The organism is Buchnera aphidicola (Aphis glycines), assembly GCF_001280225.1.
Classification (GTDB): Bacteria; Pseudomonadota; Gammaproteobacteria; order Enterobacterales; family Enterobacteriaceae; genus Buchnera; species Buchnera aphidicola_E.
On the sequence record NZ_CP009253.1, the window covers coordinates 519,043 to 575,740 of the forward strand.

Genomic DNA, 56,698 nt, shown 5'->3' on the forward strand with positions numbered 1-56,698 from the left:
TCAAACTGCATTTTTATTTTCAGATAATATATATAATAATATTGCTTTAGGAAAACCAAACGCTTCTAAAAACGAAGTCGAGACAGCAGCAAAATTAGCAGACATACATAAAGATATCATATGCTTACCTAAGGGATACCAAACAGAAGTTGGAGAGCGTGGAGTAATGTTATCTGGTGGTCAAAAACAGCGCATTTCTATAGCTCGAGCGCTATTATTAAATACAGAAATATTAATTTTAGATGATGCTTTATCTGCAGTAGATGGAAACACTGAAAATAATATTTTAAATAACTTACAAAAATGGAAACAAACTAGATGTTCGATAATAATCGTAGCGCACCGTTTATCTGGATTAATTAAATCAGATGAAATCATTGTTATTAAAAAAGGTACAATTATTCAAAAAGGAACTCATAAAAAATTAATAAAAGAACAAAATTGGTATCAATCTGTATATAACCAACAAAACAAAAAAATTGAGGATAATTAAGAATAGATGAGAAATTTATAACATGAATCATTTCATAGAATTTTGGCCAATTTTAAAGCGTTTAATAGAATATACAATACCTTGGAAAAAAAAAATTATATTAGCGTTTTTTTTGCTTTTAAGTGGCTCAACTGCAGAAGTATTAGGGCCAATTTTAATTAGTTACTTTATTAATAATATTTTATATAAACATCAATTTCATTTCCAATTAACACTTGTAATTTTAATTTCATTTATCATACTACAGGTAGTAGCAGTTTTTTTAAATTATTTTCAAAGCATTTATTTTAATAAAATCGCTGTAAGAGTAATTAATAAATTACGAAATGATGTTATGAATGCAGCTATAAAACAACCTATTTTTGAATTTGACTTACAACCTGTTGGTCAAATAATTTCTAAAGTCACGAACGATACCGAAGTGATTAAAGAATTATATGACACTGTGATACCTAATTTATCTCGAAGCATAACATTAATTGTAATTATATTATTTGCAATGTTTACCTTGGAATGGCGTATGGCAATAATTGCAACTTTTATTATACCATTAGTAATAATTGTTATGTCCATTTATCAATACTATAGCACTCCGTTACTTAGAAACGTTAGATATTATTTAGCCAACATTAACAATAAATTTAATGAAATAATTAATGGAATGAATGTTATTCAGCAATTTAGACAAGAACATAGATTTAAAAAAAATATTCAAAACAGTAGTCAATTGCATTATTCCGCACGTATGAAAATATTAAAATTAGATGGTTTTCTACTTCGACCATTACTAAGTTTAATATCATCTTTAGTATTATGTAGTTTTATTTTTTCATTTAGTTGCTTAACCCATAAAATACCTGAAATAGGTATATTATATGCTTTTATTACATATTTAGGGCGTCTTAATGAACCCTTAATTTCAATAACGATTCAACAATCTATATTACAACAAGCAATTGTAGCTGGAGAAAGAATATTTTCTCTTATAGATTCAAAAAAACAAGAATATGGAAAAAATAAAAAAAAAATAAAAATTGGAAAAATTAATATTAAAAATCTTACATTTAGCTATATAAAAAACCAAAACCATATACTTAATAATATTAATATAAATATTCCATCTAAAAGTTTTGTTGCATTTGTAGGTCAAACAGGTAGTGGAAAAAGTACTTTAGCTAATTTACTAATGGGACATTATCCAATTCAACATGGTCAAATATACCTTGATGAAAAACCTATTAGTTCTATCAGTCATGATATTTTAAGAGAAACTATATTAATAGTGCAACAAGATCCAATAATTTTCGCAGATACTTTTTTTGCAAATATTACATTAGGAAGAAAAATATCAGAAGATAAAATATGGAAAATATTGAAAATTGTTAATCTTTTTTCTTTAGTCAAATCTATGCCAAAAGGTTTGTATTCTATGTTAGGAGAGGAAGGTAATACTTTATCTTCAGGACAAAAACAGTTACTATCTATTGCTAGAATACTTACAAAACATCCTAAGATACTTATATTAGACGAAGCAACTGCTAATATTGATTCTGAAACAGAAAAATTAATTCAAAAAACTTTAACTGCTATCAAAAAAAACACAACATTAATTGTTATAGCGCATAGACTATCTACAATAGTTGATGCAGATTTCATTGTAGTATTAGATAAAGGAAAAGTTGTAGAGTTGGGAACTCATAAAGAATTGCTCAAAATAAAAGGTTATTATTCAAACATGTATAATTTTCAATTATCTAAATATTAAAATATTTTATTTTAGAAGATCCTGTTAGTTATAACTAAACACCTGCATGCATTGATTTAGCTGCTTCTTTCCAGATCTGACTCATTGTTCAACTTAACAGTGTTTAGGTCTAACAGAATCTTCTGTAATTATAGTATTAATATAAAAAAATTGAATTTCACATTTTACACACTAAAAATATAATTTACAACTAATATTTAAAAAATTTTAACTTCAAAAATAAACTGATATTACTAATGATCTTTAAAAAATATGAACTATCAAATAATAGCAAGAAAATATCGCCCTCAATCCTTTAAAGAAATTATTGGTCAAAAACATATTGTTACTGCAATATGCAATGCTATTTGCATGAAAAAAATACATCATGCATGGTTGCTGTCCGGAACTAGGGGTGTAGGAAAAACTACTATTGGTCGGTTATTGGCTAAAAGTTTAAATTGTCAAAAAAATATCAGCTCTACTTCTTGCAGAAAATGTAATAATTGTAAAGAAATAGAAACAGGAACTTCAATAGATTTTATTGAAATCGATGCAGCTTCAAGAACAAAAATAGAAGAAATGAGAGAAATATTAGATAATATTTATTATTCTCCAAGCAAAAGTAGATTTAAAATATATTTAATTGATGAAGTACATATGCTTTCTCGACATAGTTTTAATGCACTTTTAAAAACGTTAGAAGAACCACCTAAACATGTTAAATTTATTTTGGCAACAACAAATATAGAAAAAATACCTAAAACTATTCTCTCTCGTTGCTTATGTTTTAAATTAAATATACTATCTGAACAAGATATTTGCAATTATTTAAAGTTTGTTTTAAAAAATGAAAATATTAATTTTGATCTAGATGCTTTAAAAATAATCTCTGAATATTCTAAAGGTAGTATGCGAGATGGATTAAATTTATTAGAACATGCTATTAGCTTCAGTAAAAATAACGTTAATTTAAAGAAAGTTAATATAATGTTAGGTATTCCAAATAAAAAAAATATTTATTTATTAACTCAATATTTATTAGAAAAAGACCATAAAAAAATGATGTTTTTATTAAATAAAATGGATAAGATAAATATAGAATGGGAAAATATTCTAATAGAAATGTTGCGCATATTATATCATATTGCTATGAAACAAATATATTCATTAAAATGGAACGATAACATTCATAACAACTATCAACACAACGTTCAAGACATAGTATATAACGGAAATAAAAAAGATATTCAAATATGTTATAAAATTTTATTAAATGGAAGAAAAAGACTAATTTTTTCACCTAATCATAAAATAGGTGTAACAATGACTTTACTTCAAGCAATTACGGAAATGAAAAATAAATAATAATTTTTTATTTAAATATTTATAAAAATTTCACAAGTGAGAAAAATATGTTTAGTAAAGGTGGGTTAGGTAATTTAATGAAACAAGCTCAACAAATGCAAGAAAAAATGACAAAAGTACAAGAAGAAATAGCTAAAATAGAAGTTACAGGTGAAGCGGGCGCAGGATTAGTCAAAGTAACTATTAATGGATCACATAACTGTAAACGTGTTGAAATAGATCCAAGCTTATTAAAAGATGATGATAAAGATATGATAGAAGATTTAGCAGCTGCTGCGTTTAATGATGCAACTAGAAGAATCTCTGAAGTACAAAAGAAAAAGATGTCCGCTATATCGACAGGAATGCAACTTCCACCTGGATTTAATATGCCAATATAAACTGCAAATATTTAAAATAAATTTTAAAAAATATTTTATATTTTCAATTAATTAAGGATTAAATTATGAATATAATGAAAAAGGAAACGTATAATTTTCAGTCTGAAGTAAAACAACTATTACATTTAATGGTTCATTCTTTATATTCAAATAAAGAAATTTTTTTAAGAGAATTAATATCTAACGCATCAGATGCAATAGATAAATTACGATTTGAATCCATATCATCACCAGAATTGTTTAATAAAGCGCCAAAAATTCAAATTTCTATTAATAAATCACAAAGAACACTAGTGATTAGTGATAATGGAATTGGAATGACACGTAAAGATATAATTGAAAATTTAGGAACAATTGCAAAATCAGGAACAAAAACATTTTTGCAGTCTTTAGAAGGAAAAAAAAATAATATACAAAATGAATTAATAGGTCAATTTGGAGTTGGTTTTTACTCATCTTTTATAGTTTCAGATAAAGTATTAGTAAGAACAAAATTTGCTGGAAATAAATCTAATGATGGAATATTATGGGAATCTTCAGGAGAAGGGGAATATAATATTGAAAACATTGTAAAAAAAACACAAGGTACAGAAATTACATTGTTCTTAAAGAAAAAAGAAGATGAGTTTTTAGAAACATGGAAAATTAAAAGTATTGTTAATAAGTATTCTGATCATATTACTGTACCAGTAGAAATACAAATATATGATGAAAAAAATAAAACATATTTTTGGGAACAAATCAATAAAGCTCAAGCACTATGGACCAAGAAAAAATCATCTATTAACGAAAAAGAATATCAAGAATTTTATAAATATTTAACTAATGATCAAAATAATCCTATTGCATGGAGTCATAATCACGTAGAAGGTAATCATGAATATATTAGTTTATTATATATTCCAGAAAAAGCAGCGTGGGATATTTGGAATCGAGAAAATAAAAATGGTTTAAAATTATACGTAAAACGTGTTTATATTATGGATAATTCTCAAGAATTCTTACCGAACTATCTTAGATTTATTAGAGGAATAATAGATTCGAATAATTTACCTTTAAACATTTCTAGAGAAATATTACAAAATAATTCTATCACTCACAATCTAAAAAAAGCATTAACAAAAAAATCGTTACAAATGTTAGATAAATTATCTAAAAATGATCATGAAAAATATCAATCTTTTTGGAATCAGTTTGGTTTAGTTTTAAAAGAAGGTCCTGCAGAAGACAGTGAAAACTTGAATTTAATAGCTAATCTTTTACGATTCACATCAACTAAAAATAATAGTTCAGAACAAACAGTATCATTAACACAATATGTATCTAATATGATTGAAAAACAAGAAAAAATATATTATATCACTGCTGATAGTTATATATCTGCTAAAAACAGTCCTCATCTTGAATTATTTAATAAAAAAAATATTGATGTTTTATTGTTATCAGATAGAATTGATGAGTGGATGATGAATTATCTTGTTGAGTTTGAAGGTAAAAAGTTTCAATCTATTAGTAAAGAAGATGCTTCATTAAATAACCTTATAAAAGAAAAAATAATAGAAAAAGAAAAAACATCGCAAGATACAATCAATTTTTTAAACAAAGTTAAGAAAGTACTAGGCGATAAAGTCAAATCTGTTAGATTAACAAACAGATTAACAGATACTCCATGCATTGTATTAAGTGATTCAAATGAAATGAGCACGCAAATGGCTAAACTTTTTACTGCTGCAGGTCAATCTGTTCCCGAATTAAAATATATATTTGAGATTAATCCAAAACATGAGTTAATCAAAAAAATATGCAAAATTAGTGATAATAAAATGTTTGAAGAATGGATCAAACTATTGTTAGATCAATCGTTATTAGCTGAAAAAGGTAATCTAGATAACCCCCATGAATTCATTTCTAGAATGAATAAATTATTTATAGAATTATAAAAATATGATTACTACTTCTATAGTAGTAATCTAAATATTACAACTATTTCAAAAAAAACTATGCATATTATTTTATTAGGCGCTCCAGGTACTGGAAAAGGCACTCAATCTAAAATTATTTCAAAAGAATATAAAATCCAACAAATATCTACAGGAGATATATTACGTAAAAATATTGAATCAAAAAATAAAATTGGAAAAAAAATATATAATATTTTAAAAAATGGAGAATTAGTTTCAGATAATATTGTTTGTGATCTTCTTTATAAAGAAATAAAAAAAGAACAATATATTAAAGGTTTTCTATTAGATGGGTTCCCTAGAACAATCGAACAAGCAAAATATATATCAAGTTTAAATATTAAGATAGACTTTATTTTTGAACTTATTGTTCCCGACGAATTAATATTCAAAAGAATATCAGGAAGAAGAATACATGTACAATCAGGAAGAACTTATCATATTAATTTTAACCCTCCAAAAGAACAAGGGAAAGATGATATTACAAAAGAACCACTTGTTATTAGAGAAGATGATACTATTGAAAGTATTAAAAATAGACTTGAAAATTATAAAGAAAATCATAAAAAATTAAATGAATATTATTTAAAAGAAAAAAAATTAAAAAAATTAAAATTTTTTCAACTCGACGGAACAAAAAAACCTGATATTATTTATAATAAAATAGAAAAAATAATAGCAAGTAAAAACTAATGAATTTTTGCGTTCTACAGGATTCGAACCTGTGACCTACGGCTTAGAAGGCCGTTGCTCTATCCATCTGAGCTAAGAACGCATCAACATACAATATAAAATTTAACATTAAAATGATATATATGCAACTAAATTAACATCATGTTTTAAAAAATATGTTCATTCTAAATAATTTTTTCATTGCATAAATCAATTAATCGAGTCATTAAAAAATGCCAGCAACAATTATAGACGGTAATAAAATAGCAAAAATTTTAGAAATAAACATTTCAAAAAAAATTAGAAAACGACAAAAATATGGGAAAAGAATTCCAGGTTTAGCAATGATTTTAATAGGAAACAATTCTGCTTCTCAAATTTATGTAAATAAAAAAATATTAGCTTGCAAAAATGTAGGATTAATTTCTAAATACTGGAATTTTCCAAATAGTGTTAACGAAGATAAAATATTAAACCTTATTAACCAATTAAATAATGATATAAATATAGATGGTATTTTGATTCAACTACCTATTCCTAAAAAAATAAATCATTTTAAAATTTTTACAAGCATTAGACCAGATAAAGATGTAGATGGATTTCATCCATATAATACAGGATTATTATGCCAAAGAAATCCTACTTTGAGAGCTTGTACACCTAAAGGAATAATTACAATGTTAAATCATATGAATATTAAAACACATGGACTTAACGCAGTTGTAGTCGGGGCATCTAACATAGTAGGTAGACCTATGAGTATGGAGTTATTATTAGCAGGATGCACAACGACTATCACTCATAGATTTACTCAGAATTTAAAAAACCATGTAAGTAAAGCTGATTTATTAGTTGTGGCTGTTGGAAAACCAAAATTTTTACAAGGAAATTGGATAAAAAAAAATTCTATCGTGGTTGACGTAGGAATTAATCGATTACCAAATGGCGTTGTAGTCGGTGACGTTGATTTTAAATCAGCATGTTTAAAGGCATCTTATATAACTCCAGTTCCAGGCGGAGTAGGACCAATGACTGTAGCAACATTACTTCAAAATACATTAGAAGCCTGTGAAAAATATCATGATATTTAAATAAAAATAAACAATAAAACCGGCTATTTCTTATATCTCCAGAATGTTTTATCATGAGTGTCTTCTAAAATTACATTCAATTTTTTTATTTCCTTTCGTAATTGATCAGATTCTTTCCATAATTTTAATTTTCTAAAAATATTTCGTTTCTTAATTAAAATTTCAATTTTTTTTATTTCTTCTTCATCTAAAAAAGATTTCTTTTGTAAAAAATTTACAGGTGTGTCTGATAAAAAATTTAAAGTCATAGCTAATTTTTTTAATCTAAAAGCAAGTAAATTAGATTTATATAAGTTATGATGTTTGAAATAGTTAATTTTTTTAGCTAATTTTGTTAAAATACAAAATGCTTTGGGAGTATTAAAATCATTATTAATTGCATCATAAAATAATAATTCTAAATTTATACTTTCTGTAGAATTAGGAATAGGATTTGTATCATATAACGCATTATATAAATACCGCAATGATAATTCAGCTGTTTTTAAATTTTTTTCAGAGTAATAAATAGGATGACGATAATGTGTAGATAAGAAAAAATAACGTAATACTTCAGGTTGATATTCAAGTAAAATATCTTTTAAGAAATACGCATTACCTAAAGATTTAGACATTTTTTGATTATTTGTTACTACCATACCAGAATGCATCCAAAAATTAATTTTAAATTTATCATTAAAACATTTTGTTTGAGATATTTCATTTTCATGATGGGGAAATAAAAGATCTGAACCACCCCCATGAATATCAATATGATCTTTAAAAATAACGTTCGTTATAGCTGTGCATTCAATATGCCATCCAGGTCTTCCTTTTCCCCAAGGGGATTCCCAAAAAAATTTATCTTTTGCTTTAGACTTTTTCCAAAGTACAAAATCTAGTGGATTTTTTTTAAATTGATTTGAAGTAAAATATTTATTAGAAATTAAATCTTTTAAAGATTGACGAGATAAAGAGCCGTATGACTTGTCATTATCTATTGAGAAAACAACATCACCTTCACTATTTATATATGCATTACCATTATTAATTAATTTTTGAATAATTTTAATTATATCACAAATATGATCTGTCACTCGTGGTTCTTGATCAGGAAAATCAATTCCTAAACGTAAAAAATCTTGTTTCATTGAATGAATCATTTCATTTGAAAAACTTTTAATATCAATATTTTTTTTTAAAGATTTTAAAATAATTTTATCATCAATATCTGTAATGTTTCTAACATATTGTACTTTAAAACCTAAAAATTTAAAATAACGCACGATCATATCAAAAAAAATAAAAGTACGTGCATGACCAATATGACAAAAATCATAAACAGTAATTCCGCATACATATAAACTAATTTTTTTATTTTCAATAGGTATAAATATTTCTTTTTTTCTAGTTAATGTATTAAAAATTTTTAACATAATCTTCCTGTAAAAAATTTAAAAAAAATAATATAAAATATATTATTTTCTATATTGCCAATATGATAAACTAATTACATTGTTTATAATTTTAATTTTTATATATTTTAATCAAATTTTAAAATAATTAAAAGCACTGAAAAATACATTTAATTTTTAAAACAATTATATATTTTTTATAAAATATTTTATGGAATTTATTCTAAAATTAGCAATTTTTTATAAAAAATAAAACCAGGATTAATTAATGAAGACAAAATTACGAGAAATGTTAAAATTCCCTTGTTTTTTTACTTATAAGATCATTGGTTTAGCGCAACCTGAACTTATTGATCAAATAATAAAAGTCATTCAAATTCAGATTCCTGGAGATTATACACCTCAAGTTAAATCAAGTAACAGGGGGAATTATATTTCTATTTCAATTACGATATGTGCTAAAAACTTTAAACAAATTGAAACATTGTATCATGATATTAGTAGGATAAATATGGTTAGAATGGTTTTATAAAAAAGATATAAAAATCACAAAATATATTTCATATAGTACAGCTCGATAAAGAGCCGTACTAAAAAGATATGTAATTGCTATCTATATTTATTTAATATTTGTTTAATATTTATTTAATATTTATTTAATATTAAAAAAATTATAGATACATTATTACAAGCTAATAACATTAGCAGCAGATGGTCCTTTTGCTCCTTCAGTAATTTCAAACTCAACACTTTGACCTTCTGCTAAAGTTTTAAATCCATTACTTTGTATAGCTGAAAAATGCACGAATACATCTTTACTTCCATCTTCTGGAGTGATAAAACCAAAACCTTTAGATTCATTAAACCACTTAACATTACCTTTAATCTTGGACATCTATATTACCTTCACATAAAAATATACTAAATTAAAAAACGAACTAAAATAATTATAAATGATTTTTACCATAACAAGATAAAAAATCAAAAATAATAGAAAATTTTTAATAGATTAACATGTAAATCTATTGTTAGCTAGAAAGTAATGTATTAAAAAAAGAATTTTTATGTTTATTTTAAAAAAATTTATGTTTTATAAAACATTAAATGTTTTATAATTGCTGATTTTAATAAAAAATCTTTTTTTACATATAAAAAAACCCGAAAAAACTTTTTCGGGTTTTTTTATGTCTGGAATTGACCTACTCTCACACGGGGAGTCCCCGTACTACCATCGGCGTAGTAGCGTTTCACTTCTGAGTTCGGAATGGATTCAGGTGGTACCACTATACTATTTTTACCAGACATGTTATTTTTATAATGCTATTATAATATATATATATATTAATACAACAATAAATTCAGTAAAACAAGCTTTGATTAAATTTATTTAATTAAAACACCTCTGGTGTTGTAAGGTTAAGCCTCTCGGGTCATTAGTACTAGTTAGCTCAACATATTACTATGCTTACACATCTAGCCTATCAACGTCGTAGTCTTCAACGTCCCTTCAGTCAACATTTCTGTTTCAGGGAAGATTAATCTTGAGGCAAGTTTCGTGCTTATATGCGTTCAGCACTTATCTTTTCCGCATGTAGCTACCGGGCAATGCCATTGGCATGACAACCCGAACACCAGTGATGCGTCCACTTCGGTCCTCTCGTACTAGAAGCAGCCCCTCTCAATCTTCCAACGCCCACGGCAGATAGGGACCGAACTGTCTCACGACGTTCTAAACCCAGCTCGCGTACCACTTTAAATGGCGAACAGCCATACCCTTGGGACCTGCTTCAGCCCCAGGATGTGATGAGCCGACATCGAGGTGCCAAACACCGCCGTCGATATGAACTCTTGGGCGGTATCAGCCTGTTATCCCCGGAGTACCTTTTATCTGTTGAGCGATGGCCCTTCCATACAGAACCACCGGATCACTAAGACCTGCTTTCGCACCTGCTCGCATTATCATGCTCACAGTCAAACTGGCTTATGCCTTTGCACTAAACTCACGATGTCTGACCGTAATTAGCCAATCTTCGTACTCCTCCGTTACTCTTTGGGAGGAGACCGCCCCAGTCAAACTACCTACCAGACACTGTCTCTGCACCGGATAACGGCGCTAGGTTAGAACACCAAATTGTAAAGGGTGGTATTTCAAGATTGGCTCCATTAAAACTAGCATTTTAACTTCTTAGCCTCCCACCTATCCTACACATTAAAATTCAGAATTCAGTGTCAAGCTATAGTAAAGGTTCACGGGGTCTTTCCGTCTTGCCGCGGGTATACTGCATCTTCACAGCAATTTCAATTTCACTGAGTCCCAGGTGGAGACAGCCTGGCCATCATTACGCCATTCGTGCAGGTCGGAACTTACCCGACAAGGAATTTCGCTACCTTAGGACCGTTATAGTTACGGCCGCCGTTTACCGGGGCTTCAGTTCAGAGCTTTAAGTTTCCTTTAACTCCTTCGATTAACCTTCCGGCACCGGGCAGGCGTCACACCGTATACTTCCACTTTCGTGTTTGCACAGTGCTGTGTTTTTAATAAACAGTTGCAGCCAGCTGGTATCTTCGACTAACTTTAGCTCAAGGAGAAAATCCTTTTACTTAAATTAGCGTGCCTTCTCCCGAAGTTACGGCACTATTTTGCCTAGTTCCTTCACCTGGGTTCTCTCAAGCGCCTTAGTATTCTCTACCTAACCACCTGTGTCGGTTTCGGGTACGATTTAATTTTATCTGAAGCTTAGAGGCTTTTCTTGGAAGCGTGGTGTTAGTTACTTCATCACCTTAATGACTCGTCATCGTGCCTCAGATTAAAGATAACCGGATTTGCCTAATTATCATACCTACACACTTAAACCAGGATAACCGTCACCTGGATAACCTAACCTTCTTCGTCCCCCCTTCGCAATAAAATTAAGCACAGGAATATTAACCTGTTATCCATCGACTACGCTTTACAGCCTCGCCTTAGGGGTCGGCTCACCCTGCCCCGATTAACGTTGGACAGGAAACCTTGGTCTTTCGGCGAGCAGGTTTTTCACCTGCTTTATCGTTACTCATGTCAGCATTCGCACTTCTGATACCTCCAGCATATTTTACAATATACCTTCGATGGCTTACAGAACGCTCCCCTACCCAACAAAAAAATAAATTTTTGCTGCCGCAGCTTCGGTGCATAGTTTGAGCCCCGTTACATCTTCCGCGCAGGCCGACTTGACCAGTGAGCTATTACGCTTTCTTTAAATGATGGCTGCTTCTAAGCCAACATCCTGGCTGTTTATGCCTTCCCACATCGTTTCCCACTTAACTATGACTTTGGGACCTTAGCTGGCGGTCTGGGTTGTTTCCCTTTCCACAACGAACGTTAGCACCCGCTGTGTGTCTCCCGTGATAACATTCTACGGTATTCGGAGTTTGCATCGGATTGGTAGGCCGGGATGGCCCCCTAACCGAAACAGTGCTCTACCCCCGTAGATGAATTCACGAGGCGCTACCTAAATAGCTTTCGGGGAGAACCAGCTATCTCCCGGTTTGATTGGCCTTTCACCCCTAGCCATAGGTCATCCGCTGATTTTTCAACATCAGTCGGTTCGGTCCTCCAGTTGGTTTTACCCAACCTTCAACCTGCCCGTGGCTAGATCACCGGGTTTCGGGTCTGTATCCTGAAACTTAACGCCTATTTAGGACTCGGTTTCCCTACGGCTCCCCTATTCGGTTAACCTTGCTACAGAATACAAGTCGCTGACCCATTATACAAAAGGTACGCAGTCACATTTCATGTTTCCAAATGCTTCCACTGCTTGTACGTGTACGGTTTCAGGTTCTATTTCACTCCCCTAGCCGGGGTTCTTTTCGCCTTTCCCTTACGGTACTAGTTCACTATCGGTCAGTCAGGAGTATTTAGCCTTGGAGGATGGTCCCCCCATATTCAAACAGGATTTCTCGTGTCCCGCTCTACTTTTCGAACTCACAAAACATTTTATTTCGTATACTGGGCTATCACCATGTATCGCTGAATTTTCCAAAATCATTCTACTATAAAATGATTTGATTATAGCTCTGGGCTTTTCCCCTTTCGCTCGCCACTACTAAGGGAATCTCAATTGATTTCTTTTCCTCAAGGTACTTAGATGTTTCAGTTCCCTTGGTTTGCTTTATTAATCTATTTAATTTAATTAATAATGATACAAATAATGTATCGGGTTTCCCCATTCGGATATCGACGGTTATATCGCTTCATATCAGCTTACCGACGCTTTTCGCAGATTAGCACGTCCTTCTTCGCCTCTGACTGCCAAGGCATTCACCATACACGCTTATTTGCTTAACCTTACAACCCACAGGTGTTTTTTTAAATAAAATATATGCTTGTTTTCCGAATTTTTAAAGAGCTTTATTTGCGTATGTTTTAACACTTAAAGAAGAATAACATAATAATTTAAATTAGTATATAATTAATTTGAAAAAATTATTTTTATTTCGTCCCCTAGGGGATTTGAACCCCTGTTGCCGCCGTGAAAGGGCGATGTCCTAACCTCTAGACGAAGGGGACTTTTAAATGAAAATTATCATTTTGATAAGTATTATAATAATACAGATCGAAAAAAAAGAGTCAAGTCTTTTCTTTAATATTAAAATAAATATATAAAATATTATTTAAATAATTTAATTACTTGATATATTAAACGATTTTTTGCTTAAAAAATTGATAATATAATCAATCTCTGGTAGCATACCATGCCATAGTAAAAAAGAATGAGCTGCCTGAAAAACTAACATTCCTATTCCATCCGAAACATGCTTAGCATTAATCTTTTCACACCAATTAAGAAAAGATGTTTTTTCTAATCCGTAATTCATATCATAAAAAAAAGTTTTAGAAGAAAATAAATGTGATGGAATAAAAATATTTTGATATTCAATATTTCTGGATAATCCATTAATAACTAAATCGAAATATTTATTTCTTAAACTATTTGCTTGAAATATTTTAATATTTCCATATTTTTTAAATTGATTCACTAAATTTACAGCATTCAAATCTGTTCTATTTAAAATATCAACTGAACATCCAAATAACAAAATTGACAAAAGAATACCTTGAACTGCTCCACCCGCGCCCAATATTAAAATAGAAAAATTTTTTTTTATAAATTTTAACCTCTTCAAATCTGAAATCAATCCAATACCATCGGTATTATCTCCTAAAAAATATTTATTATTTACTTTTTTTAATGTATTAACAGATTGAGCAATTTGAGCTCTTTCACTTAATTGATTAGAAAAAAAATATGCTTCTTTTTTAAAAGGAGCAGTAATATTTGCACCATTAATATTATTTTCAAAAAAATTAGAAACTACACAAGAAAAGCGATCTAACGGAATGTTAATAGCTTTATATATATGCAAAATACCAGTTTGTTTTGCAAAAAAATTATGAATTTCCGGAGATAGACTATGATTAACAGGGTTTCCAAACAAAGCATAATTAAAATTTTTGTTTTTACATTTACGCATAGCGAACTAATTTTCCATTCATAATATTAATTATTTTAGAAGGATTTTTTTCATTGCCTATATCACCGTTTAACAATGGAAAATTTTTACCAAAATTTTTTAAAACACTTTCTTTAGTACAACATGGAGACATATTTGAAAAATTTGCACTTGTTGATATTAATGGTTTTCCAAAAATAGTGCATAATTTCACTATACTCCGATGCTTACTAATACGAACAGCTACGGTGTTATACTTACCAGTTAACCAATACGGCGCCGAAGAATTCGATGGTAATAAAAGCGTGAAAAAACCTGGCCAATAATTAAACATATTTTTTTTTTGCTTTATTGACAGTTGATTTTCATCAATATATTTTTGTATCTGATTATAATAAGCGGCTACTAATATAAAACCTTTTTCTATATTTCTTTTTTTTAAATTCAATAAGTTTTTAACTGCTTTTTCATTATCAGGATCACACCCTAATCCAAACATAGATTCTGTAGGATATGCAATTATTTTCTTACAATATAATTTTTGTATACAATATATTAATGAATTTAGATGAAAGCTTTTTCTCATTAAACAATTCTCATGTCAAAAAAATCATGTGTTTAAAACTTAATGTATTATTTTTTTAGTAAAATTAAATAATAAATTTTCAAGTTTCCTATACATTATTTCACAACCTGGGGAATTAAATAAAACAATTAAAATAATCCATTTTAAATCCTCTAGATTTAATTCGCGAATTTCTAAATCCATTATTTGTTCAATAACCATTTCGCGCGTATCTAAAGTTAGTATTTCTAATTGCTCTAAAAATAGTATAAAACCACGACAATCAGAATTCAATTTAAACAATTCTTGTTGATTATAAATTCGTGTTGAAATTTGATCAGAGGTTAAACTAATAGATGAAAAATTATTTTTTTTACAAGAAGATAAATTTTTTAACCATCGTAATGCATTATAAATATCTTTTTTATGGAAACCTATATCTGATAAATCTTTTTTTAAACTGTCATAATCAATAGATATTTTTGATTCATTATGTACACAGGTTTCAAATAAATATATTAATATTTCAAACATCATATCCTCAATTAAATATTAAAAAAATTTGAGTCTTTAATAACGCTTTAAATATGAATTTTTTCAATATTGTGAATGTTTAAAACAATTAAACTGTACAATATGTTAAAAATTATTAAATTAATTTAATATAAAAAATTTTATTTAAATCAAACTTGAAAAATTTTTAAAAGTATTAAAAGTTAACTTTTAAATATATTAAAAGAGTTTATACTATAAAATTAAACAATTTTAAAAATAATATAAATAAATATATGTCTGTTTTAAAAATATTACAATATCCTAACTCACAATTAAGATGTATTGCGCAACCAGTAAGTATCATTACAAAAGAAATAAAAACATTCACTTATAATATGTTAGATACCATGTATGAAAACGAAGGAATTGGTTTGGCAGCCACACAAGTCAATGTACAATTGCAAATTGTAGTCATTAGTAAAGAAAATTTTAAGCAAGATCATTTAATACTTATTAATCCTAAGATTATTGAAAAAAAAGGAAATGTTAGTATTCAGGAAGGATGTTTGTCTATTCCAGAATACCGCGATTTTGTACCACGTTCAGATTATATAAAAGTAAAAGCAACAAATTTATTTGGAAAAGAAATAGAAATAGAAGCAAAATCAATATTATCTATTTGTATACAACATGAAATTGATCATTTAAAAGGGATATTATTTATAGATTATTTATCATCATTAAAAAAAGAAAGAATCAAAAAAAAGTTTCAAAAAAAAATAAAATATCTTAAAAGGATATAAATTAACTTGAAAACACTAACAATCGTTTTTGCTGGAACATCAAGCTTTTCTGAAAAATATTTATCTGCTTTAATAAATTTGAAATACAACATTAAAGCTGTAATCACTCAACCAGATCGTCCACATGGAAGAGGGCAAAAAATAATTTTTTCTCCTGTAAAACAAGCAGCAATTAAAAAAAATATTCCTGTTTTTCAACCATTACAACTAAGTGATGAAACTTTTCAAAAAATATTATCAAGTCTTTCTGCAGAAATTATGATCGTAGTTTCATATGGAAAAATAATACCTCAAAAAATATTATCTATGTTTCCTAAAGGATGTATTAATGTGCATGCCTCGCTGTTGCCGAGATGGAGAGGATCATCACCTATTCAATCAGCAATTCTATCGGGAGATAAAAAAACTGGAGTAAGCATTATTAAAATGAATAACAAAATTGATTCTGGAAATATAATAATGTCAAAAGAATGTTCGATATCTTCTACAGAAACATCAGCAACATTATCTTTAAAGTTAATTAAAATTGGGATTAAAATATTAATAAAAACTTTATATAAAATAAATAATAATATTTTTGAAGAAACTCAACAAAACGAAAAATATGCAACTTTTACAAAAAAAATTCTTAAAACAGATGCATTATTAAATTGGAATAAAAGTGCTGATTTTTTAGAGCGATTAATACGCGCTTTCAATCCTTGGCCAATATGTTATTTTTTTATGGATAAAATACCTATTAAAGTTTGGCAAGCAAAAACAATAAACAATACTCTTTATAATTATTCAATAGGAGAAATTATTTCTATTAATGAACATGGAATGCAGGTAAACACAATAAATAAAATATTAAACATTGAAAAAATACAATTACCTGGGAAAAATATTTTAAGCATAAAAAAAACAATAATTTCAAAAAACAATTATTTTAAATGTGGAAAAGTATTATTATAAATATTTGAACTAATGTTTAAAATAAAAACGAGCAAACGGTCGACTTCCGTTTGCTTAAATATATAGCATAATAATATTTATTTAATCTAAAATCAATTTTTAATATTTTTAATACTGCTTTTTTTTATATTTTTTTTAACACGATCTACAAGTTCAATATAAGCCATAGGAGCTTTATCTCCAGATCGAAATCCACATTTTAAAATGCGAGTATATCCACCACATCTACGTAAAAAAATAGGACCCAAAATTTGAAATAATTTAGCAACTACTTCATTATTTCTAATTCTTGAAAAAACTAATCTTCTATGAGCAACATTATCTATTTTTGACAAAGTAATCATAGGTTCAACAATACGACGTAATTCTTTCGCTTTTGCTAAAGTAGTTTTTATAATTTCATTAGTTAATAATGAACATGCCATATTTTTAAATATGGCACTACGATGGCTACTATTACAATTTAACTGACGTCCGATTTTTCGATGTCTCATAATCTTAAACCTTTATAAACAGTATAAATAAAAAATTAATATAAAAGTTAAATAATCAACAATTATTCTTCTAAAATATTCAATGGGGGCCATTTCTCTAATTTCATGCCAAGTGATAAATTACGTGAAGCTAATATATCTTTAATTTCAGTTAACGATTTTTTCCCTAAATTAGGTGTTTTTAAAAGTTCAACTTCGGTTTTTTGAACTAAATCCCCTATATAATGTATAGATTCTGCTTTAAGACAATTAGCTGATCGTACAGTTAATTCTAAGTCATCTACAGGGCGTAATAAAATAGGTTCAAATTCAGGTTTTTCTTCTCGTACTTCCGGTTCTTTCACATCTCTTAAATCAACAAAAGCTTCTAACTGTTCTGATAAAATAGTTGCTGCACGTCTTATGGCTTCTTCAGGATCAATTGTTCCATTTGTTTTCATCTCAATAATTAACTTATCTAAATCTGTTCTTTGTTCAACTCGTGCAGCTTCAACGTTATACACAATCCGATTGATAGGACTATAACATGCATCTACTAATAGACAACCAATTGGTCTTGATTCATCTTCTATATGTACTCGAGATGAAGCTGGTATATAACCTCTGCCACGTTGTACTTTAATTCTCATCTGAATAGAAGCATTATCATCTGTCAAATGACAAATTACATGATTAGGTTTGATGATCTCAACATCATTATCATGTATAATATCGGATGCAGTAACACAGCATACACCTGTTTTTTGAAGGCTAACAAATGTTTCATCTTTTCCATGTAACTTAATAGCTAATCCTTTTAAATTAAGTAAAATTTCTAAAATATCTTCTTGAATTCCTTCTTTTGTACTGTATTCATGTAAAACGCCTTCAATCTCTACCTCTGTTACAGCGCAACCAGGCATAGAAGATAGTAAAATTCTTCGCAATGCATTACCTAGTGTATGACCAAAACCTCGCTCTAACGGTTCTAATGTAACTTTTGTATGAGTGGAGGTAATTTGTTCAATATCAACTAAACGTGGCTTCAAAAATCCCATAATAGAACGCTGCATAATAAACCTCTATATCTAATAATTAGTCTTATTACTTAGAATAAAGTTCAACAATCAAATGTTCATTAATTTCTGCAGACAAATCTGAACGTTCAGGAAAATGTTTGAAAATTCCTTCCATTTTAATAAAATCTACTTCTATCCAAATAGGTTTTTCTCGTTGCTCAGTTAACTCTAAAGCAGCTTTTATCCGAGATTGACTTCTTGATTTATCTCTAATAGATATACGATCATTAGGAGAAACTTGATATGATCCAATATTAACAATACAATTATTCACTTGAACAGATTTATGATTAATTAACTGTCTTGACTCAGCACGTGTACATCCAAATCCCATACGATATACTACGTTGTCAAGTCTTCTTTCTAAAATCCGTAATAAATTTTCTCCAGTATTACCTTTTAAACGTGAAGCTTTTTTATAATATATTTTAAATTGTCGCTCTAAAACACCATAAATACGACGTACTTTCTGTTTTTCACGCAATTGAATTGCATAATCAGATAATCGTGGTTTTCTCAGACCGTGTTGTCCAGGAGGATGTTCTAATTTACATTTTGATTCTATTGAACGAAATCCAGATTTCAAAAATAAATCAGTTCCTTCACGTCGACTTAACTTCAATTTAGGACCTAAATATTTTGCCATTTAATTCTCCAATCATTTCTACAATTTAAACACGACGTTTTTTAGGAGGCCGGCAACCATTATGAGGAATAGGTGTTACATCAGTGATATTTGTAATACGAAATCCAGCTGCATTTAAAGCTCTAATAGTAGATTCTCTACCTGGGCCAGGACCTTTAACCATAATTTCTAAATTTTTTATACCGTAATCTTTTACTATTTCTGCGCAACGCTCAGCTGCAATTTGTGCCGCAAAAGGAGTTGATTTTCTAGAACCTCTAAAACCAGATCCACCAGAAGTTGCCCAGCCTAGAGCATTACCCTGTCGATCAGTAATAGTTACAATAGTGTTATTAAATGAAGCATGAATATGCGCTATACCATCTGTTATTTGTTTTTTTACACGTTTACGTGTTCGAATAACTGAGTTTTTTACCATAATTAAAATTACCTAAATTATTTTTTTATCACTTTTCTAGGGCCTTTACAAGTGCGAGCATTTGTTTTGGTTCTTTGGCCTCGAACTGGAAGATTTTTACGATGTCGTATACCACGATAACAATTAAGATCAACTAAACGTTTAATATTTAAAGTTTTTTCTCGTCTTAAATCGCCTTCAACAACATATTTAGCTACGTTTTCTCTCAATAATTCAATATCTGATTCTTTTAGATCTATGATTTTCATAGTTTCTGAAATATTTGAATTCATGCAAATAATTTTAGATCGTTTTCTTCCTATTCCATATATTTCTGTTAATGCTATAATAGTATGCTTATTCTCAGGAATATTAATACCCGCAATACGAGCCATGTTATACAATCCTCAAAATTTATTAAGATAAACTAACACAAGAAATTTATCAATATGTATAAATATTAATAAATCTTAATATAGTCTTTTATTTTTTCACTTTAACCTTGACGCTGTTTATGTTTTGGATCATTACTACAGATTACTCTTACTACATTATTACGCCGTATAATTTTACAGTTTCGACAAAGGGTTTTAACAGAGGCTTTAACTTTCATTCAAAATCCTTAACTATTAAAAGTTTAATTTAACTTAGCTTTTTTTAATATAGAGTCATATTGACTAGACATTATTAACGTTTGAATTTGAGCAATAAAATCCATTATAACTACAACTACAATTAATAATGACGTACCACCAAAATAAAACGGGACATTCATAGCGCTTCTCATAAATTCCGGAATTAAGCAAATAAAAGTAATATACAAAGAACCAAAAAGTGTTAATCTCAATATAATTTTATTAATATATTTAGCTGTTTTTTCACCTGGTCGGATACCTGAAATAAAAGCACCTGATTTTTTTAAATTATCCGCAGTTTCACGAGGATTAAAAACTAATCCAGTATAAAAAAAACAAAAGAAAATAATAGAAATTACATATAAAAATAGATATAAAAACTGATTTGGTTGAAAATAAAACAAAATAGTTTTAAAAAAACTGTATTTTTTATCTATTCCCAACCAAGATATAATAGTAGCAGGAAATAACACAATACTTGAAGCAAATATTGCAGGGATAACGCCAGACATATTTACTTTTAAAGGTAAATGAGTGCTTTGTGCTGAGTAAATACGGCGACCTTGTTGACGCTGAGCATAATGAACAATAATTTTTCTCTGACTACGCTCAATAAAAACAACTAAAAAAACAACTAAAAAAATTAACACTAAAACAGACAAAAACAATAATAAATGCAAATGTCCTTGTCTAGTTTGCTCAATAGTATGTGCAATAGCAGAAGGAAGTCCTGCGATTATACCTGTGAAAATTATAATAGAAATTCCATTTCCAATACCACATTCCGTAATTAGCTCACCTAACCACATCAAAAACATAGTACCAGTGACCAATATAACAATAGCGGTACAATAAAAATAAAAATTTTCATTAACTATAATAGGACGTATGCTGGATATACTAGATAAACTTGTCACAACTCCAACTGATTGAAAAAAAGCTAATATTAAAGTAGAATATCTTGTATATTCATTAATTTTATGTCGACCTGCTTCTCCTTCTTTCTTTAATTCAGATAAGAAAGGAATTGCTAAGGTTAATAACTGAATAATAATAGAAGCGGATATATAAGGCATAATACCTAATGCAAAAATAGAAGCTCGATTCAAAGCTCCGCCAGAAAACATATTAAACATTTCAAAAATAGTGCCTTTTTGATGATTTAATATGCGAGACAAAATTGTAGTATCAATTCCAGGTATAGGAATAAAAGAACCAATACGAAAAATAATTAAAGAGATTATTACAAAAATAATTCTATTTTTAAGTTCATTAATATTTTTTTTAGAATTTTTAAAATTCATTCCTAATTTATTAATCATTATTCACTAATTATCCTTCAATTTTACCACCATAATTTTCAATTTCTATACGAGCACCTTTGGTAACACGTAAATTGCGTAATGTTACAGGGCCTTTTAATTTTCCTGATAAAATAATTTTTACATGTCTAACATTCTTATTAACAATATTTTCTTTTTTTAAAACTTTTAAATCAATTATGTTATCTGGTAATTTTGATATTTGAGATAATCTTACTTCAGTAGTAACATTTGCTTTTCTAGATTTAAATCCAAATTTAGGAAGTCTTCTATATAAAGGCATTTGACCCCCTTCGAAACCGCGATTTATACTTCCACCAGATCTAGATTTTTGACCTTTATGTCCTCTTCCGGCTGTTTTTCCATATCCAGAGCCAATACCTCGACCTAATCTTTTGCTATTTTTTTTAGATCCACATGATGGAGATAAACTATTTAGATACATAAATTATTTCTCTTGTATTTTCAAAATATACGATACTTTTTTAATCATACCTCGAATTGAAGGTGTATCTTCAAGAGTAACGGTATGCCCAATAAAACGTAATCCTAAACCAAATAGTGTTTTTTTATGTTTAGGAATTCTTCCTATAGAACTTTTTACTTGAGTAATTGTAATAGTTTTCATTGATTAAAATTTACCTTCCTAAAATATCTGCAACAGACTTATTTCTTTTAGCTGCTACCATTTCTGGAGATTTCATGTTAATTAAACCATTCATAGTTGCTCGAACTACATTAATTGGGTTAGTGGATCCATAGGTTTTAGCTAATACATTATGTATACCCGCTACTTCTAAAACTGCGCGCATAGCACCTCCTGCAATAATACCAGTACCATCTGACGCTGGTTTCATGAATATATTAGATCCAGTGTGCGATCCTTTTAGAGGGTGCTGTAAAGTTTTATTTACCAGTGGTATAGTAAACATATTACGTCTTGCTTTTTCCATAGCTTTTTGAATTGCTGCAGGGACTTCACGAGCTTTTCCATATCCAAAACCAACACGTCCGTTTCCATTCCCTACTACTGTTAAAGCTGTAAAAGAAAAAATACGACCACCTTTAACTGTTTTTGAGACACGGTTTACAGTAATTAATTTTTCTTGTAATTCATTATTATTTTTTTTATCAATATTAACCATTTTATATTTTACCTTAAAACTTTAGTCCAAAATTTCGAGCAGAATCTGCTAATATCTTTATACGACCATGATATTTAAACCCAGAACGATCAAATGAAACGTTAGATATTCCTTTGAGTAAAGCTCGTTTAGCAATATTTTTTCCAATAATTTCCGCTGCCTTTTTGTTTCCAGTATATTTTAAATCACATTTAATTTGTTTTTCTACAGTCGAAGCACAAACTAAAACTTTTGCTTCAGAGGAAACTATTTGAGCATAGATATGACGAGAAGTACGATGAACAACTAAACGAGTAGCTCCTAATTTTTTCATTTGGCAACGTGACTTTTTTAATCGACGTATACGAGAGTTGATCTTGGAATTTCTAGAAATAATCATTTTACTTTTTTTTAGCCTCTTTTACCCGCACAATTTCATCCGAATATCGAATACCTTTTCCTTTATAAGGTTCTGGTTTACGATAAGATCTTAAGTTGGCTGCAACTTGCCCGACTAATTGTTTATCTACTCCCTTGATAATAATTTCTGTAGAAGATACATATTCAACTTCAATAGAGGAGGGCAAAGAGTATAAAATAGAATGCGAATACCCTAAAGACATATTGATAATATTGTTTTTTGTTATTGAAACACGATAACCTACGCCAGAAAATTGTAATTTTTTACTAAATTTTTTCGAAACCCCTGTGATCATGGAATAAACGAGAGCTCTTGACGTACCAGCTTGTGCCCAGCCATCAGAAAACCCTAAACGTGCTGAAAAAGTAATCATATTATTTACATATTTCACTTCAACTGCACGATGAATGATACGTGAAAGATTACCATATTTTCCTTGAATAGATATTAATTGTGAATTTAATTCAATTTTAACATCTTTTGGAATAGGAATTGGACGTTTAGCAATACGAGACATTTTATCTCCTTTAAGCTACGTAACATATAACTTCACCACCAAGACCGAGTTTACGTGCGGTGTGATCCGTCATAATACCACGAGAAGTTGAAATTATAGCAATACCTAACCCAGACATAACTTTGGGTAGATCATGCTTTTTTTTATATATTCGTAGACTCGATCGACTTACTCTTTGAATTTTTTCTATTACAGATTTTCCTTTAAAATATTTTAAAACAACTTCTAATTCTAATTTATTTTTACCATTTATATTATAATCATTAATATAACCTTCTTGTTTTAATAATTCTATTATAGAATTTTTTAATTTAGAGGCAGGCATCTTAACAGAATATTTGTTAGCTGATTGACCATTTCTAATACGTGTCAACATATCAGCCACTGGATCTTGAACACTCATTTTAGCTCCTTAAAATTACCAACTTGCTTTTTTTAAACCAGGAATTTCACCTTTCATAGCTGCTTCTCTGACTTTAATACGACTCAGACCGAATTTTCTTAAAAAAGCATGTGGACGACCTGTTTGTCGACATCTATTTCTTTGTCGCGATGGACTAGAATCACGCGGAAAAACTTGAAGCTTAAGCACAGCGTCCCAACGCTCTTCTTTTGAAAGTTTCATGTTTTTAATAATAGTTTTAAGCGCAATACGTTGAGCATAAAATTTATTAGCTAATTTGATACGTTTAATTTCGCGCGCTTGCATCGATTGTTTAGCCATTAGATAACCTTAAATATATTAAACTATATTACTTACGGAAAGGAAAATTGAAAGCAGATAACAATAAATGACCTTCATTATTTGATTTTGCAGTGGTAGTAATAGTTATATCTAATCCACGAACACGATCAATTTTGTCATAATCAATTTCAGGAAAAATAATTTGTTCTCGTATTCCTAAACTATAATTTCCTCGACCATCAAAAGAGTTAATTGAGAAACCTCTAAAATCTCTAATACGAGGAATGGCAATACTAATTAGACGTGTTAAAAAATCCCATTTTCTTTTTCCACGCAATGTTACCTTGCAACCAATAGGATAACCTTTTCGAATTTTAAAACCAGCTACAGATTTTCTTGCTTTCGTGATTACTGGTTTTTGTCCAGATATTGCAGTTAAATCTAGCACAGCATTATCTAAATTTTTTTTATCAGAAGCTGCAGACCCAACACCCATATTTAAAACAATTTTATCAATTTTAGGTACTTGCATTATAGAGCTATAATTTAATGTTATCATAAGATTTTTAACTATTTTTGTTTTATAATAACTATGTAATTCGATCATACATCACCCCAAAATGTCATAACTATTTTTTAATTATATTACCATTTGATTTGAAAAAACGTACTTTTTTACCCTCTTCGAATCTAAAACCAACGCGATCTGATTTTTTAGATTCTGGATTAAAAATAGCGATATTTGAAATGTGTATAGGAGCTTCTCTTTCAATAATACCCCCGTTTTTATTTTGAGCAGGAACAGGTTTTTGATGTTTTTTAACTAAATTTAAACCCTGCACAATTACTTTATTAGGTGGAAAAATATTTTTAATAAAACTTTTTTTTCCTTTATCCTTTCCTGTTAAAATTATTACTTGATCATTTTTACGAAACTTTAATGCCATTTGATATTCCTTAAATGTTTATTATAAAACTTCAGGAGCTAACGAAATAATTTTCATAAATTTTTCATTCCTTAATTCTCGAGTAACAGGTCCAAAAATACGAGTACCTATAGGTTGTTCGTTATTATTTAATATCACACAAGAATTTCTATCAAAACGTACAGTCGAGCCATCAGATCTCCTTATACCTTTCTTTGTTCTGACAACTACCGCTTTTAAAACTTCCCCTTTTTTTACTTTACCTCTTGGTATAGCTTCTTTCACCGTAATTTTAATTATATCACCAATTCTAGCATAACGACGACGAGAACCACCTAACACTTTAATACACATGGCTGAACGCGCACCAGAGTTGTCAGCTACATTCAAAATAGTTTGTTCTTGAATCATATTATATCATTCCAATTCAAATGAAATTGTTACTAAGTACAATATTAGTAATATTTTATTGATAGAAAACATGAACAGACCTAAGTTTGATCATGTTTTAAAATATTTTTTAAAAAATAGTTTTTTCAACAATTCGAACTAATACCCAAGATTTAGTTTTGGAAATTGGTCTAGATTCTCTAATTTCTATTAAATCACCTATTGAACATTCGTTTTTTTCATCGTGAATATGTAGTTTTGTAGTTTTTTTTATAAACTTTTTATAAATCTTATGCTTCACAAAACGTTCAATTGATACAACAGCTGACTTATTCATTTTATTACTTGTAACGCGACCTTGTAAGGTACGAATTTTTTCCATTATTTAAAACGCTCCTTTTCAGTTAATATTGTTTTGACTTGTGCAATATTTCTTCTTACTTTTCGTAATAAATGTGGTTGTTTTAATTTCCCTGATGCAGACTGCATGCGAAGATTAAACTGTTCTCTTAATAATTGCAAAAGTTCTATATTAAGATTCTGACAATCTTTTTGACGAAATTTTAATAATGCCTTCATTACATCACCATTTTAGTTACAAAAGTCGTTTTAATCGGCAATTTTGATGCAGCTAGCTTAAATGCTATACGCGATTCTTCTTCCGAAACACCATCTAATTCGTAAAGTATTTTGCCGGGTTGTACTAAAGCGACCCAATATTCAACATTACCTTTTCCTTTTCCCATTCTAACTTCTAATGGTTTTTGCGTAATTGGTTTATCAGGGAAAATACGTATCCAAACTTTACCTTGTCTTTTAATAAATCGTGTTATAGCTCTTCGTGCAGATTCAATTTGCCGAGCAGTTAAACGTCCTCGATCCACTGCTTTTAATCCAAAAATACCAAAGTTAATATCAGTACCAATTGCAAGTCCACGATTTCGTCCTTTATGCATTTTACGAAACTTCGTACGTTTTGGTTGCAACATTAGACAATTCTCCTACTTGCGATTTTTACGATGTTGCTTTTTTGATAGAACAGATGGTTTTTTTTCTAATTTCTCGATAGCTGACATACCACCTAGTATCTCCCCTTTAAAGATCCATACTTTTACACCTATTACACCATATGTAGTGTGAGCTTCAGAGACACTGTAATCAATGTTAGCACGTAGAGTATGCAGCGGAACTCTGCCCTCTCTATACCATTCTCTTCGAGCTATTTCAGCGCCACCCAATCTACCACTTACTTCTACTTTAATACCTTTTGCCCCTTGTCTCATTGCGTTCTGAACTGATCTTTTCATGGCCCTACGAAACATCACTCTTCTTTCTAATTGAGAAGTAATACTATCTGAAACGAGCTTTGCATCTAATTCAGGTTTTCTAACTTCAGAAATATTGATTTGAGCTGGAACACCAGTAATTTTTGCAATAAACATTCTTAATTTTTCAACATCTTCACCTTTTTTTCCTATCACAATACCTGGCCTAGCTGTATAAATAGTTACGCGAATACTTTTGGCAGGTCTCTCAATAATAATTCGGGATACTGATGCTTTTATGAGTTCTTTCATTAAAAATTGACGTACTTTATAATCGCTATCTATATGATCTGCAAAATCTTTAGTATTTGCAAACCATACAGAGTTCCATTTTTTAATGATACCCAACCGCATGCCATTAGGGTGCACTTTTTGACCCATTCTTTCTCCTCCAAAAAAAACATTAACAATCAGAAACAATTACAGTTATATGACTCGTACGTTTTAAAATACGATCTGCACGCCCTTTAGCACGAGGCATCATTCGCTTCATTGTAGAACCTTCATCTACAAATATATTTTTTACTTTTAATTGATCTATATCAACACCATCATTATGCTCTGCATTTGCTATAGCTGATTCTAATACTTTTTTAACTAAAACTGCGGCTTTTTTATTGTTAAAATTTAATATATTTAATGCTATTGGTACTTTTTTACCTCGAATTAAATCTGCTACTAAACGAATTTTTTGAGCAGAAGATCGAACTTTTCGACATTGAGCTAAAGTTTCCATTTGTTCCTCTTTGTTCTAACGTTTTTTTACTTTTTTATCTGCAGTATGTCCTCTATAGGTACGAGTTAAAGAAAATTCACCTAATTTATGCCCAACCATTTCTTCAGTAATAAAAACTGGAACATGATTTCGACCATTATGAATAGATATTGTTAAACCGACCATATTTGGAAATACTGTTGAGCGTCTAGACCATGTTTTTAAAGGTTTTTTATCATTTAACTTGACTGCTTGCTCTACTTTTTTTAATAAACTAACATCAATAAAAGGACCTTTTTTCACAGAACGTGGCATAAGATAATTCTCTAAAGTTATTTGTGACGATGACGTAAAATAAATTTTTCAGTACGTTTATTTCTTCTAGTTTTTTTACCCTTTGTTTGAATACCCCAGGGAGTCACTGGATGTTTCCCAAAATTTCTTCCTTCACCACCTCCATGAGGATGGTCAACTGGATTCATAGCAGTACCACGGACAGTCGGTCGGATTCCAATCCAACGTGAAGCACCAGCTTTTCCTAATACTTGCAACATATGTTCCGCATTTCCTACTTGACCAATTGTAGCTCTACAATTACATTCAGTTTTTCTCATTTCACCAGATCTTAATCGCAAAGTAGCATAATCTTGATCGCGTGCTACTAATTGTACATAGCTGCCTGCAGATCGAGCAATTTGACCTCCTTTTCCCGGTTTCATTTCTACATTATGAATAAAAGAACCAACAGGAATATTTTTAATTGGTAAGGTGTTTCCTACTTTAATAGGAACATTTGAACCTGAAGTAATAGTATCACCTATCTTTAAATCTTTAGGCGCTAAAATATAACTTCGTTTCCCATCTTTGTATAATATTAAAGCAATATTAGAAGAACGATTAGGATCATACTCAAACCTTTCTATTACAGCATCGATGTTATCTCTGTTCCTTTTAAAATCTATAATACGATATGAACGTTTATGACCCCCACCAATATGTCGGGTTGTAATTCTACCATTATTATTCCGTCCTCCAGTTTTACCTTTTTTTGTAATAAGTGAAGAATATGGCTTCCCTTTATACAATTCCTTATTGACAACTTTAATAACATGACGTCGACCTGGGGATGTCGGCTTACATTTAACAATTGCCATTTTTATTTCCTCTACCTATTCTATATTACTTATAAAATCTAAATTTTGACCTTTTTTCACTTTAATATATGCTTTTTTCCAGTCTTTTCGAAAAACAATACGATTAGATTGACGCTTTTTTTTTCCTTGAATACGTAATGTTTTTACACTATCTACTTGTATATTAAATAACTTTTGTACTGCAGATTTAATTTCATATTTAGTTGAACTTTTTAAAACTTTTAAAACAACAGTATTACACTTTTCAATTAATATAGATGATTTTTCAGAAATATGCGGAGAGAGTAATATTTTTAATAAACGTTCTTCAGGAATCATGAAAGTATTTCCTCTACTTTTTTCAACGCATCAACAGTGATTAAGATATGATCAAAAGCAATTAAGCTTACTGGATCAATCGAATATACATCTTTTACATCAACTGCATATAAATTTCTAGAAGCAAGGAAGAGATTATTATCCAATTTACTTGTAATAATCAAAACATTTTTTAAATTTATTTTTTTTAATTTTTCAACTAACAGTTTTGTTTTAGGCAAAGTTAACGAAAAATCTTGAAAAACAATTAACCGTTTTTGACGGATTAATTCAGAAAAAATACTTTTTAATGCACCACGATACATTTTTTTGTTAATTTTTTGAGAATGTTCTTGAGGTTTTGCGGCAAATGTTACCCCTCCTGACCGCCAAATAGGACTTCTAAAAGAACCTGCACGAGCACGCCCAGTTCCTTTTTGGCGCCATGGTTTTCTACCTGAACCAGAAACATCAGCACGACTTTTTTGTGCTCTCGTACCCTGACGAGTAGACGCTGAATAAGCAACAACCACTTGATGAATTAGAGCTTCATTAAAATCTCGAGAAAAAATGATGTCAGAAACACTAAGAAGGTTTTGCACGTCTTGAACTACTAATTCCATGCTTAATTCCTTATTTCTCAAATCTTAATAGCTGGTTTAACAATAAGATCACTACCTATAGACCCTGGTACAGCGCCTTTTAATAAAAGTAAATTACGAATTAAATCAATACGTATTATATTCAAATTTTGCACTGTAACACGTTTATTTCCTAATTGTCCTGCCATTTTTTTTCCTTTAAATACTCTCCCAGGAGTTTGATTTTGACCAATAGAACCTGGAACTCTATGAGATAATGAATTTCCATGTGAAGCATCTTGAGTACGAAAGTTCCAACGTTTTACAGTACCAGAAAAACCTTTACCTTTAGAAGTACCGATAACATCTACTTTCTTAATATCGTTAAAAATATCAATTTTAATAACTTGACCTAATTTAAAATTTTCATTTACATTTGTTTTAAATTCCCATAAACCATTACCTGGAACAACACCTGCTTTTAAAAAATGACCTGATTGAGGTTTATTAAGTTTGTTTAACTTTTTTGTACCTGTTGTCACTTGAATAGCAAAATATCCATCAGTTACTATATTTTTTATTTGCGTTATTCGATGTTCCTTACACTCAATTACAGTTACAGGAATTGAACATCCTTCCTTGGTAAAAATACGAGTCATACCAAGTTTTTTACCAATTAAACCAATCATTTTAAAAACCTTATATATCTATTTAATTAACCTAAACTAATTTGAACATCTACACCAGCAGCCAGATCAAGTCGCATTAACGCATCAACAGTTTTTTCAGTAGGCTCTACTATATCAATTAACCGTTTATGTGTACGTATTTCATATTGATCACGTGCATCTTTATTAACATGTGGAGAAATCAAAATAGTAAATCGTTCTTTACGGGTAGGAAGCGGTATAGGACCGCGCACTTGCGCGCCAGTTCTTTTCGCTGTTTCAACAATTTCTGTAGTCGATTGATCAATTAATCTATGATCAAATGCTTTTAGACGAATACGAATTCTTTGGTTCTGCATGATACCAGAACTCCAATTTTATTAAAGAATAAAAATTTTACCCTATCTCTATTCACAGAGATTGGATGTAATTAATAACAATGGCTATATAACTCCTATATTAGGAGTATTTTAAAATATTTTAAATAAAAAAATATTTTTAATTATATAAAATTATTTTTACAAACTATTTATAGTATTAATCAAAATACCAAGAAAAGAGCATTGTATACTCTTTTCTCAATAAATTCAACTAAGTACAGTATAAAATATGTTAAACTAAAACTTTAGTAACAACACCAGCACCAACGGTTTTCCCACCTTCCCGTATTGCAAAATGCAGCCCATCTGTCATAGCAATTGGATGAATTAAAGTAACAGTCATTTTGATATTATCTCCCGGCATGACCATTTCTACCCCATCAGGTAATTCAATAGAACCTGTTACATCAGTAGTGCGAAAATAAAACTGAGGACGATATCCTTTAAAAAATGGCGTATGTCGACCACCTTCTTCTTTTGATAAAACATAGACTTCAGACTCAAACGTTGTATGCGGATGAATACTACCAGGCTTAGCTAAAACTTGGCCTCTTTCAATTTCATCTCGCTTTGTTCCCCGAAGTAACACACCTACATTTTCGCCTGCACGACCTTCATCTAATAATTTTCTAAACATTTCTACGCCAGTACAGGTAGTTTTAGTTGTTTTTTTAATTCCAACAATTTCTACTTCTTCTCCGACTTTTATAATACCTTTTTCAACTCTTCCAGTAACAACTGTTCCTCTTCCAGATATAGAAAAAACATCTTCTATAGGTAATAAAAATGATTGATCAATTGCTCGTGTTGGTTCTGGAATGTAACTATCTAAAAATTTAGATAATTCTAATATTTTCGATTCCCATTCAGGATCACCTTCTAAGGCTTTCAATGCAGATCCGCGAATAATCGGAGTGTTATCTCCTGGAAAATCATATTGAGTTAATAAATCACGAACTTCCATTTCTACTAACTCTAATAATTCTTCATCATCTACCATGTCACATTTATTTAAAAAAACAACAATATATGGCACACCCACTTGTCTACCAAGTAAAATGTGTTCACGTGTTTGAGGCATTGGTCCATCAGTAGCTGCGACCACCAAAATAGCACCATCCATTTGAGCAGCTCCAGTAATCATATTCTTGATATAATCTGCATGACCTGGGCAGTCAACATGTGCATAATGCCTTAATTCAGTATCATATTCTACATGTGAGGTATTTATTGTAATCCCCCTAGCTTTCTCTTCTGGAGCATTATCTATCTGATCAAAAGCACGTGCAGAACCTCCATATTTTTTAGATAATACAGTGGTAATTGCTGCAGTTAATGTTGTTTTTCCATGATCTACATGACCGATAGTTCCTACGTTAATATGAGGTTTCAAACGTTGAAATTTTTCTTTTGACATTTTTTTATCCTTTACAATTTAGTTATAAAAAATTTTTAAATTACAATTATTTATTTTTTTTTTGAATAATTTCGTCAGAAATACTAGATGGTGCTTCTACGTATTTTAAAAACTCCATTGAATAGGAAGCTCTTCCTTGCGTTTGAGAACGTAAATCAGTTGCATAACCAAACATTTCAGATAAAGGAACACAAGCTTGAATAATTTTTCCTATAGATAAATCTTTCATACCTTCGATAACACCCCTACGACGATTTAAATCTCCAATAACATCACCCATATAATCATCTGGCGTCTCTACTTCAACTTTCATGATAGGTTCTAACAAAATAGGATTGGCTTGTTTAAAACCATTTTTAAAAGCTAAAGAAGCCGCCAGTTTAAATGCTAACTCTGAAGAGTCAACATCATGATAAGACCCAAAATAAAGACGTACCCCTATATCTACAACAGGATAACCTGCTAAAGGTCCATATTTTAATTGTTCCTGAATACCTTTATCAATTGCAGAAATATACTCATTAGGTATTACCCCGCCTTTTATATCATTAATAAACGAATAACCTGCACCTCCTGGTTCTAATGGAAATAATTCTATAACAACATGACCATACTGACCTCTTCCACCAGATTGTTTAATATGCTTTCCTTCAATATCAGTGATTTTATTTAAAATCGTTTCACGATACGCTACTTGTGGTTTTCCAATGTTAGCATCTACACTAAATTCTCTTTTCATTCGATCGACAATGATCTCTAGATGCAACTCACCCATTCCAGAAATAATAGTTTGATTAGATTCCTGATCAGTATGAACTCTAAACGAAGGATCTTCTTTAGCTAATCTATTTAATGCTATACCCATTTTTTCTTGATCAGCTTTTGTTCTAGGCTCTACTGAAATTGATATCACTGGATCTGGAAATTCCATGCGTTCTAATATAATAGGATCATTTAAATCGCAAAGTGTATCCCCAGTAGTTACATCTTTTAATCCAATAGCTGCTGCTATATCACCTGCATATACTTCTTTTATTTCTTCTCTTTTATTTGCGTGCATTTGAACGATTCTACCAAATCTTTCACGCTGAGATTTTACAGAGTTAAATACAGTGTCTCCTGATTTTACTATTCCTGAATATACTCTAAAAAATGTTAAATTACCTACAAATGGATCACTAGAAATTTTAAAAGCCAAAGCTGAAAATGGAGCATTATCATTCGACGATCTAATAGCAGGGATGTTTTTTTCGTTATTTAAAATACCTTTAATATCTTGAATATCATTAGGAGCAGGTAAATATTCCACTATTGCGTCTAATAACGCTTGAACGCCTTTATTTTTAAAAGCAGAACCACAAGTAATGAGTGTAATTTCATTATTTAAAGATCGCTTCCGCAGTTCTGATTTTATTTCTGTTTCAGATAATTCCTGTCCATTTAAGTATTTTTCCATAAGATTTTCATTAGATTCAACAGCAAATTCAAGTAAATTTTGATGCCATTTCTCAGATATTTCATACATATCTGAAGGAATATCTTTATAAGTAAAAGTAATTCCCTGATCGACATCTTGCCATTCAATCGCTTTCATTTTAATTAAATCTATTACACCTGTAAAATGTTCTTCTGATCCAATTGGTAGTTGTAAAGGTACAGGATTTCCGCCTAATCGTGTTTTAATTTGTTTTACAGATTTTAAAAAATTTGCACCCATACGATCCATTTTATTGATAAAAGCTATTCGCGGTACATTATATTTATTAGCTTGCCTCCAAACAGTTTCAGATTGAGGCTGAACACCTCCCACTGCACAATAAACCATTACTGCTCCATCTAGAACCCGCATAGAACGCTCTACTTCTATTGTAAAATCTACATGTCCAGGGGTATCAATAATATTAATCCTATGAGGTTTAAATTGTTTACCCATACCACTCCAAAAAGCCGTAGTTGCAGCAGATGTAATTGTGATCCCTCTCTCTTGTTCTTGCTCCATCCAATCCATTGTTGCTGCCCCGTCATGTACTTCACCAATTTTATGATTAATTCCAGTATAAAACAGGATTCTTTCTGTAGTAGTAGTTTTACCAGCATCTATATGAGCGCTAATTCCAATGTTGCGATATCGAGAAATAGGTGTTGTACGAGACATAATAAATTTTACTTTTAGTTTTTAAAGGTTATTGTTAGTAAGCAAAATGAAAATAATTGCTAAGTATAAGTATAAAAAATTTTTACAAACTTACCAACGATAATGAGCAAAAGCTTTATTTGCTTCAGCCATACGATGAACTTCTTCCTTCTTTTTTACAGAAGCTCCTTTATTATCTAATGCATCATATAATTCATTTGATAAACGTAAAGCCATAGATTTATCTGCTCTTTTTCGAGCTGATTCTATAATCCATCGCATAGCTAATGCATTTCGACGTACTGGACGCACTTCAACAGGAACTTGGTATGTAGAACCTCCGACTCGACGAGATTTGACTTCTACAGTTGGTCGAACATTTTCTAGAGCAATTTCAAATGCTTCTAATTCATTTTTTTTTGTTCTTTTTGATAAATCTTTCAAAGCAGTATAAACAATTATTTCGGCAATAGATTTTTTTCCATCTATCATTAAAATATTGATAAATTTAGCTAACAACTCTGAAGAAAATTTTGGTTCAGGTAAGATTTTTCGAGCAGTAATAATACGTCGACGAGGCATAAAAACTCCTTAAAAATTTATATGATATTTAATTAATTAAACTTTTGTTTTTTTAACACCATATTTAGAACGACCCTTTTTCCTATCTTTGACACCAGCACAATCTAAAGCACCTCTAACAACATGATATCGGACACCGGGTAAATCTTTAACTCTTCCACCACGTATTAAAATGACAGAATGTTCTTGTAAATTATGACCTTCTCCACCTATATATGCTGTAACTTCAAATCCATTAGTTAATCTTACACGACAAACTTTACGTAGCGCAGAATTAGGTTTTTTAGGAGTTGTTGTATAAACTCGAGTACACACTCCTCGTTTTTGAGGGCTATTTGATAAAGCGGGTACATTTGTTTTAATTACTTTTCGTAAACGAGGTTTTCGGACCAATTGATTAACTGTGGCCATATAAGTTCCTATTTATAATTAATTTTATGATTAATTTTAACATAATACAAAATTGAGATTATATTATAGTGTAGATTTTTAGACTGGATATGTAAGTCAAAACAAATAAGTATACTTCACCAAACCATCTGTGTTTTATTTTTAAGCGTTAAAGAAACGAAATTAATATAACTAATTAACATAAAATCGCTAGATATATTTTTTATAATTCCTCGAGCATAAACATCTTCTTGTATAAGATATAAATTTGCTGAACTAAAAATAATACTATCTAAAAAAACACTATTTGTTAAAGCAATCAAAACACCATCTTGTAAAGCTAAAAAATCATCTTTTTTGTTTAACATGCTGATAAGAAGAGGTATATTAGTTTTATAAGGAGAGTGTATTAAAGTATGTAACATAATCAATTATCTTCAAAAGTTAATAATTGCATCGTGATCATCCAACTTAGCACGTAAAAAATATGAATTTAATATGTTAACTGGTAATATAAATTTTGTGTTCATGTCAAAGCCATTTTGCAGTAAAGACAGTTTACAACAATAAAAATCTTTTATTTTATATAAAGATAACAATGTAAATAAAGATGTGTAATCACGAGTTAAAATTCTTTCTGATTTATAACTTTTAAATAATTGTAAAACACCGTCACCAATAAAAAACAAACTCATTTCTTTTAAAATAGCAGATGTTCCTAAAATAACATCTAATCCTTCTTTTCCAAAAGTTGTTCCATGAGGAGAATGAGAAAAAACAAAAGCGATTTTTTTCATAAAAATTATTATATTAAAATTGTATTATACGATCTGAAATATATATAGCATGCCCTAATTCTAATAATCCGCTGAGTTGAAAACAAGGAGATAAATTTCCCTTTTTATAATGAACCGTATAATTATCTTCTACTATCCCTCTTCTTTCGGCTGCAGTAGTACATACATATAACTTCACATCATGTTTTTGATATAGCACCTGCCAACCTTGAATTAAATCAAATTCATCAGAAGGTGTTTTATTTATAATATTTGAATTAAGCACACCATCACAATAAAAGAAAACACTATTTAACACGTGATGCATTTTTATTAATGATTCGCAAAATAGAAAAGCTGTACTAGAATTTTGCGTTCCATAAGCAGAACCTGTCACTAAAACTGTATATTTCATTGTGTACTTTACACTATTTAATATTTTCAATTATTTTTTACATCAATTAACGTAATATCAAAAATCAAAGTAGAATTTCCTGGGATTCCATTGAATCTAGAATGCCCATATCCTAAAGAGGGAGGTATAACTAACCTAATTTTTCCTCCTTTTTTAATATATTTTAAACCTTCCTGCCATCCTAATATTACATCTTTTAAAACAAAAACAACAGGTTTACCTCGATTATATGAATTATCAAACTCCACTCCATTAATTAAAAATCCTTTATAATGTACAGTAATTTCTGTATTTTCTGTAATTTCCTCACCTGAACCTGGATTATCTATAATATACATTAAACCACTTTGAGTTTTATGCGCACCTTTAATTTTAGAAAATTTTTTCATATATAATTGCCCTTGAATCAAATTTTCTTTTTCATTTTTTTCCATTTGAATTGTAGTAGCTTTCTTAATTTTTTCTTCTAATTTTTCAAGGATTTTAGAAATTTCTTGATTAGATAATTTTAAATTATTTGAAATAGCATCTTCAATTCCAGATAGAAGACTATATTTATCTAATTGAATACCTAATTGTTTTTGTTTTTCAAAAGATTGATTAACATAATTGCCTAAAGAAACACCTAAAGCATATCCTATTTTTTCATTTTCATTTTTAAAAATTTTTTTATTTTCTGAATAAGATTGCATATGAGAGTTTGACTGTTCCTCCGAAAATGAACTAGGAATATAAAATATTAGAAATAAAAATATAATTCTTTTAATCAGAAAAGAAATCATTTATTGCTCCATTAAATAAATTTCTATTTTTAAAAATTTTATTAAATAATCTTTTGAAAGATAAAATTATTTTATATAATATTAAATAGAAAATAAAAAAATTCTAAAATAATTAAGAATACAAAATGAAAATAAAAAAATTTAAAAATATTCAAAACAAACATAAAAAAAATTATAGTCAAAAAATATATGATAATAAAATGAAAAATAATGTTTTTTTACATCAAATAGAAATAAAAAACATACAAAACAGTATAAAAAGTTTATCAAAAAAAATAAATTATTTAGAATTATGTATTAATCGAATCTTAGGTACACAAAAACCACCACATTATTAAATAGTAATATTGTTTGAATTCTCAAAAACAATTTCACAATTGTTCTAAAGCACAACAAAAACGCCTCATTCCCTCGATAATATCATCTTCACTAATGATCAATGAAGGAGCCATTCTAATTACATTTTTTCCTGCTGTTAAAAAAATTACACCTTCTAAAAATGAATTATATAAAATATCCTTTATTTTGTTTTCAAATTTTGATTCTAATACAAGCCCAATTAGTAAACCTATTCCTCTAATTTCTGTGAACAATTTAAAACGTTTATTGATAATATTCAATTCAAATCTAATTTTCTTAAATTTTTTTTCAACACCAGATAATATATATTTAGTGTTAATAATATCAATCGTTGCTTCGGCAACAGCACAAGCAAGAGGATTTCCTCCATATGTTGTTCCGTGTATTCCAGGAATAATTGCGGATTTAATTTCACTAGTTGTTAACATTGCGCTAATCGGAAAACCACCTCCTAAAGATTTAGCAATAGTTAAAATGTCAGGTTCTATTCCATAATGTTCATATGCAAATAATTTACCGGTTCTACCAATTCCTGTTTGCACTTCATCAAAAATTAATAATGCGTTATATTTATTGCATAAAAATCGAAGTTCTCTGATAAAAGATTTTGATGCTGGAATAACTCCACCTTCACCTTGAACTAATTCCACAACTATTGCACAAGTATTTTTATCAATAATTTTTTTTACAGTTTCAATTTTATTAAATTCAGCATGCTGAATACCTAAAGGTTTAGGTCCAAAACAGTCAGAATATTTTGATTTTCCACCAACAGATACTGTAAATAATGTTCTTCCATGGAATGAATTATAAAAAGAAATAATTTTATTTTTTTTTATATGATATTTTTTTATTGCATAATAACGTGCTAACTTAAATGCTGCTTCATTTGCTTCAGCCCCTGAGTTGGCAAAAAAAACATAAGATGCGAAACTTGATAAAACTAATTTTTTAGCTAATCTTAAAGCTGGTTCGTTTGTAAAAATATTACTAGTATGCCATATTTTTCGACTTTGATAATTTAACACTTTGTTTAATAAAGGGTGACAATGTCCTAATGATGTCACTGCAATTCCACCAGAAAAATCAATGTATTCTTTACCTTCTTGATCCCAAATACGACTGCCTTTTCCTTTTGTAGGAATAAAAAAACATGGATCATAAAAAGGTAAAATGAAATCATTAAAATTATTTCTTGTAACTAATGTGTTTTTCAATATGATTAAATTTCCTAAAATATATATTTACTAAATCAAAAGTATTTTAAAAATAAACAATATATCTTTAAATAATTAAAAATCTTAACAAAATTAAAATTTATTAAATAAAAAAATTTGAATTAATTAAATTAAAATATACATTATATTTTATTAAATTTAAACTTATTTTAGCAATAAAAATAAACAGCTATTTTATATTCAATTGAAAAAATTGTTTATCTTTGAACATCTAAATAAAGTTTTAATTATAATAAATAACATATTAAAAATATAAAACAGTTGTTAACACTTTAAAATTTTTATTTATACAAACAGGTGAAAAAAGTGAAAAATATTAACCAAACAGGGCTAACATGGATTAGTTTTTTTTCATACGCTTTCACAGGTGCATTAATAGTCGTAACAGGAATGATAATGGGAGATATTGCTAATTACTTTAACTTATCCATATCTCAAATGAGCAATATTTTTACTTGTTTAAATGCAGGAATATTAGTATCAATTTTACTTAATTCTTGGCTAATCAATCTTGTTTCCTTAAAAAAACAACTAATATATGGATTTATACTTTCTATTGTTTCAATATTAGGAATAATACTTTCTAACAACATATTATTATTTTCAATTAATATTTTTATACTAGGATTAGTAAGTGGAATTACTATGTCGATTGGTACTTTCATTATTACAAAATTATATTCTGGATCAAAAAGAGGATCCAAACTTCTACTAACTGATTCTTTTTTTAGCATGTCTGGAATGATATTTCCTATTATCGCAGCATATTTATTAGAAAATAAAGTTGTATGGCACTGGATATATATATGTATAGAAATTATTTATTTTATAATTTTTATTTTGTCAATAAGCTTAAATTTTCCAGAATCAAAAGATAAAATCAAGTATACAAAAGAAATAAAAAAATGGAATTTTAATATCATTGTATTATCTATATCCGCATTATTATATATTTTAGGCCAACTAAGTTTTATTTCTTGGGTACCGCAATATGCAACAGAAATAATGAAAATTAAAATAACAAAAACAGGAAATTTAGTTAGCAATTTCTGGATGGCATATATGATTGGTATGTGGTGTTTTAGCTTTATAATAAAATTTTTTAATTTAAAACATATATTTGCTTTATTGTCTGGTATTTCAACAATACTAATGTATGTATATATACATAGTTCTACTTATTCAATAATGAAATATATTATTATTAGTTTAGGATTTTTTTCTAGCGCTATTTACACTATAATTATCACACTAGCTTCACTACAAACAAAAAAACCATCTGCAAAATTAATAAACATAATTCTGTTTTTTGGAACCGTTGGCACGCTACTAACGTTTATAGTAACTAGTCCTATTGTGAATAAAAAAGGATTGTATGCAACTTTAATATGTTCAAATATATTTTATGGCATAGTATTTTTTTTATCTTTATTAGTCTTAATCAACAGAAGTAATAAAATTAGTTTAAAAGAATAAAATTTTTTATAAATAAAAATATTTATATAGCAATATTAAAAATTGTTATTTATATAATAAATAAACTAGAATATAACTATTTCTGGTTTATTTATCTAATTAATTTTAAAAATTAAACCATTCCTATTGCAGAAAACACTTTATTCAAAGTTTCTTGAGATTTTAAACGAGCTCTCACTGCGCCAATTTCAATAATTTCTTGTAGAAAAAACTCATTATTGCGATAATGAATATAAGATTTTTGTAGCTTTAACAAAAATTTAGACAGAGCTTCGGCAACAATACTTTTAAATTCACTATATAGAATTCCATGCAATTCTTGTTCTAAAAAATTGATTTCTTTATTAGTTATAGCAGAAAGAATTTCTAATAAATTTGAAATTCCTAATTTTTTATTAGTATTGTGATAAATTTTTGGAGGATGTTCTGAATCTGTAATACAATTTTTAATTTTAAAAACAACAGAAGAAATATTTTCCAATAAAAAAATAACATTATTTTGATTGACATCAGATTTAGACATTTTTTTTGTGGGATCCAATAAAGACATAATTTTAGAACCGTTTTCACTAATAATGGGTTTTGGTATAGTAAAAACATTGCCGTGTAAAAAATTAAAACGATTAGCTATTTTACATGTTAATTCTAAGTGTTGTTTTTGATCTTTTCCTACTGGAACAAAATTTGTTTGATATAATAAAATATCTGAAGCCATTAAAACAGGATAATTAAATAAACCAATATTACTATTTTCAATGCAATTTTGAACTTTTTTCAATTTAAACTGAGTCATTCTAGATAGCTCGCCAAATCGACTGCAACAACTTAGAATCCAATTCAACTGACTATGTTGACAAACATGTGATTGAACAAAAATAGTACTTTTATTAGGATCAACACCACAAGCTAAATATAGTGCTAAAGTATCTAATATTACATTTTTTATTTTTTTTTTTTTGTTAATCGCTGTTAAAGCATGCAAATCTGCAATACAATATAAACATTCATATGTATTTTGCATATTTGACCAATGACGCATTGTACCAATATAATTTCCAATAGTTAATTCACCAGAAGGTTGTACAGCACTAAATAATATTGGCTTAGAATTAATAAACATAAATTAACACCTTAAATAAAAAATTAATGAATGAACTTAAAATCAGAATATTTTAATTCTTCGCGAATTTTTTCAATAATTCTTTGATAATCAGGATAATCAAAAATTCCAGAACCAATTACAAATACATTTGCCCCTGAAAAAGCTATTTCAGAAATATTTTCTAATTTAACCCCTCCATCTACTTGCAAAAAAATATCTAATTCATTCGAATCAATTCTTTTACGTGCTTCACGTAATTTATTTAATGTAGATGGTAAAAATGATTGATTTCCAAAACCAGGATTTACCGACATTAATAAAATTAAATCTAGTTTATCTATTACATAATCTAAAAAGTTCAGAGAAGTAGCTGGATTAAATGCTAAACCTGCTTTACATCCATTCTCTTTAATCAAATTTAATGTCCGATCAATATGATCGGTAGATTCTGGATGAAATGTAATCAAGTTTGCGCCTGCTTGAGCAAATTGAGGAATTAAATTATCTACAGGTTTTGTCATTAAATGAACATCGATAAATGCAGTAATTCTAAAATTTCTTAATGATTTTAAAATCATAGGACCCATTGTTAAATTAGGAACATAATGATTATCCATTACATCAAAATGAATCCAGTCTCCACCTGAATCAATAACTTTTTTTGTATCTTTTCCTAAGCACGCAAAATCAGCAGATAAAATTGATGGAGCTAACAAAAATTTTTTCATATTAATTTGTTCGATTTATATAAGGTTATCAATAACTAACAATATAAAAATAATATTTAATAGGTTAGTATCAGAATTTGTTATTTATACTTTTTTTTAAACACAATTTATACTAAACAATACATTTTTAAAAATGTTGTAAAAATGAAAAAAATTTATTGAGAATCTTTGATAGCATTTAAAATAACGTTTTTATCTATACCAGAAAAAACTTTAGCTTTTCCAATAGAAACAGGCAGCACCAATCTCATTTCTCCTGAAATTACTTTTTTGTCACGCATCATATATGGCAAATATGCAACTGCAGACATATTTTTTGGGCCTTTTATAGGTAATCCAACTGTTTTGAATAAAGAAATTATTCTGTTATAATCTGATTTTTTTAAATATCCAAGCAATTCTGATGTACGAGCTGCCATAACCATACCGACTGATATTGCCTCGCCATGTAACCAGCTACCATATCCAGAATGCGCTTCGATAGCATGACCATAAGTATGACCAAAATTCAATAATGCTCTAAAATTATTTTCTCGTTCATCAAGAGAGATAATTTTTGATTTCAATTCACAACATTTTTTAATACAAAAACACATAGATTTATGATCTAATAATAATATCTTTTCAATGTTTTTTTCTAGCCAATTAAAAAATGTTTCATCGAAAATAACAGCATATTTAATAATTTCAGAAACCCCTGAAATTAACTCATTATAAGGCAAAGTTTGTAAAAAATTAATATCTATAATCACTGAAGATGGTTGCCAAAAAGAACCTACCATATTTTTCCCTAATAAATGATTTACTCCTGTTTTCCCCCCAATAGAAGCATCTACTTGTGCTAAAAGAGTAGTTGGAATTTGAATGAAACGAACGCCTCTTTGATAAATAGATGCTGCAAAACCAGTTAAATCACCTACTACGCCACCACCTAAGGCAATCAAGGTAGTATCACGAGAATGTTTTTTTTCGAGTAATGCAGAAATGACCATCTCTACTTCATTTAACGTTTTAAATTGCTCTCCATCTGAGATAATTACTTGATCTATTTTAATCCCTGATTTTCTTAGTTGGAAAAATACTTTATCTTTTAAAAGATTAGCCAATGTTTTATTTGTGACTAACATAGCTTGATTACCTGGCTTAAGAGGAAAGAAAATATTATCTTCTTCAATAACACCAGATCCAATATTAATCGGATAACTACGATCACCTAGGATAACTTTTAATTGTTCCATAATTATTATACTCTGAAATATACTGTGAATAGTGATTAATATTATATTTTTTCTAATAAACGAACTATGTTATTTGCAACAGATTTGGCGCTTTGAGTGTCAGTATGAATTTTAAAATCCGCTATTTCTTCATATAATGGATTTCTTTTGATTGCTAAATTTTCTAATATAATCCTATTTGATATATTTGTTTGCAATAATGGTCTTTTTTTATCTCTTTTTGTACGTGATAACTGCTTTTCAATCGTGGTTTCTAAATATATAACAACTCCTCGAGCTGATAATATATTTCGGTTTTTTTTGTATTCTACTGATCCTCCGCCTGTAGCGAGAATAATCCCTTGTTTTTGTGTGATCTCATCAATAACTTTGACTTCTCTTTCTCGAAAACCATTTTCACCTTCAACATCGAAAACCCAACTTATAGTAGCCCCAGTACGTTTCTCGATTTCTTGATCAGAATCAAAAAAATCCATATTAAGTTGTTGAGATAATTGACGACCAATTGTGCTTTTGCCGGCACCCATAGGTCCAATTAAAAAGATATTTCGTTTTTCTGCCATATTTTTTTATTACTAAAATAATTTGTTAAAATTACTCACGCTGAATATGTTAATATTCGCAAGATATAAAACGTTAAAAATAGAACAATAAAATATAAAAAATTTTACTTTTAAATTTTCTAATAAAGCAATGCATTAAACATTCTAAATTAACGTATTTAGACTATTTGACATAATCATATTATAAAATTTTATAAGTTTTATAGGTATTTCATAAATCAATTTATTCCTTATATTTAATTAGTTATTTGTTAAAATATTCCGAAAAAAAATATTTTAAATAAATCAAAAACTAAAAAATATATTCTATCAGAGTCAAGATTATTTTTTCTATCTTTTCTTCATAATTTTATTATAAATATTTTTATATATTTAATAAATTAAAAACTTGACGTAATTTACTTTTTCAGATTAAATAAGATAAATGTTTTTTAAAATTTATTAAGGTGAGGTGTCCGAGAGGCTTAAGGAACACGCCTGGAAAGCGTGTATATGGAAACGTATCAAGGGTTCGAATCCCTTTCTCACCAAAAAAACTAAATTAATAAAGCAGTTTCTAAAGATAAAATAATCATATCATTAAAACTAGATTCTCTATCTTTCGATGAAACAGATTCTTTTTTTGAAATATGATCAGAAACTGTACAAATCGATAAAGCTTGTGCTCTAAATTCAGATGCAACAGAGTATATTCCTGCTGTCTCCATATCTATTCCAACAATATTATACTTTTTTAAAATATCTAACATATTTTGATCAGTATAAAATGAATCGGTAGTAAAAAAATTACCAATATGAATCTTAACATTCATTTTTTTTGCAAATAAAAATGCGTTATAAGCGATATTAAAATCTGCAATAGCAGCGTAATCATGATTTTGAAAGCGTATTCTATTAAATTTTGAATCTGTAGAAGCGCCTAACCCAATAACAATATCACGTAATTTTATATCATCTCGTACAGCTCCACAAGTTCCTATTCGAATAATCTTTTTTACATTATATTCTACTATTAGCTCTCTAACATATAGAGCAGCAGATGGTATTCCTATACCATGACTCATAACGGAAACTTTTTTATTTTTGTAATATCCTGTATAAGCTAGCATTAATCGCGTTTTATTCACTTGCTTGTAATCATTGAAATAATTTTCAGCAATATATTTTGCTCTTATAGGATCGCCAGGCATTAAAATGATATCTGAAAAATCATTTTTTTTACTATTAATATGGAAAGTAGACACTTATTTTTCCTTACTTTTAAAATAAACATTTTTATAACATACATTTGCCATATTGCATTTCTGATAATGAAAAATATTTTGCAATTGTTTGTCCTATATCAGAAAAAGTTTTACGATGACCTAAAAAATTTATCTTTTTATCAGGAGAATAAATTAATATAGGAACATTTTCTCTGGTATGATCCGTTCCTATCCAAGTAGGATCGCATCCGTGATCTGCAGTAATAATAAATAAGTCTTGTCCTTTAACTAAATTAATCATATCAGCTAACTTGTAATCAAAAAATTCTAAACCTTTAGCATATCCAGAAACATCACGACGATGACCCCAAACAGAATCAAAATCTACAAAATTAGTAAATACAATAGTATTATTTTTTGCTGATTTCATTTCATTGATAGTTATATTGCACAATTCTTCTAATCCAAAAGATTTTATACTTTTACTAATCCCTATACCTGCATAAATATCTGAAATTTTTCCTATTCCAATTACCTCTCCTTGTTTTTCAATTATTAATTTTTCCATCACAGTAATAGAAGGAGGTTGTATAGATAAATCTACTCTATTTTTTGTTCTCTTAAAATTTGATTTATTGTTTCCGATAAAGGGACGAGCTATAACTCGTGCTATTTTAAATTGATTTTCATCTAACAAATTTCGAATTTTTTTGCATAATTTATAAAGCTTAGACAATCCAAAAATATTCTCGTGGCATGCTACTTGAAACACAGAATCAGATGATGTATATAAAATTGGTTTACCAGTTGCAATATGTTCCTCACCTAATTCTGTAATGATTTCTGTTCCAGACGCATGACAATTACCAAGAATACCAGGTAATTTAAAATGTTTTATAATTTTATCTATTAAAATACTTGGAAATGCGTCATTAAATTTTTTAAAATAATACCACTCATCTAGAACTGGAACTCCAGCTATTTCCCAATGCCCAGAAGTAGTATCTTTTCCTGAAGAAATTTCACTAGCAAAACCATAACTTGCAATAATTTTAGATTTATTACATGTCTCATGAAAACCTAAAGGATATTTTCCTGTTGCAGATTTATATGCTTGAATTATTCCTAATTTTATTAAATTAGGGATTTTTAAACATCCATCTCTTTCTTTATTAGCTTGACCTAAAAAACATTTCTCCGCTATATGTCCAAATGTATCAGAACCGTAATCATTAAACTTGTGAGAATCAATACTTGATCCAATTCCAAAAGAATCTAAAATCATCAAGAAAACACGCTTCATTTCGAATACCTAAAATAAATTAAAATATATTTATATTTACTGCTCTCTTATTGAATTAAAATTAATATCAACATATCGAGACATTGCTATTTCTAAATTTGCTTTATTAGGCGCTAAATATGTTAAGTTATTAAAACTATCTAATGCTAAATAAGATTTATTTTTATTTACAAAAATATCAATATTTTTTTGATCATTGGATTTAATCCAGCGAGCAAATTTAACATTAATTTTTTCGTATATCACATCTATTTTATATTCAATTTTTAAACGTTGAATTACCACGTCAAACTGTAATATACCAATAGCACCTAAAATTAAATAATTATTGTTAAAAGGATAAAAAACTTGTATTGTACCTTCTTCTGACAATTGCATTAAACCTTTTTTTAATTGTTTTTGTTTTAACGGGTTTTTTAAAAAAATTCGACGAAATATTTCTGGAGCAAAACTAGGAATTCCAATAAAATTAATATCTTCCCCTTCTGTAAAAGAATCTCCAATCTTAATTGTCCCATGATTATGTATACCAATAATATCTCCAGGGTATGCTGTTTTTATGTAAAATCTATCTCCCGCTATAAAATAAAATGCGTCTGAAACAATAATATTTTTTTTTATTCTAATATGTCTTAATTTCATACCTGGTATATATTTTCCGGATACAATTCTAATAAAAGCTATACGATCGTGATGCTTTAAATCCATATTAGCTTGAATTTTAAATACAAAACCTGTAAATTTTTTTTCTTCAGGTTTTACTTTTCTTTTATTACTAATCCGATAAGTAGGTGAAGGAGCCCATTTTATTAAGCTTTCTAATATATGATCAATGCCAAAATTACTTAATGCACTACCAAAAAAAACAGGTGTAATGATGTTTTTTAAAAAATTTTTTTTATTAAAATTCGAATATACATGACTAATCAATTTTAATTCTTCATCAATATTTAAAGTTAAATCTAAACTAATATATTTATCTAATAAACTTTTTTTAAAATCATGCAAATCTACTTTAAAAATTTTAGTTTTTTCTGATTTATTATATAAATAAATCAATTTTTCATCTAGATGAATAACACCTTTAAAACGATTACCGCAACTAATAGGCCAAGTAATAGGCACACAAAATAATTTTAATTCTTTTTCAATTTGATCTAAAATTTCTATTGGTTCAAGACTATCGCGATCTAATTTATTAACAAATGTAATAACCGGCGTTTGATGTAATCGACTTACATTCATTAATTTTTTTGTTCTTTCTTCTATCCCTTTAGCAGCATCAATAACTAACAAACAACAATCTACTGCGGTAAGAATACGATACGTATCTTCTGAAAAATCTTGATGACCAGGAGTGTCTAATAAATTAACTAAAATATTTTTATATTGAAATTGCATAACAGATGTTGTAATAGAAATACCACGATCTTTTTCAATTTGCATCCAGTCTGATGTAGCGTATTTCCCACTTCCTCTTGCTTTTACTGTTCCAGAAGTATGTAATACTTTTCCTAAAAGTAACATTTTTTCTGTAACAGTTGTTTTTCCGGCGTCAGGATGGGAGATAATAGCAAAAGTACGTCTTTTTTTTATTGATAATTTATCATTTAAATTACACATATATACTCTATTAAAATAATTTTTTTTCGAAAATCTGATATAAATTAAAAATATATTTATTCTAACCTGTATATCTTGTTAAATATAAAACATTTTTAAAATAAATACATGGGTATAAATTAAATTATATGCAATAATGAGAATATTTATAATTAAATTATAAATGATAAAAGAGTTTTTGCATGACAAAAAAAAATATATATATCGCATATACAGGCGGAACTATTGGAATGAAAAAATCGAATAATGGATATATTCCTATAGCCGGTTACTTCAAAAAAAAATTAACTAAAATGCCAGAATTTTATAGCCCAGAAATTCCAAATTTTATTATTAAAGAATATAACCCACTAATTGATTCTGCGAATATGAGTCCAATAGAATGGCAAAAAATTGCAAATGATATTAAAAAAAAATACTATCAATATGATGGATTTATTGTGATTCATGGAACAGACACTATGGCATATACTGCTTCAGCATTATCTTTTATTTTAGAGAATTTGAAAAAACCAATTATTATTACTGGATCTCAAATTCCTATTGCAACGATTCGATCAGATGGACGTCAAAATTTACTAAATTCACTATTAATTATCGCAAATTATCCTATTCACGAAGTCACTGTGTTTTTTAATAATAAATTATATAGAGGCAATCGAACGACTAAATCTAACGCTAATGGTTTTAACGCATTCTCATCTCCTAATATCGCCCCTTTATTAGAAATGGGAATTAATATTCATTATTTATGCAAAAATAAGTTTTATAAAAAACAAAAAAAACTAAAAGTATATAAAATTATACCTCAACCTATCAGCATTATTAGCATCTACCCTGGGATTTCTAGTGAAATTTTAAAAAATTTTTTATTACACCCGGTAAAAGCATTAATTTTATGCACATACGGAGTTGGAAATGCTCCTCAAAACAAAAAGTTTTTAAATGAATTATATATTGCTCACAAAAAAAACATTATTATAATTAATCTCACACAATGTGCATCTGGACATGTTAATATGAACGGATATGCTACAGGCAATACACTTAAGAAAATTGGAGTTATTAGTGGTTACGATTTAACAATTGAAGCTGCTGTCACGAAATTACACTTTTTACTTAGTCAAGAAATTTCAGTAAAAAAAGTTCGGAGACAAATGCAAAATAATTTACGTGGCGAATTAACAAATTATTTATAATTTTAAAATAAATATAGCTATTCAAAAAATTTTTTTAATAAAAAGAATGATTTCCATGTAAATGTTGAGTTTGATCAATTACTTTTTTTATCTCAGGAAAAAAAGATAATATTTTTTTTTCAACCATTTCTTTTAAAGTCATTCCTATCATTGAACATCCATTGCATCCTCCACTAAATTCTATGAAAGCTATATGATCCTGAGAAATATTGATTAAATTTACTTTTCCACCATGCAGTGATAACTGAGGATTGATTTCCGTATTTAAAAAATTTTTTATTTTTTCTACTGTAGAACATTTTTTATGTATAATATTTTTTCTGGCATAAGGAGCTGTAAAAGTTAACTGTGTAGTTAATTTATCCACTAATAAATCAATATTAGAATTTTTTAAAAAAGGAATAATAGATTTATTAACATAAACACAAAAATTATTATACTCTAACTTAATATCATGTTCAGCTATTTCATCTATACTGCAATAAGCCACTCTGCATTCTGCATTTGTCATACCAGGATTAACAATAAAAACACGAATTTGAGTTCCTATTGGTTCTTTGGATAAAAGTGATAAAAAATAATTTTGAGCTTGATCAGAAATTTTAATCATAATAATTTTTTTTAATATGTTATAATTGACTTAAATTATGAATTTATTATGATAATATTACTAATTAATTATTGTAAATACAAGATAATTATAATTTAATATTTTACGTAAAATATTTTTAATGTTAAAAATAATGAAAAAATTTACTTGGAAAGTGCTAGGAAATGGAAAAAACAATCTAATTATACTAAATGGATGGGGAATGAATTATAAAATATGGTTTTTTATAATTCAAGAACTTAGTTCATATTTTAGACTACATTTAATTGACTTGCCTGGAATAGGAATAAATAAAAATCTTAATCCTACTAACATGCAAAAAACAATTGAAATTTTAAATTTTTGTATGCCTAAAAACTCTATTTATTTAGGATGGTCACTAGGAGGTTTAATTGCAACTAATTTTGCTTTATTGCATCCTAAAAAAACTTTAGGATTAATTAGTGTATCATCTTCACCTTACTTTATAAAACAAAAAAACTGGCCAGGAATAGAAAAAAGAGATTTATATCATATATACAATAATTTGTTAAATCAATATCAAAAAACAATAAATAATTTTTTGTTTTTTCAAACATCACAAGAAAGAAAACATTTACAAGATTTAAAAACATTAAAAACAATTTTATCTGGTGAAAATCATATACCTAATCAAACAACATTAAAAAAAGGATTGGAAATATTATTATCAGTTGATTTAAGATGTACAGTATCCATGATTAAAGTTCCATTTCTGCGTATATATGGAACTTTAGATACTTTAGTTCCAAAAAAAATTTCAAGTTTTATGGACTTAATATGTCCTAAAAGTACTTCTATTATTATAGAAAAAGCAGGTCATACACCATTTATTTCACATAAAAAAGAATTTTGTTCTATTTTATTAGAATATTTTTCCAAACAAATATAAAATACTAATCAAAATAATATTTAAATATCTGCCCCAAAAAATGGGGCTAAATAAAACATGTTCTAAATTAATTTAAAATGGAATTTCATCATCAAAATCTAGATCTGGAGAATTCATTTGCTCCTGTTTTAATTTATGTTTTTCTAAATTTTTAGATATTTCGGTAGTTTCTATATTTTTTGTTTTCAAAATATTATTATTTTCATGTATATTATGAGAATTAGAATTTCGGTTTCCAAGCATTTGCATTGTACCACCAATATTTACTATAATTTCTGTTGTATATCTATCAAAACCATTTTGGTCTTGCCATTTTCTTGTTTGAAGAGAACCTTCAATATATACTTGCGAACCCTTTCGTAAATATTCTCCAGCTATTTCAGCTAATTTTCCAAATAAAACAACTCTATGCCATTCTGTTTTTTCTTTATTTTCACCTGTATTTTTATCTTTCCAATTTTCTGAAGTTGCAAGTGTCATATTTACTACTGCATTGCCATTAGGCATATATCGTACTTCTGGGTCTTGACCTAAATGACCGATTAAAATTACCTTGTTTACACCTCGACTCGCCATAATAAAAACTCCATTCTAAATTAATTAACACTCATATGTACTAAATAATATTTTTTATCATTTAAAATATATTTTAAATTTTTAACTAATTTTTTAATCAATCAATATCATTACTAATACAACATTTAATATACTTAGGTATAGTTTTTAAAGGTATTTAAATCTGCAATTGAATTATATTTTAATTAGAACATATATAATCAAAATACAAAGTTATATATTATAATAAATTTTTTATATTCCAAATTTTTAAATTAATTATATAAGTTAAAATTATTTTTTTAAATAAATTTGTTGTTTATAATCATGCTAAATAAAATTTTTTATCTATTTCTATTCGAAATAAACAAAATTTATGCAAATTCTAATAAAAATAAAAGACTCAATATATAAAATATCTAAACATTTATAAACATATAAAATATGATAAAATTATTTTAAACAAAGAATTATATAGAAAAGTTTTCAAATTCAAATTTCAATACTGGAAAGTTTATATTATAAATTAATATTCATCTTCAAATGAGTGTAAAAATAGATTTCAATATTAATTATATTTTAAAAATCTTCCCTGAATACATATTCCGACATGTTATTAGTAAAAGTACAAATAAAAAATTTTTATTATCAATCAATTTTCAAATATATATCTTAATAAAAAATTGAATAAAAAATATCAAAAAAGATATAAGGACAATGTTTTACATAATTTACCAGATATAAAGTAAATTTATCAGCTAATAGTTTATTATTCTAATATTAGAATACAATTTCAAAGTCATTTGCTAAATAATGGTATATGTAATATATATGGGTAAAAATAAGTTATATTTAAATCAAATTAATAGATTAAAAATTCCTCCACATTCAATAGAAGCCGAACAATCAGTACTTGGCGGATTGATGTTAGATAATGAACAGTGGGATACAGTTTCAGAGCATGTAGTTGCTGACGATTTTTTTAGCAAACCACATCGTTTAATATTTCAAGAAATGCAACAATTATTAAACTCAGGGCATCCAATTGACTTAATTACATTATCTGAATCTTTAGAGCAAAAAGGAAAATTAGAAAGTGTCGGTCGATTTTCTTATTTAGCTGAGTTATCAAAAAATACTCCTAGTACTGCAAATATAACTGCTTATGCTGATATAGTAAGAGAACGTGCAATAGTAAGAGAAATGATATTAGTTGCTAATAAAATAGCAAACGCAGGATATGATACACAGGGTAGAAAAAGCGAAGAACTTTTAGATTACGCAGAGTCGAGTGTTTTTAAAATAGCAGAAAAACGTTTTAAAAAAGATTCAGGCCCTAAAAATATTGAGAAAGTACTTGATGAAACAATTAATAATATTGAAAAATTATTTTTATCTCCTAATGACGGAGTCACAGGAATAAATACGGGGTATCAAGATTTAAATAAAAAAACATCAGGCTTGCAACGTTCTGAGCTGATAATTATAGCGGCTAGACCTTCTATGGGAAAAACAACTTTTGCAATGAATTTATGTGAAAATGCTGCTATGCTGTATGATAAACCAGTATTAATTTTTAGTTTAGAAATGCCAGGAGAACAAATTATGACACGTATGTTAGCATCGTTATCTAGAGTCAATCAAGCACGTATAAGAACAGGTAAATTAAATGATGAAGATTGGTCTAGAATGTCAGGAACGATTAATGTTTTACTGAAAAAAAAGAATATCTATATAGATGATTCTTCAGCTCTTACACCAAGTGAAGTTCGTTCTAGAGCGCGGCGTATTTATCGTGAACATAACGGTTTAACTTTAATTATGGTAGATTATTTGCAACTGATGAGAGTGCCATCTCTTTCAGATAATAGAACTCTTGAAATTGCTGAAATTTCAAGAACGTTAAAAGCGCTTGCGAAAGAACTGCAAGTTCCAGTAATTGCTTTATCACAATTAAATCGTTCTTTAGAACAGAGAGCGGATAAAAGACCAGTAAATTCAGATTTGAGAGAATCTGGTTCATTAGAACAAGATGCAGATTTAATAATGTTTATATATCGAGATGAAATATATCATGAAAATAGCGATTTTAAAGGTATAGCAGAAATCATAATTGGAAAACAAAGAAACGGACCAATCGGGACAATTAGTTTAACTTTTAATGGACATTGGTCTAGATTTGATAACTATTGCGCTCCTAAATATGATTAATTTACAAGTTAACAAACACCATTTTAAATAAAAATTTTAATTATATCATCATAATTTTATATAAATGAAATTACAAAAATGAATAAAAAAAAGATCTTAAAAATTGGAATTGTAATGGACCCAATTCAATTAATAAAAATTGAAAAAGACTCTAGTTTTGCTATTTTACTTGAAGCACAAAAAAGACATCATGAAATTTATTACATGGAATTAAATGATTTATATTTACAAAAAAATCATGCATATGCTAAAACACGTTTAATAAAAATACAAAAAAAAATCAATAACTACTTTAGTTTTATTCAAGAAAAAAATATTTTATTAAATCAATTAGATGTTATATTAATGCGAAAAGATCCACCATTTAATATGGAATTTATATACGCAACTTATATCCTTGAGCGTGCAGAAGAAGCAGGCGTATTAATTATCAATAAACCAAAAAGTTTAAGAGATTGTAATGAAAAAATATTCGCCTCATTATTTTACAAATTTATACCAGATACATTAGTTACTAGAAATATATCTCAAATATATAATTTTTGGAAAAAACATAAAGATATCATTATTAAACCCTTAGATAGTATGGGTGGATCAAGTGTTTTTCGAATAAAAGAAGATGATGAAAACTTTATAGTAATAAGTGAAGTTATGACTAATTATGAAAAAAAATATTGCATGATTCAAACTTATTTGCCATCAGTCAAGGACGGAGACAAAAGAATATTAATTGTTAATGGGCAAATCATACCTTGGTGCATAGCTAGAATTCCTAAAAAAGGTGAAAATAGAGCAAATATAGCAGCTGGAGGTATAGCTAAAATAAGAAAATTGCACAAAAAAGATTGGGAAATAGCAAATTATTTATCTCCTATTTTACAAGAAAAAGGGCTTGTTTTTGTTGGATTAGATATTATAGGAGATAAATTAACTGAAATTAATATTACAAGTCCAACATGTATTTGTGAAATTGAGTCGCATACAAATATTTCTGTTTCAGGTATGTTGTTAGATTATATTGAAAATCAAATATATTAATAGAGATAAAAATAATGATCATTGCTTTTGATTTTGGACTTAAAAATATTGGAGTAGCTATAGGAACAAAAATACTTAAACAAGGAAGAGCTTTAAATAAATTAACTGCACGTAATGGATATCCAAATTGGAATGATATAAAATACTTATTAAACATATGGAAACCTAATTTCATTATTGTAGGATTACCTTTAAATATGGATGGTACAAAACAGGAAATAACGCAAAAAGCAGAAAAATTTGCTAATTTACTAAAAAAAAATTTCATACTTCTGTCGAGTTACACGATGAACGATTAAGCACAAAAGAAGCTAGATCCTTAATATTTCATCGGTATGGTTTTAAAAAACTAAAAAGAGATAAAATTCATTCTGCTGCTGCTGTTATTATATTAGAAAGTTGGTTTAATAAACATTTATAACAACTAATTATTTTATATTTTAAAAAATGAATAATATTAAAAATAATATAAACGTTCTCAAAGAAAAAATACAACATTTATTGAAAAATAAAACTGAATTAAAGAAAGTCAAAATTGTTGCAGCTAGTAAAAATCAATCAGTTGAAAAAATTCAAATAGCTTTGTTATCTGGAATATATAACTTCGGAGAAAACTATGTTCAAGAAGGTATAGATAAAATTAAAAAATTAAAAAAAAACAATCAGATTATTTGGCACTTTATAGGAAAAATACAATCAAGAAAAACAAAATTAGTTGCTCAAAATTTCGATTGGTGTCAAACTATTGATCGAGAAAAAATCGCTATTTTGTTAAACAAATACAGAACAAGTAAAAAACCTCCAATCAACGTTTTAATACAAGTTAATATTTCTGAAGAACCAAATAAAAATGGAGTGTCTATAAAAAACTATCAACAATTAGCTATAATTGTTTCAAAAATGACTAATCTTAAGTTTCGTGGAATTATGGCTTTACCTAAACAAACACAAGGCAAAATACAATATCGTGATTATCAAGATGTTAAAAATATATTTAACGTTTTAAAGAATCAATATGAATCCGTTGATACATTATCATTAGGAACAAGCTTTGATATTAAAACTGCTATAACATATAATAGTAATATGATCAGAATCGGAAAAAGTATTTTTCACAATTAACGTGTCAAAATATATTAATTCTCTTAAAAATTCAACATTATGCTAAAATTACCTCCAATTAGTTTGTATATTCATATTCCTTGGTGTATAAAAAAATGTGGATATTGTGATTTTTATTCATATGTTAGTACAAAAAATATTCCAGAAATGCAATATATTAAAAATCTTCTTAAAGATTTAGAGAAAGACATTAAATTAATACATCAAAGAAAAATAAATAATATTTTTATTGGAGGAGGAACACCTAGTTTATTACATAATGAATCTATAAAAACTTTAATACATGGAATAAAAAAAAGAATTCAAATTTCTAAATCTTCAGAAATTACAATAGAATCTAATCCACAATCAACAGAATACAAACGTTTTAGAGATTATAAAAGATCAGGAATTAACCGGTTTTCTTTAGGAATTCAAACATTTCATTCAAATTTATTAAAAAAGATAGAACGTACATATAGCAAGCAAGAAGCTATTGAAGCAATCAAAGAAATCAAAAAAATTAATAGTAATTTTAATATAGATATTATGTATGGATTACCCGATCAATCATTAAACAATGCTTTATCAGAC

Annotated in this window: 69 protein-coding genes, 3 tRNA genes, 2 rRNA genes, 1 other RNA gene and 1 pseudogene (2 of these 76 running past the window's edge); 20 read left to right on the forward strand and 56 right to left on the reverse strand. The window is 28.2% G+C overall.

Annotated features, from left to right (window positions below; all coding sequences use genetic code 11):
- A protein-coding gene (locus IX46_RS02385) for a SmdA family multidrug ABC transporter permease/ATP-binding protein (protein WP_053940404.1) crosses the window boundary here: on the forward strand, positions 1–493 show its 3' end. Its footprint begins 1,247 nt before the window's first position; only the last 493 of its 1,740 coding nucleotides appear in the window; its start codon lies beyond the left edge, outside the window; its stop codon occupies positions 491–493.
- Between the two features lie 22 nt (positions 494–515).
- On the forward strand, positions 516–2,258 hold the full coding sequence (locus IX46_RS02390; protein WP_053940405.1) for a SmdB family multidrug efflux ABC transporter permease/ATP-binding protein: 1,743 nt from the start codon (positions 516–518) through the stop codon (positions 2,256–2,258).
- A gap of 22 nt (positions 2,259–2,280) precedes the next feature.
- Here the strand turns inward: IX46_RS02390 and ffs are convergent.
- Positions 2,281–2,374: signal recognition particle sRNA small type (gene ffs, locus IX46_RS03100), an RNA gene on the reverse strand.
- Between the two features lie 136 nt (positions 2,375–2,510).
- On the opposite strand from ffs, the gene dnaX reads away from it, so the two are divergent.
- The 4 genes from dnaX to adk all read left to right on the forward strand — a co-directional run bounded on the left by dnaX (position 2,511) and on the right by adk (position 6,639).
- Positions 2,511–3,605: a DNA polymerase III subunit gamma/tau gene (gene dnaX / locus IX46_RS02395; RefSeq protein ID WP_053940406.1), complete on the forward strand. Its 1,095-nt coding sequence runs from the start codon at positions 2,511–2,513 to the stop codon at positions 3,603–3,605.
- Positions 3,606–3,652: 47 nt separating this feature from the next.
- Positions 3,653–3,985 (forward strand): YbaB/EbfC family nucleoid-associated protein, encoded by a 333-nt coding sequence (locus IX46_RS02400; protein ID WP_053940407.1) that lies wholly within the window; start codon positions 3,653–3,655, stop codon positions 3,983–3,985.
- Positions 3,986–4,050: 65 nt separating this feature from the next.
- The gene (gene htpG, locus IX46_RS02405; RefSeq protein WP_053940408.1) at positions 4,051–5,925 is read left to right on the forward strand and encodes a molecular chaperone HtpG; all 1,875 of its coding nucleotides are present in this window, start codon (positions 4,051–4,053) and stop codon (positions 5,923–5,925) included.
- Positions 5,926–5,985: 60 nt separating this feature from the next.
- Entirely contained in the window at positions 5,986–6,639 is a 654-nt protein-coding gene (gene adk / locus IX46_RS02410) for an adenylate kinase (RefSeq protein WP_053940409.1), read from the forward strand.
- 8 nt (positions 6,640–6,647) lie between these two features.
- On the opposite strand, the gene IX46_RS02415 is transcribed toward adk, so the two are convergent.
- Positions 6,648–6,721 (reverse strand) — tRNA-Arg (locus IX46_RS02415).
- Positions 6,722–6,851: 130 nt separating this feature from the next.
- Here IX46_RS02415 and folD point away from each other — a divergent pair.
- Entirely contained in the window at positions 6,852–7,709 is an 858-nt protein-coding gene (folD, locus tag IX46_RS02420; protein WP_053940410.1) for a bifunctional methylenetetrahydrofolate dehydrogenase/methenyltetrahydrofolate cyclohydrolase FolD, read from the forward strand.
- 23 nt (positions 7,710–7,732) lie between these two features.
- Here the strand turns inward: folD and cysS are convergent, their stop codons facing one another.
- A complete protein-coding gene (cysS, locus tag IX46_RS02425) occupies positions 7,733–9,124 on the reverse strand; it encodes a cysteine--tRNA ligase (protein ID WP_053940411.1) in 1,392 nt (463 codons plus the stop codon).
- 247 nt (positions 9,125–9,371) lie between these two features.
- Here cysS and ybeD point away from each other — a divergent pair, with 247 nt between their 5' ends.
- Positions 9,372–9,635, forward strand: a complete 264-nt coding sequence (ybeD, locus tag IX46_RS02430) for a DUF493 family protein YbeD (RefSeq protein WP_053940412.1) — start codon at positions 9,372–9,374, stop codon at positions 9,633–9,635.
- A 153-nt stretch (positions 9,636–9,788) separates the two neighbouring features.
- Here ybeD and cspE read toward each other — a convergent pair whose 3' ends face one another.
- From cspE to IX46_RS02465, 7 genes are all read right to left on the reverse strand, one after another.
- On the reverse strand, positions 9,789–9,998 hold the full coding sequence (gene cspE, locus IX46_RS02435) for a transcription antiterminator/RNA stability regulator CspE (RefSeq protein WP_009874442.1): 210 nt from the start codon (positions 9,996–9,998) through the stop codon (positions 9,789–9,791).
- 291 nt (positions 9,999–10,289) lie between these two features.
- Positions 10,290–10,405 (reverse strand): 5S ribosomal RNA (gene rrf / locus IX46_RS02440).
- A 110-nt stretch (positions 10,406–10,515) separates the two neighbouring features.
- A 23S ribosomal RNA gene (locus IX46_RS02445) occupies positions 10,516–13,430 on the reverse strand.
- A gap of 150 nt (positions 13,431–13,580) precedes the next feature.
- Positions 13,581–13,652, reverse strand: a tRNA-Glu gene (locus tag IX46_RS02450).
- A 113-nt stretch (positions 13,653–13,765) separates the two neighbouring features.
- Positions 13,766–14,617, reverse strand: a complete 852-nt coding sequence (gene aroE, locus IX46_RS02455; protein ID WP_053940413.1) for a shikimate dehydrogenase — start codon at positions 14,615–14,617, stop codon at positions 13,766–13,768.
- Entirely contained in the window at positions 14,610–15,182 is a 573-nt protein-coding gene (locus tag IX46_RS02460) for a Sua5/YciO/YrdC/YwlC family protein (RefSeq protein WP_053940414.1), read from the reverse strand. Before IX46_RS02460 ends, aroE begins: the two co-directional genes overlap by 8 nt.
- Before the next feature lie 39 nt (positions 15,183–15,221).
- A complete protein-coding gene (locus tag IX46_RS02465) occupies positions 15,222–15,695 on the reverse strand; it encodes a DUF494 family protein (RefSeq protein WP_053940415.1) in 474 nt (157 codons plus the stop codon).
- A gap of 254 nt (positions 15,696–15,949) precedes the next feature.
- On the opposite strand from IX46_RS02465, the gene def reads away from it, so the two are divergent.
- Positions 15,950–16,459, forward strand: coding sequence for a peptide deformylase (def, locus tag IX46_RS02470; protein WP_053940416.1), 510 nt, complete (start codon positions 15,950–15,952; stop codon positions 16,457–16,459).
- A 6-nt stretch (positions 16,460–16,465) separates the two neighbouring features.
- Positions 16,466–17,413 (forward strand): methionyl-tRNA formyltransferase, encoded by a 948-nt coding sequence (gene fmt / locus IX46_RS02475; RefSeq protein ID WP_053940417.1) that lies wholly within the window; start codon positions 16,466–16,468, stop codon positions 17,411–17,413.
- A 92-nt stretch (positions 17,414–17,505) separates the two neighbouring features.
- On the opposite strand, the gene rplQ is transcribed toward fmt, so the two are convergent.
- The 36 genes from rplQ to fkpA all read right to left on the reverse strand — a co-directional run bounded on the left by rplQ (position 17,506) and on the right by fkpA (position 37,644).
- Positions 17,506–17,907 carry a 50S ribosomal protein L17 gene (gene rplQ / locus IX46_RS02480; RefSeq protein ID WP_053940418.1) on the reverse strand — a complete coding sequence of 134 codons (402 nt, stop codon included), beginning with the start codon at positions 17,905–17,907 and terminating at the stop codon, positions 17,506–17,508.
- A gap of 62 nt (positions 17,908–17,969) precedes the next feature.
- Positions 17,970–18,959: a DNA-directed RNA polymerase subunit alpha gene (locus tag IX46_RS02485; RefSeq protein WP_053940419.1), complete on the reverse strand. Its 990-nt coding sequence runs from the start codon at positions 18,957–18,959 to the stop codon at positions 17,970–17,972.
- Positions 18,960–18,990: 31 nt separating this feature from the next.
- Entirely contained in the window at positions 18,991–19,611 is a 621-nt protein-coding gene (gene rpsD, locus IX46_RS02490; RefSeq protein ID WP_053940420.1) for a 30S ribosomal protein S4, read from the reverse strand.
- A gap of 25 nt (positions 19,612–19,636) precedes the next feature.
- The gene (gene rpsK / locus IX46_RS02495; RefSeq protein ID WP_053940421.1) at positions 19,637–20,029 is read right to left on the reverse strand and encodes a 30S ribosomal protein S11; all 393 of its coding nucleotides are present in this window, start codon (positions 20,027–20,029) and stop codon (positions 19,637–19,639) included.
- Between the two features lie 17 nt (positions 20,030–20,046).
- Entirely contained in the window at positions 20,047–20,403 is a 357-nt protein-coding gene (gene rpsM / locus IX46_RS02500; RefSeq protein ID WP_053940422.1) for a 30S ribosomal protein S13, read from the reverse strand.
- A 101-nt stretch (positions 20,404–20,504) separates the two neighbouring features.
- Positions 20,505–20,621, reverse strand: coding sequence for a 50S ribosomal protein L36 (gene rpmJ / locus IX46_RS03105; RefSeq protein ID WP_071880116.1), 117 nt, complete (start codon positions 20,619–20,621; stop codon positions 20,505–20,507).
- 24 nt (positions 20,622–20,645) lie between these two features.
- Positions 20,646–21,965, reverse strand: a complete 1,320-nt coding sequence (gene secY / locus IX46_RS02505) for a preprotein translocase subunit SecY (RefSeq protein ID WP_053940423.1) — start codon at positions 21,963–21,965, stop codon at positions 20,646–20,648.
- 10 nt (positions 21,966–21,975) lie between these two features.
- Positions 21,976–22,410 (reverse strand): 50S ribosomal protein L15, encoded by a 435-nt coding sequence (gene rplO / locus IX46_RS02510; protein ID WP_053940424.1) that lies wholly within the window; start codon positions 22,408–22,410, stop codon positions 21,976–21,978.
- A 3-nt stretch (positions 22,411–22,413) separates the two neighbouring features.
- Positions 22,414–22,593 (reverse strand): 50S ribosomal protein L30, encoded by a 180-nt coding sequence (gene rpmD, locus IX46_RS03135; RefSeq protein WP_053940425.1) that lies wholly within the window; start codon positions 22,591–22,593, stop codon positions 22,414–22,416.
- A 10-nt stretch (positions 22,594–22,603) separates the two neighbouring features.
- Positions 22,604–23,110: a 30S ribosomal protein S5 gene (rpsE, locus tag IX46_RS02520; RefSeq protein ID WP_053940426.1), complete on the reverse strand. Its 507-nt coding sequence runs from the start codon at positions 23,108–23,110 to the stop codon at positions 22,604–22,606.
- Between the two features lie 13 nt (positions 23,111–23,123).
- Positions 23,124–23,489: a 50S ribosomal protein L18 gene (gene rplR / locus IX46_RS02525; RefSeq protein ID WP_053940427.1), complete on the reverse strand. Its 366-nt coding sequence runs from the start codon at positions 23,487–23,489 to the stop codon at positions 23,124–23,126.
- Between the two features lies 1 nt (position 23,490).
- The gene (gene rplF / locus IX46_RS02530; protein WP_053940428.1) at positions 23,491–24,027 is read right to left on the reverse strand and encodes a 50S ribosomal protein L6; all 537 of its coding nucleotides are present in this window, start codon (positions 24,025–24,027) and stop codon (positions 23,491–23,493) included.
- Positions 24,028–24,037: 10 nt separating this feature from the next.
- Positions 24,038–24,430, reverse strand: a complete 393-nt coding sequence (gene rpsH / locus IX46_RS03140; RefSeq protein WP_053940429.1) for a 30S ribosomal protein S8 — start codon at positions 24,428–24,430, stop codon at positions 24,038–24,040.
- Positions 24,431–24,445: 15 nt separating this feature from the next.
- Positions 24,446–24,751 carry a 30S ribosomal protein S14 gene (gene rpsN / locus IX46_RS03145; RefSeq protein WP_053940430.1) on the reverse strand — a complete coding sequence of 102 codons (306 nt, stop codon included), beginning with the start codon at positions 24,749–24,751 and terminating at the stop codon, positions 24,446–24,448.
- Positions 24,752–24,779: 28 nt separating this feature from the next.
- Positions 24,780–25,319, reverse strand: a complete 540-nt coding sequence (gene rplE / locus IX46_RS02545; protein ID WP_053940431.1) for a 50S ribosomal protein L5 — start codon at positions 25,317–25,319, stop codon at positions 24,780–24,782.
- A gap of 22 nt (positions 25,320–25,341) precedes the next feature.
- Positions 25,342–25,659 carry a 50S ribosomal protein L24 gene (gene rplX, locus IX46_RS02550; protein WP_053940432.1) on the reverse strand — a complete coding sequence of 106 codons (318 nt, stop codon included), beginning with the start codon at positions 25,657–25,659 and terminating at the stop codon, positions 25,342–25,344.
- 21 nt (positions 25,660–25,680) lie between these two features.
- Complete coding sequence (rplN, locus tag IX46_RS02555; protein ID WP_053940433.1) at positions 25,681–26,049, reverse strand: 50S ribosomal protein L14; 369 nt, start codon at positions 26,047–26,049, stop codon at positions 25,681–25,683.
- Between the two features lie 109 nt (positions 26,050–26,158).
- Positions 26,159–26,413: a 30S ribosomal protein S17 gene (rpsQ, locus tag IX46_RS02560; RefSeq protein ID WP_053940434.1), complete on the reverse strand. Its 255-nt coding sequence runs from the start codon at positions 26,411–26,413 to the stop codon at positions 26,159–26,161.
- On the reverse strand, positions 26,410–26,607 hold the full coding sequence (gene rpmC, locus IX46_RS02565; protein ID WP_053940435.1) for a 50S ribosomal protein L29: 198 nt from the start codon (positions 26,605–26,607) through the stop codon (positions 26,410–26,412). The genes rpsQ and rpmC overlap by 4 nt, the downstream gene beginning before the upstream one ends.
- Positions 26,607–27,017: a 50S ribosomal protein L16 gene (gene rplP / locus IX46_RS03150; protein ID WP_053940436.1), complete on the reverse strand. Its 411-nt coding sequence runs from the start codon at positions 27,015–27,017 to the stop codon at positions 26,607–26,609. Before rplP ends, rpmC begins: the two co-directional genes overlap by 1 nt.
- Before the next feature lie 12 nt (positions 27,018–27,029).
- On the reverse strand, positions 27,030–27,734 hold the full coding sequence (gene rpsC / locus IX46_RS03155; RefSeq protein WP_053940437.1) for a 30S ribosomal protein S3: 705 nt from the start codon (positions 27,732–27,734) through the stop codon (positions 27,030–27,032).
- 22 nt (positions 27,735–27,756) lie between these two features.
- Positions 27,757–28,089, reverse strand: coding sequence for a 50S ribosomal protein L22 (gene rplV, locus IX46_RS03160; RefSeq protein WP_053940438.1), 333 nt, complete (start codon positions 28,087–28,089; stop codon positions 27,757–27,759).
- Between the two features lie 15 nt (positions 28,090–28,104).
- The gene (rpsS, locus tag IX46_RS03165; RefSeq protein WP_053940439.1) at positions 28,105–28,383 is read right to left on the reverse strand and encodes a 30S ribosomal protein S19; all 279 of its coding nucleotides are present in this window, start codon (positions 28,381–28,383) and stop codon (positions 28,105–28,107) included.
- 17 nt (positions 28,384–28,400) lie between these two features.
- Positions 28,401–29,222: a 50S ribosomal protein L2 gene (gene rplB / locus IX46_RS02590; protein WP_053940440.1), complete on the reverse strand. Its 822-nt coding sequence runs from the start codon at positions 29,220–29,222 to the stop codon at positions 28,401–28,403.
- Positions 29,223–29,237: 15 nt separating this feature from the next.
- On the reverse strand, positions 29,238–29,540 hold the full coding sequence (rplW, locus tag IX46_RS02595) for a 50S ribosomal protein L23 (protein ID WP_053940441.1): 303 nt from the start codon (positions 29,538–29,540) through the stop codon (positions 29,238–29,240).
- A complete protein-coding gene (gene rplD / locus IX46_RS02600) occupies positions 29,537–30,142 on the reverse strand; it encodes a 50S ribosomal protein L4 (protein ID WP_053940442.1) in 606 nt (201 codons plus the stop codon). Before rplD ends, rplW begins: the two co-directional genes overlap by 4 nt.
- Before the next feature lie 17 nt (positions 30,143–30,159).
- Positions 30,160–30,789 carry a 50S ribosomal protein L3 gene (gene rplC, locus IX46_RS02605; RefSeq protein ID WP_053940443.1) on the reverse strand — a complete coding sequence of 210 codons (630 nt, stop codon included), beginning with the start codon at positions 30,787–30,789 and terminating at the stop codon, positions 30,160–30,162.
- Between the two features lie 26 nt (positions 30,790–30,815).
- Positions 30,816–31,127 carry a 30S ribosomal protein S10 gene (gene rpsJ, locus IX46_RS02610; protein WP_053940444.1) on the reverse strand — a complete coding sequence of 104 codons (312 nt, stop codon included), beginning with the start codon at positions 31,125–31,127 and terminating at the stop codon, positions 30,816–30,818.
- A gap of 253 nt (positions 31,128–31,380) precedes the next feature.
- A complete protein-coding gene (tuf, locus tag IX46_RS02615; RefSeq protein ID WP_053940445.1) occupies positions 31,381–32,565 on the reverse strand; it encodes an elongation factor Tu in 1,185 nt (394 codons plus the stop codon).
- A gap of 46 nt (positions 32,566–32,611) precedes the next feature.
- A complete protein-coding gene (gene fusA / locus IX46_RS02620) occupies positions 32,612–34,720 on the reverse strand; it encodes an elongation factor G (protein ID WP_053940446.1) in 2,109 nt (702 codons plus the stop codon).
- A 90-nt stretch (positions 34,721–34,810) separates the two neighbouring features.
- The gene (gene rpsG / locus IX46_RS03170) at positions 34,811–35,281 is read right to left on the reverse strand and encodes a 30S ribosomal protein S7 (protein WP_053940447.1); all 471 of its coding nucleotides are present in this window, start codon (positions 35,279–35,281) and stop codon (positions 34,811–34,813) included.
- A 36-nt stretch (positions 35,282–35,317) separates the two neighbouring features.
- Positions 35,318–35,692: a 30S ribosomal protein S12 gene (gene rpsL, locus IX46_RS03175; protein ID WP_053940448.1), complete on the reverse strand. Its 375-nt coding sequence runs from the start codon at positions 35,690–35,692 to the stop codon at positions 35,318–35,320.
- 116 nt (positions 35,693–35,808) lie between these two features.
- The gene (gene tusB / locus IX46_RS02635) at positions 35,809–36,096 is read right to left on the reverse strand and encodes a sulfurtransferase complex subunit TusB (RefSeq protein WP_053940449.1); all 288 of its coding nucleotides are present in this window, start codon (positions 36,094–36,096) and stop codon (positions 35,809–35,811) included.
- 12 nt (positions 36,097–36,108) lie between these two features.
- On the reverse strand, positions 36,109–36,468 hold the full coding sequence (gene tusC / locus IX46_RS02640; protein ID WP_053940450.1) for a sulfurtransferase complex subunit TusC: 360 nt from the start codon (positions 36,466–36,468) through the stop codon (positions 36,109–36,111).
- Positions 36,469–36,481: 13 nt separating this feature from the next.
- Positions 36,482–36,862, reverse strand: coding sequence for a sulfurtransferase complex subunit TusD (gene tusD / locus IX46_RS02645; protein WP_053940451.1), 381 nt, complete (start codon positions 36,860–36,862; stop codon positions 36,482–36,484).
- A gap of 26 nt (positions 36,863–36,888) precedes the next feature.
- Complete coding sequence (gene fkpA / locus IX46_RS02650; RefSeq protein ID WP_053940452.1) at positions 36,889–37,644, reverse strand: FKBP-type peptidyl-prolyl cis-trans isomerase; 756 nt, start codon at positions 37,642–37,644, stop codon at positions 36,889–36,891.
- Between the two features lie 125 nt (positions 37,645–37,769).
- Here fkpA and IX46_RS02655 point away from each other — a divergent pair, with 125 nt between their 5' ends.
- Positions 37,770–37,982 carry a hypothetical protein gene (locus IX46_RS02655; RefSeq protein WP_053940453.1) on the forward strand — a complete coding sequence of 71 codons (213 nt, stop codon included), beginning with the start codon at positions 37,770–37,772 and terminating at the stop codon, positions 37,980–37,982.
- A gap of 33 nt (positions 37,983–38,015) precedes the next feature.
- Here IX46_RS02655 and IX46_RS02660 read toward each other — a convergent pair whose 3' ends face one another.
- Entirely contained in the window at positions 38,016–39,227 is a 1,212-nt protein-coding gene (locus IX46_RS02660) for an aspartate aminotransferase family protein (RefSeq protein WP_053940454.1), read from the reverse strand.
- A gap of 321 nt (positions 39,228–39,548) precedes the next feature.
- Between IX46_RS02660 and tsgA the strand changes: the two genes are divergently transcribed.
- On the forward strand, positions 39,549–40,718 hold the full coding sequence (gene tsgA / locus IX46_RS02665; protein WP_053940455.1) for an MFS transporter TsgA: 1,170 nt from the start codon (positions 39,549–39,551) through the stop codon (positions 40,716–40,718).
- A gap of 112 nt (positions 40,719–40,830) precedes the next feature.
- On the opposite strand, the gene trpS is transcribed toward tsgA, so the two are convergent.
- The 4 genes from trpS to aroK all read right to left on the reverse strand — a co-directional run bounded on the left by trpS (position 40,831) and on the right by aroK (position 44,349).
- On the reverse strand, positions 40,831–41,838 hold the full coding sequence (trpS, locus tag IX46_RS02670) for a tryptophan--tRNA ligase (protein WP_053940456.1): 1,008 nt from the start codon (positions 41,836–41,838) through the stop codon (positions 40,831–40,833).
- 23 nt (positions 41,839–41,861) lie between these two features.
- Positions 41,862–42,548: a ribulose-phosphate 3-epimerase gene (rpe, locus tag IX46_RS02675; RefSeq protein ID WP_053940457.1), complete on the reverse strand. Its 687-nt coding sequence runs from the start codon at positions 42,546–42,548 to the stop codon at positions 41,862–41,864.
- Positions 42,549–42,703: 155 nt separating this feature from the next.
- Positions 42,704–43,786: a 3-dehydroquinate synthase gene (gene aroB / locus IX46_RS02680; RefSeq protein ID WP_053940458.1), complete on the reverse strand. Its 1,083-nt coding sequence runs from the start codon at positions 43,784–43,786 to the stop codon at positions 42,704–42,706.
- A gap of 41 nt (positions 43,787–43,827) precedes the next feature.
- Entirely contained in the window at positions 43,828–44,349 is a 522-nt protein-coding gene (gene aroK / locus IX46_RS02685) for a shikimate kinase AroK (protein WP_053940459.1), read from the reverse strand.
- Between the two features lie 445 nt (positions 44,350–44,794).
- On the opposite strand from aroK, the gene IX46_RS02690 reads away from it, so the two are divergent.
- A tRNA-Ser gene (locus tag IX46_RS02690) sits at positions 44,795–44,879 on the forward strand.
- Between the two features lie 6 nt (positions 44,880–44,885).
- Here IX46_RS02690 and deoD read toward each other — a convergent pair.
- From deoD to IX46_RS02705, 3 genes are read right to left on the reverse strand one after another with little or no spacing between them, the layout of a single operon-like run.
- Positions 44,886–45,593 carry a purine-nucleoside phosphorylase gene (gene deoD, locus IX46_RS02695; protein WP_053940460.1) on the reverse strand — a complete coding sequence of 236 codons (708 nt, stop codon included), beginning with the start codon at positions 45,591–45,593 and terminating at the stop codon, positions 44,886–44,888.
- Positions 45,594–45,624: 31 nt separating this feature from the next.
- Positions 45,625–46,857: a phosphopentomutase gene (locus IX46_RS02700; RefSeq protein WP_053940461.1), complete on the reverse strand. Its 1,233-nt coding sequence runs from the start codon at positions 46,855–46,857 to the stop codon at positions 45,625–45,627.
- Positions 46,858–46,893: 36 nt separating this feature from the next.
- Positions 46,894–48,480, reverse strand: coding sequence for a peptide chain release factor 3 (locus IX46_RS02705; RefSeq protein ID WP_053940462.1), 1,587 nt, complete (start codon positions 48,478–48,480; stop codon positions 46,894–46,896).
- A 182-nt stretch (positions 48,481–48,662) separates the two neighbouring features.
- Between IX46_RS02705 and ansA the strand changes: the two genes are divergently transcribed.
- The gene (gene ansA, locus IX46_RS02710) at positions 48,663–49,679 is read left to right on the forward strand and encodes an asparaginase (protein WP_053940463.1); all 1,017 of its coding nucleotides are present in this window, start codon (positions 48,663–48,665) and stop codon (positions 49,677–49,679) included.
- Between the two features lie 34 nt (positions 49,680–49,713).
- Here ansA and IX46_RS02715 read toward each other — a convergent pair whose 3' ends face one another.
- A complete protein-coding gene (locus IX46_RS02715; RefSeq protein WP_053940464.1) occupies positions 49,714–50,289 on the reverse strand; it encodes an NfuA family Fe-S biogenesis protein in 576 nt (191 codons plus the stop codon).
- Between the two features lie 133 nt (positions 50,290–50,422).
- Between IX46_RS02715 and bioH the strand changes: the two genes are divergently transcribed.
- Positions 50,423–51,199 carry a pimeloyl-ACP methyl ester esterase BioH gene (bioH, locus tag IX46_RS02720; RefSeq protein ID WP_071880125.1) on the forward strand — a complete coding sequence of 259 codons (777 nt, stop codon included), beginning with the start codon at positions 50,423–50,425 and terminating at the stop codon, positions 51,197–51,199.
- Between the two features lie 72 nt (positions 51,200–51,271).
- Here the strand turns inward: bioH and IX46_RS02725 are convergent, their stop codons facing one another.
- Positions 51,272–51,775 carry a single-stranded DNA-binding protein gene (locus IX46_RS02725; protein ID WP_053940466.1) on the reverse strand — a complete coding sequence of 168 codons (504 nt, stop codon included), beginning with the start codon at positions 51,773–51,775 and terminating at the stop codon, positions 51,272–51,274.
- Positions 51,776–52,567: 792 nt separating this feature from the next.
- Here IX46_RS02725 and dnaB point away from each other — a divergent pair.
- The 5 genes and pseudogenes from dnaB to hemW all read left to right on the forward strand — a co-directional run.
- Positions 52,568–53,965: a replicative DNA helicase gene (gene dnaB, locus IX46_RS02730; RefSeq protein WP_053940467.1), complete on the forward strand. Its 1,398-nt coding sequence runs from the start codon at positions 52,568–52,570 to the stop codon at positions 53,963–53,965.
- Between the two features lie 78 nt (positions 53,966–54,043).
- On the forward strand, positions 54,044–55,003 hold the full coding sequence (gshB, locus tag IX46_RS02735) for a glutathione synthase (protein ID WP_144417494.1): 960 nt from the start codon (positions 54,044–54,046) through the stop codon (positions 55,001–55,003).
- A gap of 11 nt (positions 55,004–55,014) precedes the next feature.
- Positions 55,015–55,424: pseudogene (ruvX, locus tag IX46_RS02740) on the forward strand (Holliday junction resolvase RuvX).
- Between the two features lie 26 nt (positions 55,425–55,450).
- On the forward strand, positions 55,451–56,125 hold the full coding sequence (locus IX46_RS02745; RefSeq protein ID WP_071880119.1) for a YggS family pyridoxal phosphate-dependent enzyme: 675 nt from the start codon (positions 55,451–55,453) through the stop codon (positions 56,123–56,125).
- A 39-nt stretch (positions 56,126–56,164) separates the two neighbouring features.
- A protein-coding gene (gene hemW, locus IX46_RS02750) for a radical SAM family heme chaperone HemW (protein ID WP_053940468.1) crosses the window boundary here: on the forward strand, positions 56,165–56,698 show its start. 597 nt of this gene lie beyond the right edge of the window; only the first 534 of its 1,131 coding nucleotides appear in the window; the start codon lies at positions 56,165–56,167; its stop codon lies off the right edge, out of view.

What these genes read in the sequence shown, in the direction of transcription:
- IX46_RS02390 (WP_053940405.1), top strand. Translation starts at nt 516, where the DNA reads ATGAATCATTTCATAGAATTTTGGCCAATTTTAAAGCGTTTAATAGAA.
- dnaX (WP_053940406.1), top strand. Translation starts at nt 2,511, where the DNA reads ATGAACTATCAAATAATAGCAAGAAAATATCGCCCTCAATCCTTTAAA.
- IX46_RS02400 (WP_053940407.1), top strand. Translation starts at nt 3,653, where the DNA reads ATGTTTAGTAAAGGTGGGTTAGGTAATTTAATGAAACAAGCTCAACAA.
- htpG (WP_053940408.1), top strand. Translation starts at nt 4,051, where the DNA reads ATGAATATAATGAAAAAGGAAACGTATAATTTTCAGTCTGAAGTAAAA.
- adk (WP_053940409.1), top strand. Translation starts at nt 5,986, where the DNA reads ATGCATATTATTTTATTAGGCGCTCCAGGTACTGGAAAAGGCACTCAA.
- folD (WP_053940410.1), top strand. Translation starts at nt 6,852, where the DNA reads ATGCCAGCAACAATTATAGACGGTAATAAAATAGCAAAAATTTTAGAA.
- cysS (WP_053940411.1), bottom strand. Translation starts at nt 9,124, where the DNA reads ATGTTAAAAATTTTTAATACATTAACTAGAAAAAAAGAAATATTTATA.
- ybeD (WP_053940412.1), top strand. Translation starts at nt 9,372, where the DNA reads ATGAAGACAAAATTACGAGAAATGTTAAAATTCCCTTGTTTTTTTACT.
- cspE (WP_009874442.1), bottom strand. Translation starts at nt 9,998, where the DNA reads ATGTCCAAGATTAAAGGTAATGTTAAGTGGTTTAATGAATCTAAAGGT.
- aroE (WP_053940413.1), bottom strand. Translation starts at nt 14,617, where the DNA reads ATGCGTAAATGTAAAAACAAAAATTTTAATTATGCTTTGTTTGGAAAC.
- IX46_RS02460 (WP_053940414.1), bottom strand. Translation starts at nt 15,182, where the DNA reads ATGAGAAAAAGCTTTCATCTAAATTCATTAATATATTGTATACAAAAA.
- IX46_RS02465 (WP_053940415.1), bottom strand. Translation starts at nt 15,695, where the DNA reads ATGTTTGAAATATTAATATATTTATTTGAAACCTGTGTACATAATGAA.
- def (WP_053940416.1), top strand. Translation starts at nt 15,950, where the DNA reads ATGTCTGTTTTAAAAATATTACAATATCCTAACTCACAATTAAGATGT.
- rplQ (WP_053940418.1), bottom strand. Translation starts at nt 17,907, where the DNA reads ATGAGACATCGAAAAATCGGACGTCAGTTAAATTGTAATAGTAGCCAT.
- IX46_RS02485 (WP_053940419.1), bottom strand. Translation starts at nt 18,959, where the DNA reads ATGCAGCGTTCTATTATGGGATTTTTGAAGCCACGTTTAGTTGATATT.
- rpsD (WP_053940420.1), bottom strand. Translation starts at nt 19,611, where the DNA reads ATGGCAAAATATTTAGGTCCTAAATTGAAGTTAAGTCGACGTGAAGGA.
- rpsK (WP_053940421.1), bottom strand. Translation starts at nt 20,029, where the DNA reads ATGGTAAAAAACTCAGTTATTCGAACACGTAAACGTGTAAAAAAACAA.
- rpsM (WP_053940422.1), bottom strand. Translation starts at nt 20,403, where the DNA reads ATGGCTCGTATTGCGGGTATTAATATTCCTGAGAATAAGCATACTATT.
- rpmJ (WP_071880116.1), bottom strand. Translation starts at nt 20,621, where the DNA reads ATGAAAGTTAAAGCCTCTGTTAAAACCCTTTGTCGAAACTGTAAAATT.
- secY (WP_053940423.1), bottom strand. Translation starts at nt 21,965, where the DNA reads ATGATTAATAAATTAGGAATGAATTTTAAAAATTCTAAAAAAAATATT.
- rplO (WP_053940424.1), bottom strand. Translation starts at nt 22,410, where the DNA reads ATGTATCTAAATAGTTTATCTCCATCATGTGGATCTAAAAAAAATAGC.
- rpmD (WP_053940425.1), bottom strand. Translation starts at nt 22,593, where the DNA reads ATGAAAACTATTACAATTACTCAAGTAAAAAGTTCTATAGGAAGAATT.
- rpsE (WP_053940426.1), bottom strand. Translation starts at nt 23,110, where the DNA reads ATGGTTAATATTGATAAAAAAAATAATAATGAATTACAAGAAAAATTA.
- rplR (WP_053940427.1), bottom strand. Translation starts at nt 23,489, where the DNA reads ATGATTATTTCTAGAAATTCCAAGATCAACTCTCGTATACGTCGATTA.
- rplF (WP_053940428.1), bottom strand. Translation starts at nt 24,027, where the DNA reads ATGTCTCGTATTGCTAAACGTCCAATTCCTATTCCAAAAGATGTTAAA.
- rpsH (WP_053940429.1), bottom strand. Translation starts at nt 24,430, where the DNA reads ATGAGTGTTCAAGATCCAGTGGCTGATATGTTGACACGTATTAGAAAT.
- rpsN (WP_053940430.1), bottom strand. Translation starts at nt 24,751, where the DNA reads ATGGCTAAACAATCGATGCAAGCGCGCGAAATTAAACGTATCAAATTA.
- rplE (WP_053940431.1), bottom strand. Translation starts at nt 25,319, where the DNA reads ATGATCGAATTACATAGTTATTATAAAACAAAAATAGTTAAAAATCTT.
- rplX (WP_053940432.1), bottom strand. Translation starts at nt 25,659, where the DNA reads ATGGCATTAAAGTTTCGTAAAAATGATCAAGTAATAATTTTAACAGGA.
- rplN (WP_053940433.1), bottom strand. Translation starts at nt 26,049, where the DNA reads ATGATTCAAGAACAAACTATTTTGAATGTAGCTGACAACTCTGGTGCG.
- rpmC (WP_053940435.1), bottom strand. Translation starts at nt 26,607, where the DNA reads ATGAAGGCATTATTAAAATTTCGTCAAAAAGATTGTCAGAATCTTAAT.
- rplP (WP_053940436.1), bottom strand. Translation starts at nt 27,017, where the DNA reads ATGTTGCAACCAAAACGTACGAAGTTTCGTAAAATGCATAAAGGACGA.
- rpsC (WP_053940437.1), bottom strand. Translation starts at nt 27,734, where the DNA reads ATGGGTCAAAAAGTGCACCCTAATGGCATGCGGTTGGGTATCATTAAA.
- rplV (WP_053940438.1), bottom strand. Translation starts at nt 28,089, where the DNA reads ATGGAAACTTTAGCTCAATGTCGAAAAGTTCGATCTTCTGCTCAAAAA.
- rpsS (WP_053940439.1), bottom strand. Translation starts at nt 28,383, where the DNA reads ATGCCACGTTCTGTGAAAAAAGGTCCTTTTATTGATGTTAGTTTATTA.
- rplB (WP_053940440.1), bottom strand. Translation starts at nt 29,222, where the DNA reads ATGGCAATTGTTAAATGTAAGCCGACATCCCCAGGTCGACGTCATGTT.
- rplW (WP_053940441.1), bottom strand. Translation starts at nt 29,540, where the DNA reads ATGATTCCTGAAGAACGTTTATTAAAAATATTACTCTCTCCGCATATT.
- rplD (WP_053940442.1), bottom strand. Translation starts at nt 30,142, where the DNA reads ATGGAATTAGTAGTTCAAGACGTGCAAAACCTTCTTAGTGTTTCTGAC.
- rplC (WP_053940443.1), bottom strand. Translation starts at nt 30,789, where the DNA reads ATGATTGGTTTAATTGGTAAAAAACTTGGTATGACTCGTATTTTTACC.
- rpsJ (WP_053940444.1), bottom strand. Translation starts at nt 31,127, where the DNA reads ATGCAGAACCAAAGAATTCGTATTCGTCTAAAAGCATTTGATCATAGA.
- tuf (WP_053940445.1), bottom strand. Translation starts at nt 32,565, where the DNA reads ATGTCAAAAGAAAAATTTCAACGTTTGAAACCTCATATTAACGTAGGA.
- fusA (WP_053940446.1), bottom strand. Translation starts at nt 34,720, where the DNA reads ATGTCTCGTACAACACCTATTTCTCGATATCGCAACATTGGAATTAGC.
- rpsG (WP_053940447.1), bottom strand. Translation starts at nt 35,281, where the DNA reads ATGCCTCGTCGACGTATTATTACTGCTCGAAAAATCTTACCTGAACCA.
- rpsL (WP_053940448.1), bottom strand. Translation starts at nt 35,692, where the DNA reads ATGGCCACAGTTAATCAATTGGTCCGAAAACCTCGTTTACGAAAAGTA.
- tusB (WP_053940449.1), bottom strand. Translation starts at nt 36,096, where the DNA reads ATGTTACATACTTTAATACACTCTCCTTATAAAACTAATATACCTCTT.
- tusC (WP_053940450.1), bottom strand. Translation starts at nt 36,468, where the DNA reads ATGAAAAAAATCGCTTTTGTTTTTTCTCATTCTCCTCATGGAACAACT.
- tusD (WP_053940451.1), bottom strand. Translation starts at nt 36,862, where the DNA reads ATGAAATATACAGTTTTAGTGACAGGTTCTGCTTATGGAACGCAAAAT.
- fkpA (WP_053940452.1), bottom strand. Translation starts at nt 37,644, where the DNA reads ATGATTTCTTTTCTGATTAAAAGAATTATATTTTTATTTCTAATATTT.
- IX46_RS02655 (WP_053940453.1), top strand. Translation starts at nt 37,770, where the DNA reads ATGAAAATAAAAAAATTTAAAAATATTCAAAACAAACATAAAAAAAAT.
- trpS (WP_053940456.1), bottom strand. Translation starts at nt 41,838, where the DNA reads ATGTTTATTAATTCTAAGCCAATATTATTTAGTGCTGTACAACCTTCT.
- rpe (WP_053940457.1), bottom strand. Translation starts at nt 42,548, where the DNA reads ATGAAAAAATTTTTGTTAGCTCCATCAATTTTATCTGCTGATTTTGCG.
- aroB (WP_053940458.1), bottom strand. Translation starts at nt 43,786, where the DNA reads ATGGAACAATTAAAAGTTATCCTAGGTGATCGTAGTTATCCGATTAAT.
- aroK (WP_053940459.1), bottom strand. Translation starts at nt 44,349, where the DNA reads ATGGCAGAAAAACGAAATATCTTTTTAATTGGACCTATGGGTGCCGGC.
- IX46_RS02700 (WP_053940461.1), bottom strand. Translation starts at nt 46,857, where the DNA reads ATGAAGCGTGTTTTCTTGATGATTTTAGATTCTTTTGGAATTGGATCA.
- IX46_RS02705 (WP_053940462.1), bottom strand. Translation starts at nt 48,480, where the DNA reads ATGTGTAATTTAAATGATAAATTATCAATAAAAAAAAGACGTACTTTT.
- ansA (WP_053940463.1), top strand. Translation starts at nt 48,663, where the DNA reads ATGACAAAAAAAAATATATATATCGCATATACAGGCGGAACTATTGGA.
- IX46_RS02715 (WP_053940464.1), bottom strand. Translation starts at nt 50,289, where the DNA reads ATGATTAAAATTTCTGATCAAGCTCAAAATTATTTTTTATCACTTTTA.
- bioH (WP_071880125.1), top strand. Translation starts at nt 50,423, where the DNA reads ATGAAAAAATTTACTTGGAAAGTGCTAGGAAATGGAAAAAACAATCTA.
- IX46_RS02725 (WP_053940466.1), bottom strand. Translation starts at nt 51,775, where the DNA reads ATGGCGAGTCGAGGTGTAAACAAGGTAATTTTAATCGGTCATTTAGGT.
- dnaB (WP_053940467.1), top strand. Translation starts at nt 52,568, where the DNA reads ATGGTATATGTAATATATATGGGTAAAAATAAGTTATATTTAAATCAA.
- gshB (WP_144417494.1), top strand. Translation starts at nt 54,044, where the DNA reads ATGAATAAAAAAAAGATCTTAAAAATTGGAATTGTAATGGACCCAATT.
- IX46_RS02745 (WP_071880119.1), top strand. Translation starts at nt 55,451, where the DNA reads ATGAATAATATTAAAAATAATATAAACGTTCTCAAAGAAAAAATACAA.